At 36.7% G+C, this 57,671-nt stretch carries 26 protein-coding genes and 5 pseudogenes (2 of these 31 only partly in view); 7 read left to right on the forward strand and 24 right to left on the reverse strand.

All coding sequences use genetic code 11. The annotated features are described in order from the left end of the window. The 7 genes and pseudogenes from H3Z85_04195 to H3Z85_04225 form a co-directional block, all read right to left on the reverse strand. Positions 1 to 3,106, reverse strand: the start of a protein-coding gene (locus H3Z85_04195; protein ID QPQ52659.1) for a VCBS repeat-containing protein. It extends 3,809 nt beyond the left edge of the window; only the first 3,106 of its 6,915 coding nucleotides appear in the window; it begins with the start codon at positions 3,104 to 3,106; the stop codon falls past the left edge of the window. A 102-nt stretch (positions 3,107 to 3,208) separates the two neighbouring features. Continuing rightward, positions 3,209 to 3,688, reverse strand: a complete 480-nt coding sequence (locus H3Z85_04200) for a hypothetical protein (GenBank protein ID QPQ52660.1) — start codon at positions 3,686 to 3,688, stop codon at positions 3,209 to 3,211. Positions 3,689 to 3,694: 6 nt separating this feature from the next. Beyond that, positions 3,695 to 4,687 carry a cell wall anchor protein gene (locus H3Z85_04205; protein QPQ52661.1) on the reverse strand — a complete coding sequence of 331 codons (993 nt, stop codon included), beginning with the start codon at positions 4,685 to 4,687 and terminating at the stop codon, positions 3,695 to 3,697. A gap of 243 nt (positions 4,688 to 4,930) precedes the next feature. Continuing rightward, entirely contained in the window at positions 4,931 to 5,302 is a 372-nt protein-coding gene (locus H3Z85_04210) for a hypothetical protein (GenBank protein QPQ52662.1), read from the reverse strand. Position 5,303: 1 nt separating this feature from the next. After that, entirely contained in the window at positions 5,304 to 12,191 is a 6,888-nt protein-coding gene (locus H3Z85_04215) for a hypothetical protein (GenBank protein ID QPQ52663.1), read from the reverse strand. A gap of 100 nt (positions 12,192 to 12,291) precedes the next feature. Further along, the gene (locus H3Z85_04220; GenBank protein QPQ52664.1) at positions 12,292 to 12,777 is read right to left on the reverse strand and encodes a hypothetical protein; all 486 of its coding nucleotides are present in this window, start codon (positions 12,775 to 12,777) and stop codon (positions 12,292 to 12,294) included. A gap of 6 nt (positions 12,778 to 12,783) precedes the next feature. Continuing rightward, positions 12,784 to 13,777, reverse strand: a pseudogene (locus H3Z85_04225) (cell wall anchor protein). 520 nt (positions 13,778 to 14,297) lie between these two features. Here H3Z85_04225 and H3Z85_04230 point away from each other — a divergent pair. Next, positions 14,298 to 15,608: a beta-lactamase family protein gene (locus H3Z85_04230; GenBank protein ID QPQ52665.1), complete on the forward strand. Its 1,311-nt coding sequence runs from the start codon at positions 14,298 to 14,300 to the stop codon at positions 15,606 to 15,608. A 141-nt stretch (positions 15,609 to 15,749) separates the two neighbouring features. On the opposite strand, the gene H3Z85_04235 is transcribed toward H3Z85_04230, so the two are convergent. The 8 genes and pseudogenes from H3Z85_04235 to H3Z85_04270 form a co-directional block, all read right to left on the reverse strand. Beyond that, positions 15,750 to 16,382 (reverse strand): DUF308 domain-containing protein, encoded by a 633-nt coding sequence (locus tag H3Z85_04235; GenBank protein QPQ52666.1) that lies wholly within the window; start codon positions 16,380 to 16,382, stop codon positions 15,750 to 15,752. A gap of 303 nt (positions 16,383 to 16,685) precedes the next feature. Further along, positions 16,686 to 17,780: an agmatine deiminase family protein gene (locus H3Z85_04240; GenBank protein QPQ52667.1), complete on the reverse strand. Its 1,095-nt coding sequence runs from the start codon at positions 17,778 to 17,780 to the stop codon at positions 16,686 to 16,688. Positions 17,781 to 17,785: 5 nt separating this feature from the next. Next, on the reverse strand, positions 17,786 to 18,397 hold the full coding sequence (locus tag H3Z85_04245) for a hypothetical protein (GenBank protein ID QPQ52668.1): 612 nt from the start codon (positions 18,395 to 18,397) through the stop codon (positions 17,786 to 17,788). A 329-nt stretch (positions 18,398 to 18,726) separates the two neighbouring features. Further along, a complete protein-coding gene (locus tag H3Z85_04250; protein ID QPQ52669.1) occupies positions 18,727 to 20,145 on the reverse strand; it encodes an amino acid permease in 1,419 nt (472 codons plus the stop codon). 123 nt (positions 20,146 to 20,268) lie between these two features. Then, positions 20,269 to 21,099 (reverse strand): hypothetical protein, encoded by an 831-nt coding sequence (locus tag H3Z85_04255; protein QPQ52670.1) that lies wholly within the window; start codon positions 21,097 to 21,099, stop codon positions 20,269 to 20,271. 175 nt (positions 21,100 to 21,274) lie between these two features. Next, on the reverse strand, positions 21,275 to 21,889 hold the full coding sequence (locus tag H3Z85_04260) for a response regulator transcription factor (protein QPQ52671.1): 615 nt from the start codon (positions 21,887 to 21,889) through the stop codon (positions 21,275 to 21,277). Beyond that, positions 21,886 to 24,852, reverse strand: a complete 2,967-nt coding sequence (locus tag H3Z85_04265) for a HAMP domain-containing histidine kinase (protein ID QPQ52672.1) — start codon at positions 24,850 to 24,852, stop codon at positions 21,886 to 21,888. The genes H3Z85_04260 and H3Z85_04265 overlap by 4 nt, the downstream gene beginning before the upstream one ends. Positions 24,853 to 25,124: 272 nt before the next feature. Next, positions 25,125 to 25,422, reverse strand: a pseudogene (locus tag H3Z85_04270) (helix-turn-helix transcriptional regulator). Between the two features lie 183 nt (positions 25,423 to 25,605). Here H3Z85_04270 and ccoN point away from each other — a divergent pair. The 5 genes and pseudogenes from ccoN (at position 25,606) to H3Z85_04295 (ending at position 37,385) form a co-directional block, all read left to right on the forward strand. Beyond that, on the forward strand, positions 25,606 to 27,885 hold the full coding sequence (ccoN, locus tag H3Z85_04275; GenBank protein QPQ52673.1) for a cytochrome-c oxidase, cbb3-type subunit I: 2,280 nt from the start codon (positions 25,606 to 25,608) through the stop codon (positions 27,883 to 27,885). Between the two features lie 23 nt (positions 27,886 to 27,908). Then, positions 27,909 to 28,796, forward strand: coding sequence for a c-type cytochrome (locus H3Z85_04280; GenBank protein QPQ52674.1), 888 nt, complete (start codon positions 27,909 to 27,911; stop codon positions 28,794 to 28,796). Positions 28,797 to 29,090: 294 nt separating this feature from the next. Beyond that, a pseudogene (locus H3Z85_04285) lies at positions 29,091 to 34,119 on the forward strand (translocation/assembly module TamB). Next, positions 34,119 to 36,446, forward strand: coding sequence for a BamA/TamA family outer membrane protein (locus H3Z85_04290; protein QPQ52675.1), 2,328 nt, complete (start codon positions 34,119 to 34,121; stop codon positions 36,444 to 36,446). Before H3Z85_04285 ends, H3Z85_04290 begins: the two are co-directional and overlap by 1 nt. Position 36,447: 1 nt before the next feature. Further along, positions 36,448 to 37,385 (forward strand): annotated as a pseudogene (locus tag H3Z85_04295) (YihY/virulence factor BrkB family protein). A gap of 85 nt (positions 37,386 to 37,470) precedes the next feature. On the opposite strand, the pseudogene H3Z85_04300 reads toward H3Z85_04295, so the two are convergent. The 7 genes and pseudogenes from H3Z85_04300 to H3Z85_04330 all read right to left on the reverse strand — a co-directional run bounded on the left by H3Z85_04300 (position 37,471) and on the right by H3Z85_04330 (position 53,582). After that, a pseudogene (locus H3Z85_04300) lies at positions 37,471 to 39,230 on the reverse strand (arginine--tRNA ligase). A 137-nt stretch (positions 39,231 to 39,367) separates the two neighbouring features. After that, entirely contained in the window at positions 39,368 to 40,792 is a 1,425-nt protein-coding gene (locus H3Z85_04305; protein QPQ52676.1) for a SusD/RagB family nutrient-binding outer membrane lipoprotein, read from the reverse strand. 9 nt (positions 40,793 to 40,801) lie between these two features. Beyond that, entirely contained in the window at positions 40,802 to 43,849 is a 3,048-nt protein-coding gene (locus tag H3Z85_04310) for a SusC/RagA family TonB-linked outer membrane protein (protein QPQ52677.1), read from the reverse strand. 376 nt (positions 43,850 to 44,225) lie between these two features. After that, entirely contained in the window at positions 44,226 to 45,647 is a 1,422-nt protein-coding gene (locus H3Z85_04315) for a SusD/RagB family nutrient-binding outer membrane lipoprotein (protein QPQ52678.1), read from the reverse strand. A 12-nt stretch (positions 45,648 to 45,659) separates the two neighbouring features. Next, entirely contained in the window at positions 45,660 to 48,662 is a 3,003-nt protein-coding gene (locus H3Z85_04320) for a SusC/RagA family TonB-linked outer membrane protein (GenBank protein ID QPQ52679.1), read from the reverse strand. Positions 48,663 to 49,076: 414 nt separating this feature from the next. Continuing rightward, positions 49,077 to 50,510 carry a SusD/RagB family nutrient-binding outer membrane lipoprotein gene (locus tag H3Z85_04325; GenBank protein QPQ52680.1) on the reverse strand — a complete coding sequence of 478 codons (1,434 nt, stop codon included), beginning with the start codon at positions 50,508 to 50,510 and terminating at the stop codon, positions 49,077 to 49,079. Positions 50,511 to 50,516: 6 nt separating this feature from the next. After that, a complete protein-coding gene (locus H3Z85_04330) occupies positions 50,517 to 53,582 on the reverse strand; it encodes a SusC/RagA family TonB-linked outer membrane protein (protein QPQ52681.1) in 3,066 nt (1,021 codons plus the stop codon). A 624-nt stretch (positions 53,583 to 54,206) separates the two neighbouring features. On the opposite strand from H3Z85_04330, the gene H3Z85_04335 reads away from it, so the two are divergent. Continuing rightward, positions 54,207 to 54,791 carry a ribonuclease HII gene (locus H3Z85_04335; protein QPQ52682.1) on the forward strand — a complete coding sequence of 195 codons (585 nt, stop codon included), beginning with the start codon at positions 54,207 to 54,209 and terminating at the stop codon, positions 54,789 to 54,791. 97 nt (positions 54,792 to 54,888) lie between these two features. Here H3Z85_04335 and yidC read toward each other — a convergent pair whose 3' ends face one another. After that, positions 54,889 to 56,688 (reverse strand): membrane protein insertase YidC, encoded by a 1,800-nt coding sequence (gene yidC / locus H3Z85_04340; GenBank protein ID QPQ52683.1) that lies wholly within the window; start codon positions 56,686 to 56,688, stop codon positions 54,889 to 54,891. Between the two features lie 178 nt (positions 56,689 to 56,866). Beyond that, positions 56,867 to 57,671 carry the 3' portion of a CTP synthase gene (locus tag H3Z85_04345; protein ID QPQ52684.1) on the reverse strand. Its footprint extends 803 nt past the window's final position, so only the last 805 of its 1,608 coding nucleotides appear in the window; its start codon lies beyond the right edge, outside the window; its stop codon occupies positions 56,867 to 56,869.

Consider the following 57,671-nt stretch of genomic DNA (forward strand, 5'->3'; position numbering starts at 1 on the left):
CTGTGACAATTTTTGCTTTGTCTGCTCCACTATTTCCTGCAATGACCTGTCCGTTTAACAACTCATCTTTCTGATAACTTATCGATTTAAAATTGAGAAGCTCATTGTTGTTTTCAGAAATATTTGTAGGGAATACCTTATTATCGTCATTGGTTTTGATAGACCATTCTTTAAGGGTTACCCCATCATTTAAAGGATCTATTTCTGCTCCTGACCATATTTTGGTATTTTCAAAACCGTCTGCATACCAGGTAGAGCGGGCTGCCTGTCTGTATCCCATTACTCCTTTCCCGTGAAGATTTATAATCAGGTCCCTGTATTTGAAATCCTGTTTTCTTCCTTCCTCCTTAAGCTGGGTAACAATAAAGTTTTGTGGCATATGTTCCACCTGAACATATGGATAGGTCTGAACTGTGGTTGGTTTATAAAACTTAGCTGTTGCTGTATCATTGGCGTCAATTTCATTATATACAATTTCAGTCTTGATACCTCCTTGGTTAATGGCATAAATTCTTTCTCTGTTTTTTACATCATAATAGCTGTAACGATACAAGTGATTTTCAACCTTTACAAAAAAATGATTTTCTTCTTTATTGATACGAAGTGATACATTCATCGGAATCCAATGAGAATCAATTTCGGAGTACATATTCCATAAATCTTCTTCGTATTTGGTTTCAAATTTGATATTCCCGTTGGCATCAACTCCCGTTGATTCCATAATTTTGAAACCTCTTCTAGAATCTATGTCCTTACAACATTTGTGAGCTTTAAAAATCTGGGATTCAAAACGAACTAAATCACTCTTCCCGTCACCATTCAAATCTTTGGCGAAATGCCAGATGGCGGCCTGTCTCTGGTACGTTTGATCTACAATCTTAGGATCTTTCGTATAGGAAGAAAAATTATTAAAATCCTGTACTCTGAAGGTTAGTGCACTACTACCTGCAGGAAGTATTTGTCCCGGGTTCATGTATAATTTCCAGTTGGAAGTTTCAACTCCCTGAGGAACCATAAAGTCCATCTTACCATCTCCGTTGAAGTCTCCAAAAACCATCCCTGCTTTTTCTCCGTCAAAGCCAATATAATTGGTTTGCATTTCATACTTACCTTCACTATTAACTACAAAGAAATTGCTATTCACCCAGTTTCTTGTTACTTCCACCAAATTTTCCTTTCCGTCTCCATCAAAATCCATGGCGATTCCTTCTTTTAAAAGATCTCTTGGTCCGGATCCCACCAAATATGCATCATTTATTGATGTATTAGGATTAAGGATATAAAAATCATATTGACTGGATGATTGTGGCTGAGTAGTACTTGGATCAGGAAATCCTATTTGTCCGGTTACAGGATCAATAACCGGGCCGGTATAAGGGTATATAGTAGTCATGTTCTCTACCGAAAACAAAACTTCTGAAAGCCCGTCTCCGTTTACATCTACATCCCTGAATTCCTGAACATAAGATTTTATTTCATAATAACCGTCCATAGGGTTATCTCTTGGCTGCACGTATGTTTTATCATATAATGATGAGGGAACCAACTTTGTCTGATTCAGAACGTATTGCGTGTTATCAAGAACATATTTATCAAATTTAATCTGATTGGATTCTACCTTATGGGTATACAAAGACTTCACCGGTCTCATCTTATCATTGGCCAAGGTAGCATTAATCGCTAAAGCACCTGTAAGGTTAAGATCGGAAACTTTTATCGGATTCGCTCCGAAGAAGTTATTATAGGTTATATATGTTCCTGCAACAGTACCTTCAATATAATCCCCTTCTCTTTCACAACGTCCATAATCATCGTAATCCAGACATTCATAATATCCATCTCTTGCTGTTTGATAATATAATAAGTCCAGATTTCCGTCACCGTCAAAATCAGAAATATTCTTATTATCTAAATTCAAGTTATTGGAAATTTCATTCCCTTTAATCGTTGAATTATCAATTTTTCTGTCAAACTTAATCGGATTGGCAGATTCTCCACTGGCATTGGTTTCCGTGATGGTATCTACAAACTGATAACTGGTGTTATTATTGGTATAGGCGATTTTATAGCTTTTAAAAACCGAAGAATTTGCTTTAACAATAATTTCAGTCAGAAGTTTATCCTGATTATAATAATATCCCTGGTGATACGAAAGTTCCTTTACAGTCCTGTCCAGGTTATAATTAAATTGAATTTCATTAAAATGAGGTTTGTTCAATTTTTCATTTCCTCCCCATTTAACGGTTTTAATTTTTGTTACTTCTCCTGATGTTGAAGTTTGTGTAGGTACAGCAGCATTTTTTTCATATTCATAAGTAATATAATTACCCTGGGCATCCATCCATTTTACCATGTTATACTCCATGGTAGTTCTCGCTGCACTCGCATGTCCGGGATCTGATACTGTGTCACCATACCAGGCCTGAGAGCCATCTTCAAAGGTAACGTGGAAAAGCATTGGCCCCTCTACTCCATTTCGGGTTCCTAAAGATTTGATTTTAAGATTCGAAAATTTCTCAGTGACATATTCTGCACCGTCTTTCCCATATTCTCCCGACTTTAAGATCAATCGCTGACCGTTGAAGCTGTAGTAATCTGAATAGTCCATTTTGATTTCCTTAGCTTCCTTGTCTTTGTCGATATTCTTTCCCATTCTGGAAATGGACGTAATTCCCATTAAATTCCAGCCATATCCGGCCATTCCGTTTCCGGAACCACTCGTATAGATCAGGTTTAATTGAGGGGCTACAGATTTCACACCCGGAGGCAATGCAATAGGCAAAGTAAATTGAAGCTGACCGCCTCCGTTTACTTCAATTTTACCTTTGGTATCGTGAAAACTTTGTTGATCCGGAGCGGACGTTCCACTTGGATTAGTGGCTCCGGCACCTGAATTGGTGGGGCCGCCACCCGGATTTTCTGTAGCCGGGCCTATCTTGGCTACAAAGGGATTGGAAACATTCCCCGCGGCTCGAAACCCTTGGGCCATGACCACCGTTTGTGGATCCTGAACCGTCCGGGATGCCGTTTCTGCCTGGTAGAGTATGGTCTGCGAAAAGCCCAATACTGAACACAAGGACAGCATCAATGACGAAATATATTTCATTGTTATTAGTTTTTTTATAAATGATAATGTAAATCAAATCAATACAATGGAAAGCAATGAATAATTATTCAATGCATACACCCATTATATTTTTTCTAGATTTTATCTTTTGGTCACATTTTTCCCAAACACTCTTCCATCTTTTAAGGTAAAGCGAAGAATATATACTCCCCAGTCATATCCGGTCATATTGATTTTGATCTTACGACCCAGATCCGGAGAATTCTGCTGCTGGAACTTCCAGTGAACTGTACTATGCTGGTAAAGTGAGACTGATTCGATTAAACTGTCTACTTCTTCCGTCCAGTCGATCGTTAAATAATCATTCACCGGTACCGGGTAAAGCCTGATGTTTTTCAGAAATGTCTTTTCATCCATCACAGGAGCTTGTTGACTGGCTACTGTTTTTTTGACTTGTTCTTCCAGTTTAATTGGTATAAGCTCAGGATCTTTTTTGCCAGAGGCATTGGTTCCTCTGTAGCGTTGGTTGCCAGCTTCATCATATTTGAAATAGACTTCGGTTTGTGAAAACCCCCAAAAACCTATCAAAAGAGAAGAGAGAGATAGTAATTTCTTTTTCATGGGGTATTATTTTTGAGAGGTCAATAGCTGCTGGACCTGTTTCTCTAACTGATTAATCTTTTCAGACTGAGATTTCAGGATTTTGTTCTCTAGTTGCAGCTGATTTATTTTTTTATTTTGCTCAATTGAATACAGGGTAAGTTCTTCTATTTTTTCAAGAAGTCTGGCGTCCATTTCCGCTACATTGATTCCTTTTTCGATGACTTCGGAAGCTGATGGAATATTAGGAAGATGTCCTTTATCTGCAATATGTTTTTCAACTTCTTCCAAAGATTTTAACTGATAGTCTTTCTCAAATACATAATCTGCCCATACATTGGCTTTTACCTCAACTTCTTTAGCATGAATTTTACCATCGAATTTGGCAATTCCGTTATTCAGGAATTTAATCCAGATTCCGCGTGTACCATCCTGAAATCCTACAAACGATCCTCCATCATTACCATCATTAGGCTGAGCAATAATAATGTTATGGGAATTTCCAAGATTTCTTAAAACAGTATCTCCGATTGATCCCCCATAGCATCCATTACAACTCACTTTAGCAATCTGAAATCTTCCTATTGAATTTCCTATTTCGAAAAGTGTACTGTCATTACTATAAACCCTTAATGATGCAGGTGAGGTTGTATCTGGGTCATTCAAACCAATCTTTACTCTTCCATCACTGGATTGTGTGAGAAGTTTGTTCCAGCTTCCCCATTGAGCATCACTTGACAATGCATTTCTGTGAAAAATCCCACCATCGTTAAAATTAAGCTGATGTCGCTTATTTCCTGAATTATCTCCCCAGGGAGCAATTGTTAACATTGCTGAATAGATTCCTGTTCCCGGGACTCCGACGATATCTCTTGATTTGAATTCCGCTTTAACTTCATGGTTATAAGTTGCGGGTAAATCATTGGTACTCCTTGTATCGTGGATAGTTAAGCCCTGCGCGTTCTGGGCAAAAATGAAGGTTGAAAATGCCATTCCGGCAATCAATAATGTTTTTTTCATGGTTAAATTAGTTTTTTTTACCACCGCAAAATTAACTTTTTTAGTAAATCAAAATCATATTAATGTGATTTAATATAAAATTATCCACTTTTTAGTGTCTTAATCGACATAATTTATGACAACCATCTATTTTGATTTCTTTTTTTATATATTATTAAAGCATATATAATGAAAAAAAATCCGCCTCAAAAATTTGAGGCGGATCACTATTTATCTGATCATAAGAATGTTTCCAGAATTTAATTATTCTTCAATTTTAAATTGTTTTTTGTCCGGAGGGACAACTTCTATGACAACCTGCTGGTTATTTTTTAATTCTCCTTTTTTATACTCATCTGAACCAAATGCATGATTAGCTCCGAAAGTCATAAAACTGTATCTCTCATCTTTACTGAGATTAAGTTTTACTACTCCGGAAGAATCTGTATAATATTCTCCAATCTGCTCATATTGCCTTGTTGGAAACCCCCATTTTCCTATGAGCACCTTGACACGGTCATTAACCCTTGGTTCATGAGTATAAGAGTCAACTACTTTTATACTGACTTTAATCTGATTATTTTCAGATGTATTACACCCTAATAAGAGAAAACAAAAAAACAGCGAAATTATCATTTTAACGTCCATAGACTTTTCTTATAATATTTAAGTGAGTAACAAGTTTACCCGGTTTATAGTATTGCCCTGTATAATCAACCTGGTTGATAACAGGCCATTGAAATTTAGCACTTACAGGGCTCCCTTTAAACGGATTATCTGCCAATTCAAATCGAATAGCAAAATAAAAATGATCCGTTGGATTTCTTTGGTAGTAATTATTAACCTTCATTACGTTAGGATGAGTAAATACAAAATCTCCTCCTCCATACATACCAACAGGGTCAAACAAATTCACTTCGGCTACATGGATATTCATTTCTCCCAGTTTGTTAGATATTCTAACTGCAGCTGCACCGCCACGACTGTGTCCGTAAATCACAATTTGTCTTCCTTTTTTATAACCGTCTACCAGGTAATCTATAATTTCACCATCTCCTCCTCCCAAGGAACTGGTAAACATTCGCCCACCAAGCCCTTCTACAATCTCTTCCAGAGCAGGATTATCACTAGCTCCATGGCCACCTGCCCCATAAATTCCTGCGATGATCTTTTTTGGTCCGACAACATCGTGTAGCTTGTGGTTCAAACCTGCCACAATTCCTCCGATCAAAGCGCCTTGCCAAAAATTACCTCCTGTTAACTCTGCTCCAATTCCACCGGAAAGTGCTCCAAATAAAACCGTTCCTACAGTAGTATTAGCTGCTCCTTGGGCAATTGCTCCAAAAGCGGAAGCTCCTAAACTTCCAAAGAAACCGGAAGCGGCTGAACTTAAGAAACCTTCTCCTTGTACTGAGCTTAAAATTCCTTGTGCAATAGCATGCGTTCCTGCCTGGATCATTACAAAGCCAATTTGTCCAACAGTTTCTTTAATGACCTGTGATACGGCTGTAATACATCCGCCTGCTCCGGAGAATAAACTTCCTATTCCAAAGGTGACAGCTCCTGATATGGCTCCGGTAAAGGTTGCCTTAAAGGCTCCCAGTAAATTCCATTGATCAAAATTACCTGTTACAGCAAGGGCAACTGTGTAAGCTGCTAAACCTACAGCGGCTCCTATGACAACAGCACTCCAAAAAGCAGTCATTCCTAATATGATTGGAATAAATTCTCCACTTGGATCATTAAACATCAATGGATTGTTCATCACATATCCGTACTTGTTGTAAGATTGTGTGTTACTAGGATCCTGAATGTTTTCATCTGCATTTAAGAATCTTCTTAATAACGGATCATACAATCTTCCGTTCATATGAATAATTCCTATCTCACCAAAATGTTCATGACCGGTGTATCCTCTTTCTAACAGTAATACCGCATGATCAATAATATTTTTATCAGTGATAATTGTGCCTGTACCTATCTGTAAATGAGTAAAATTACCCCAGGCATCAAAATGTCTTTGCTCTAGTTTATTTCCTGCCTCATCACTAATCGCTAAGATACTTCCTAAATAATCTTTATGCAAGAATTTATACGAGCCACCAGTTTCATCATAATTCTTGATATAGATGATGTCACTTTCATAAGGTGTTCCACCGATATAAAGTACATGTTTTTCTTTGCCTGTAGTATTATCTTTTACTACTTCAAAACTTCCGTCTTCACTGTAAAACTTCGTGAATTTACCATCGCTATCTGCTGAGAAATTACCTCCGAAGGTAACTCGCTGTCTCATGCTGGTAAGCCCATATTGGAAGGCTACATCTCCTTTCTGACCGTCAATAAATACAGGATCATTATTCTCATTATAAGTAACCGTCTGAATCAGATCATTATTATAATTTTGTGTTCCGGCTGCATTTAAAGTCATTCCTGTTGGCTGGTAGATCTTGGCAGAATTTCCATATTTTATGGTACCTACCTGATCATTTTCAAGAATTCTTCCTTCGGCATCGTAAACATTTCGGTTATTAGGTTTAGCTCCTGTCACAGGATCTGTCCAGCTTACCAATCTGTTGTTGTCATCATAAGTGAATTCTTCAATGATATTAAAATCACCGGTTGTTCTTCTGCTTTTCAGTTCATTCTTAACACCATCAAAAGTATATCCTAAATCCAGAATTCCGGATTTAACCTGTGAGGAATGATTAACTTTAGTCAGGAATCCATTTTCATCATAGGCATTAATAATATTAGCGGCTCCTAATGAAGAGGTAAGCACCTGTCCTTTAGCGTTGGTATCTTTCAGCTGCCATAAAACTTTTCCCGAGCTTTTATCTTTAATCTGGTATAACTCACCGTTCCAGTCATTATAGACATTTTCAACATTTACTTTAGTCAGAACCCCTGAAGAGTATAAGCTTTTTTCGTAAGAAACAATTCTACCTTTATCATCATAGGTAATACCTTTTTGGATAAAATACTTATCGTTACTGCTTTCGGAAGAGGAAAGTATTCTTCCTTGCGGATCAAAGGATGTATTAGAGCTATATGCCTTTCCTTTAGAAGTTCCGTTTTTAGAAGTCACGCGTCCTTTATTATCATAGGTATACGTAATGGTTTTATCGGTAGCCTGACCACCATCGACGGTAGAGATTTCTTTTTGAGTAATAAGCTGCCCTAAATTATTGTAAGTAAATTCTTTAGTTCCTTTTGGACTGATGGTTTTCTTAGGTTGTCCAAATCCGTTGTATTCATATTTATATACTCCGTTGGAAGGATCATTGAATTCCGATTTACGCCCCCAACTATCATATTTGGCGATGACGACGTTCTCTCCGTATTGCGCTTTAATTTGCTCTCCGGCGGCATTATACGTAAAAGTGATACTTCCTCCCTTGTCATTTGTAGCAATTATATTTCCTAAAGCATCGGTAGTTTTGGTGGTTATTCTTCCATATCCGTTAACTTCCTTTACAGAAGCTGTATTTCCTGTCATGACAGATTCCATCTTTTTACCAGTGAAAGAAATAATAAGACCTTGGCCATCAATCTTTGCTAGCCCTGTAGTGGTAACTTTTGTAGGATAAACGGTATCATCATATACATTAACATTCCACTGAACATTAGCAGGTAATTCTTCTGATGCCTGATCAAAATAAGGCTCTGTTTCGCGAATTTTTCTGCCTAATTTATCATATACAGAATATACGGCAATATATTTATTTTGTCCAAAACCTTTTGTTACCTTTTTATATTCCTGTCCTAGTCTATTGGTATATTTCTTTGAAATATTTCCATCAGGATTATACTGGATAAGAGTGATATTGGCATTACTATCTCTCAAATACTGATAAGTGGTTGTACCTGCTAAACTCGTTTTGGATTTTAAGAGTTTTCCCCAACTATCGTAGGTATTTTCAAGGGTATTTCCAAGGGGATCGGTTTGCAATGTAATTTGTCCCCAATTGTTATAGTCAATATTCGTTTCTAATCCAAGGTTATCTGTTTTCTTGATAACGAATCTTCCTTTCGGATCGTATGCAGCACTCGTAGTCTGAGTTAACGCATCTATACTATTGCTGGTAACTGTTTTCACAATATTACCAAATCCGTCATAATCATAGGTATCTAAAACGTAACCCGTGTTATCTCTATTCCATGTTTTAAGAGTTTTCTGTAAATTTCCTTCATAAGTATATTCAACTTTTGATGATCTGGTATCTCCATAAGCTTGAACCGTCTCAGTTTGTGACTTTGAACGACCGATGAAATAATCAGAGCCTATACCTGATGGATTATGGTCATACTCAAAAGTTGAGGTAGTGACCCCGTAGTTGTTATTTATCGAAGATACAGTCTGAGCCGGAAGATAATAATCTCCGTAGGTAATCGTACCAATGGTGGTTGTACCGGTTAAAAACTCTTTTGCGAGTGTCGTTTTTGGTACCAGTGCTGTTACTTGTCCATTTAATAATTTATCTTTCTGATATCCTATGGATTTAAAGTTTAAAAGCTCATTGTTACTTTCAGAAATATTTGTAGGGAATATCTTATTATCGTCATTGGTTTTAATTGACCATTCTTTAAGGGTGACCCCTTCATTTAAAGGATCTATTTCTGCTCCTGACCATATTTTCGTGTTTTCAAAACCGTCCGCATACCAGGTAGAGCGAGCCGCCTGTCTGTATCCGATTACTCCTTTACCATGAAGGTTTACAATGAGGTCTCTGTATTTGAAATCCTGCTTTCTACCTTCCTCCTTAAGCTGAGTTACCAGAAAATTTTGTGGCATATGCTCTATCTGAAGATATGGATAGGTCTGAACTGTGGTTGGTTTATAAAACTTAGCTGTCGCTGTATCATTGGCGTCAATTTCATTATATACGATTTCAGTTTTGATTCCTCCCTGATTAATCGCGTAAATTCTTTCTCTGCTTTTTACATCATAATAGCTGTAACGATACAAGTGATTTTCAACCTTTACAAAAAAATGATTTTCTTCTTTATTGATACGAAGTGATACATTCATCGGAACCCAGTGAGCCCCAATCTCTGAATACATTCCCCATAAATCTTCTTCATATTTTGGTTCAAACTTGATATTTCCATTAGCATCAACTCCCGTTGATTCCATAATTTTAAACCCTCTTCTTGAATCTATATCTTTACAACATTTGTGAGCTTTAAATATCTGGGATTCAAAACGAACTAAATCACTTTTCCCGTCACCATTCAAATCTTTGGCAAAATGCCAGATAGCTGCCTGTCTTTGATAGGTCTCGTCTACAATCTTAGGATCCTTCGTAAAGGCTGAGAAGTTGTTAAGATCCTGAACTCTGAAAGTTGGAGCACTACTTCCTGCAGGAAGAGTTTGTCCCGGGTTCATGTATAATTTCCAGTTGGAAGTTTCAATCCCCTGAGGAACCATAAAGTCCATTTTACTGTCTCCATTGAAGTCTCCAAAAACAAGTCCGGTATGTTCTCCGTCGAAACCAAAATAATTGGTCTGCATCACATATTTTCCGGTGTCGTTGGTTACAAAGAAATTACTATTTACCCAGTTTCTTGTTACTTCCACCAAATTTTCCTTTCCATCTCCATCAAAATCCATGGCGATTCCTGCTTTCAAAAGATCTCTCGGTCCGGATCCTACCCAGTACGCATCATTTACAGCAGTATTTGGATTAAGGATATAGAAATCATAGCTGGTATAAGATTCTACAGGTCTATGGATCGGAACATTAGGAGTACCGCCGTCTATTACATTCGGATCATCAATGGGACCATTATAAGGATAAATCGTCATAATGGTTTCTACAGAAAACATAACTTCTGAAAGACCGTCTCCGTTTACATCTACATCCCTGAATTCTCTTACATAAGATTTTGTAACAATACGGTCATCTGTAGGATTAGTTCTGGGATCCTCATGGGTTTTATCATATAATGATGAAGGAACCGACTTTGTCTGATTCAGAACGTATTGCGTGTTATCAAGAACATATTTATCAAATTTAATCTGATTGGATTCCACCTTATGGGTATACAAAGACTTCACCGGTCTCATCTTATCATTGGCCAAGGTAGCATTAATCGCTAAAGCACCTGTAAGGTTAAGATCGGAAACTTTTATCGGATTCGCTCCGAAGAAATTATTATAGGCAATATAAGTACCCCCTATTGTAGGTTGAATATAATCCCCTTCTCTTTCACAACGTCCATAGTCATCGTAATCCAGACATTCATAATATCCGGGTGCTGCTGTCTGATAATATAATAAATCCAGATTTCCGTCACCGTCAAAATCAGAAATATTCTTATTATCTAAATTCAAGTTATTGGAAATTTCAGTTCCTTTGATAGTGGAATTATCAATTTTTCTGTCAAACTTAATCGGATTGGCAGATTCTCCACTGGCGTTGGTTTCCGTAATGGTATCTACAAACTGATAACTGGTGTTATTATTGGTATAGGCGATTTTATACGTCTTAAAAACAGTCGCATTGGTTTTAACCACAATATCACTTAAAAGCTTATCCTGATTATAATAATATCCCTGATGATACGAAAGTTCTCTTACAGTTCTATCAACACCGTAGTTAAATTGAATTTCATTAAAATGAGGTTTGTTCAATTTTTCATTTCCTCCCCATTTAACGGTTTTAATTTTTGTTACTTCTCCTGATGTTGAAGTTTGTGTAGGTACAGCAGCATTTTTTTCATATTCATAGGTAATATAGTTACCCTGGGCATCCATCCATTTTACCATGTTATACTCCATGGTAGTTCTCGCTGCACTCGCATGTCCGGGATCTGATACTGTGTCACCATACCAGGCCTGAGAGCCATCTTCAAAGGTAACGTGGAAAAGCATTGGCCCCTGTACTCCATTCCGGGTTCCTAAAGATTTGATTTTAAGATTCGAAAATTTCTCAGTGACATATTCTGCACCGTCTTTCCCATATTCTCCCGACTTTAAGATCAATCGCTGACCGTTGAAGCTGTAATAATCGGAATAATCCATTTTGATTTCCTTAGCTTCCTTGTCTTTGTCGATATTCTTTCCCATTCTGGAAATGGATGTAATTCCCATTAAATTCCAGCCATATCCGGCCATTCCGTTTCCGGAACCACTCGTATAGATCAGGTTTAATTGAGGGGCTACAGATTTCACACCCGGAGGCAATGCAATAGGCAAAGTAAATTGAAGCTGACCGCCTCCGTTTACTTCAATTTTACCTTTGGTATCGTGAAAACTTTGTTGATCCGGAGCGGACGTTCCGCTTGGATTAGTGGCTCCGGCACCTGAATTGGTGGGGCCGCCACCCGGATTTTCTGTAGCCGGGCCTATCTTGGCTACAAAGGGATTGGAAACATTCCCCGCGGCTCGAAACCCTTGGGCCATGACCACCGTTTGTGGATCCTGAACCGTCCGGGATGCCGTTTCTGCCTGGTAGAGTATGGTCTGCGAAAAGCCCAATACTGAACACAAGGACAGCATCAATGATGAAATATGTTTCATTGTTATTAGTTTTTTTTAATGATAATGTAAATCAAATCAATACAATGGAAAGCAATGAATAATTATTCAATGCATACACCCATTATATTTTTCCTAGATTTTATCTTTTGGTCACATTTTTCCCAAACACTCTTCCATCTTTTAAGGTAAAGCGAAGAATATATACTCCCCAATCATATCCGGTCATATTGATTTTGATCTTACGACCCAGATCCGGAGAATTCTGCTGCTGGAACTTCCAGTGAACAGTACTATGCTGGTAAAGTGAGACTGATTCAATTAAGCCATCTACTTCTTCCGTCCAGTCGATCGTTAAATAATCATTCACCGGTACCGGGTAAAGCCTGATGTTTTTCATGAATGTCTTTTCATCCATCACAGGAGCTTGTTGACTGGCTACTGTTTTTTTGACTTGTTCTTCCAGCTTAATTTCTTTTGGTATAATGGCCGGTTCTTTTTTACCGGACGGATTGGTTCCTCTATAGCGTTGGTTTCCGGCTTCGTCATATTTAAAATAGACTTCGGTTTGCGAAAAACCCCAAAAACCAATTAAAAGAGAAAACAAGGACAATAGTTTTGTTTTCATCGCTTATTATTTTTTTGTGGAAAGCATTTCCTGTACTTGTTTTTTCAATTCCTTAATATCCTCAGACTGGGATTTTAGAATTTTATTTTCTTCCTGAAGTTGCTTAATTTGTTTGTTTTGCTCAATTGAATACAGGGTAAGTTCTTCTATTTTTTTCAAGAAGTTTTGCGTCCATTTCCGCTACATTGATTCCTTTTTCGATGACTTCAGAAGCTGATGGGATATTGGGAAGGTGTCCTTTTGCAGCAATATGCTTTTCGACTTCTTCCAAAGATTGTAGCTGATAGTCTTTCTTAAATACATAATCTGCCCATACATTGGCTTTTACCTCAACTTCTTTAGCATGAATTTTACCATCGAATTTGGCAATTCCGTTATTCAGGAATTTAATCCATATTCCACGTTTTGCATCCTGAAACCCTACAAATGTTTTTCCATCATCATTATCATTAGGCTGAGCAATGATAATATTATGAGAACTACCAAGGTTTCTTAAAACCGTATCTCCGGGCATACCTCCATAGCAACCGTTACAAGCTGATTTGGCAATCTGAAATGTACCATACGAATTGGTAACTTCCATCATAACGCCGTTGGGATCATACACTCTAAGTAATGCAGCAGAAGTGGTATCCGGATCGTCCGCACCAATTCTTACTTTTCCTTCATTGGACTGTAATAATAGTTTGCTCCAGCTTCCCCATTGAGGATCTGCCGACAAAGCATTTCGGTAAAAGATACCTCCATCATTAAAATTAAGTTGGTGACGCTTGTTCCCCGAATTATCGGACCAAGGTGCGATAGTTAACATTCCGGAGTGATTTCCTGTTCCGGGAACTCCTACTACACTTCTGGTCTTAAATTCTGCTTTAAGTACATTGTTGTAAGCAGACGGTAAGTCGTTGGTATTCCTCGTATCTTGTACGGTAAGGCCCGGTGCATTCTGGGCATAGACCAAGCTTGAGAGTGCCATTCCGGCAATCAATAGTGTTTGTTTCATAGTTATTAGTTTTTAAAGTTTAAAAATAACCTAAGGTTATCAATTCATTAATCTATCTATATATTATTTCGTTATTGAAAGAATTTGTTGTAGTTTTTTATTGATCTCTTCAGCTTGAGATTGTAAGTCTTTATTTTCTTCCTTAATCTTTAAGATATGTATTAACTCAATCCAACAATTGATAAAGTTTTTTTCATCCTTATGATTTTCTTAAGTACAAATGTAATACTTTTTTTCTTTTGACACCAAGCAGTGTCTTAATATTTTAATTATAGTCAAAATTATTTGTAATCGACGACAAAACTTGTCGTTTTATAATAATCTTTAAAAAAGATTTGCGCATGTTTCAAAATTTAAAATCAAGACTATATTATTTTTTCTTGTATCATTTCTCAATAATAAACGACATATAATTCTGAGAAGGTGTTAATCATCATCAACTGTAGAACAATTCTTTGAATGATGTTTTTTAAAACCTAGCTGTAAGGAAAGACAGTATATAAATTAAAAATTATTATTGATGAAAATTCCAATACCCTCCTATATTGCTGTTTTGCTACTCTTCGTATATTCAATTATGTACGCCCAGCAACCTGATCATAAACCAACCCGTGAGAAACTGGATGAGTATTTTTCGGCCCTTACCTTTCTTAATCAATTTAATGGTAACATTATTATTGCTCATAAAGGAAATTCTATTTTTGATAAGACCTACAATATGCCAGCTGCACCCGAAGAGATGAAGGTTCGTAAAGACAGCCGTTTTATCATTGCTTCCGTATCGAAAGTATTTGTTAAATATGGTATTTTAAAACTTGTCGAGGAAAAGAAAATTTCTATGGATGATAAGCTTTCGAAATTCTTTCCTGACTTTCCAAACGGTGATAAGATTACTATCAACCATTTATTTCATCATCAATCCGGGCTGCCAAGAGAAGTAAAAGATTATGAAAAACATCAGAAAATATCCGGAAAAGAAGTGATAGAAATGGCAAAAAAAGAAAAACTGCTTTTTGAACCGGGAACAAAAACTTTATATTCCAATATCGGATTTCTTTTACTTCATATGATCATAGATAAAGTGTCTGCAAATGGATATCTCAATTATATTCAAGACCAGATATTTACTCCGATGAAGCTTACTCGTACTTCAGAATATAACGACAAGGAAAAATATCAGAATTTTGCGCAGGGCTTCGGTAATGATGAAGGCAAAATCAAAAAAGCACCATCAGTGGTCCTCGACCGATTTGAAACCGGAAATTATGTCTCAACCATCCAAGACCTCTATCTTTTTGCAAAAGAAGGATTTACAGGTAAATATCTGCAGGAAAATCTTATCCGGGATTTGTTTGACGAAAACGGTGTATTGGCACAGGCTGGAGGAAGACCGGGATATCGTGCCTACTTTTATAAAAATACCAAGACTTATTATGATTTTGTAATGGTTAGTAATTATTCGGATACTCCTATTCAGTCTATCCTTGAAGATGTAATAAAAATCCTTGACGGAAGACCATATGAAATCCCAAAAAAAAATGAACGAAAAGCAATTTTGTTATCTGAAGAATATCTAAAAAAATTCGAAGGTAAATATGTACTGGAAGCTGATAATCAACAACAATACATCCTTAGCCTAAAGGACAAAAGACTGATTCTCACAGATAAGGAAGGAGAAGTTACAGAATTGTTTCCGGATTCAGACACCACCTTTTTTTATGACCCGGCTTCCAGGGACGGGCTGGAGTTCAGAATTAATACAAGCTCCGGAAAATACGAACTCTTCATTATATCCACCGGCCTTCGTCTAAAGGCTAAAAGGATAGAATAAAAAAAGAAAATACCAGAATATTTCCCGCACATAAAAATTATCGGAACATATTATGGGTATAAAATAACTATCAACAGATTCTTATATCGCTAACAAAAAAGACCTCGGGTGGAGGTCTTTTTATATATTTCGTAAGGATACTTATTTTTTCAGATCATCAATCTCATCCTGTATTGATCTGATCTTTTCTCTCAATTCCTGACTTACTTTTCCCGGAATATTTTTAACCTTTCTTAGATCTAAAGCTAGCATAATAGAGGCAATCCCCATAAAAATAAAGGAAACTCCGGTTAAGGTAACTAAAGAAATACCTGTAAACACTGGATTAAATATAAGCAGTAAAGAAAAAATAATTCCGCCGACACTGGCCAGCGCCACATTCCCCCAGCTCATGATTCTCATACTCTTTAGATCAAAAGCAAATCCTAATAATTGAAAAGAGCGGAAAAGTAAGGTGAATCCTACTACAAATGGAAGAATAGACATAGAAATCTGAGGATAAGCAATGAGATAAATACCTATTGCTGTCGTTAATAATCCGCTTACCAGAAACCAGCCCCATCCCTGTAGTGATTTACTGTTTTGTAAGGAAAAGAAAATTTCTGTAATTCCGGAAAACAAGAATGAAACACTAAAGAATATTGAAAGTGTGACATACGTTGCCAGCGGTACACTGAAGACATAAAAACCGCAAATCAGAAACAGAATTCCAAAGATCAATGGAATGTACCAGTGTTTAACCGTGTTTGTAAGTGTTTGAAATAAATTGGCCATAGGTGTGTTTTTTGATCTTGCTTACTTTGTAGTACGGTGTTCAGCTTGTCCGTATGCATTTCAAAAAAAGAAAAATTTCACTTGAATTTGAAATATCATTAGTTCTAATTTATAAAAAATAACCGAGTTAAGCATTATATTCTACTAATAATTCACAAAAAAGAAATTTCACTTATAATTTTCATTGCTTCTTCCACCACCGATGATGACTCATTAAAAACCTGATTAGACCAGCCACATATGCAGGCTGGTCTAATCAGGTTTACTAATACTTAGTATCAATATGGGTTAAAATTCAACAATCTATTTTCCCGCGGGCTGTTGTTGGGTAACACAATGTACCATTCCTCCATTTTCATAAAGATTCCTTACATCTATTCCTATCACTTTCCTGTCGGGATACTGTTCCTGTATAATTTTATTGGCAACGGAATCATTGGGATCTCCATAATTAGGAACCAGTACCACTGTGTTTGCTACGTAATAATTAACATAAGAGCCTTTATCCTCAAGCTGCTTGCCGTAAGCGGTTTTTACTTTGTTTTTAGTAGCAGGCAGATACACTTTTTTATATTCTTTACCGTTTATATTGGAGGCCGTGTATAAGGTATGGACATCTTTTCCGGATAAGCCCAGATCAAGAAGATCATCTTCTTTCATGGTAATCATTGTGTTCCGGTTGGCAAACTTCATAAAACCATCAATGTGCATATCCGTGACATCAAGCCCCGTCACACCGTCCAACCATATTACCTTGGAAACGCCATAATATTCTTCGAACATCTCTCCGGCTTCTTTTTCAGTGATTCCCTCATTTCTTACAGCTCCTTTTTTCTGGCTGATCACCGAGCTTCTGCATGCCATAAGAACGCCATTGCCGTCTGTTTCTACAGAACCTCCTTCATTGACCATTTCTTCATTCAGGTTAATGACTTTTATTCCCAGATCTGTTCCTATCCTTTGAGGAATTTCATCACAATTCTCAAAGTCAAATTTTTCTCCCCATCCGTTAAAACCCCAATCTTCAATGACAACGTTCCCTTTGTTGTCTTTTACGAAAATAGGTCCGTTATCTCGCACCCACACGTCATCAGTAGGATATATTTTGAAATCAACATTCATCAGAGGAACTTTATTGGCTTCCAAAAGACTAACAATTCTATTTTTTTCCTGTACATTGTACGCAATGATGTGAACTTTTTCGCCTGCTTGCAAAGCTTTTGTCATATCGATCCATGTTTGTTCTACTCTGTTGCGGTAAGTTTCCCCATGTTGATAATGGTGGGGCCATTGCAGCCAGGTTCCTTCATGACGTGAAGATTCTTCCGGAAAATGATAGGTCTGTGCCATACTTAATATAAAACTCAGTATAAAAGTGAGTGTGAATAATTTGTTCATATAATTTAAAATTTCTTTCCAATAAATACACCGAAATTAACATCAGTTTCAAAGCTGTTTCCGGTTTGGGAAATGTTACTTCCTATTCCGAGCTGCATTTTGTTCTTGTTTTCTATCCCCACCCTGACAATCTGGCTACTGGATTGGTGCTCCTTAAAGCTGAAGTCGGATTCTACAATCAGCATGCTGTAAAAATTTAATTTTTCATTGAGCTTCGGGGTGTATTCCATTAAAGTGTAGCATCCGAATCCGAATGCCTCCGCCTCAGTAGAATATGTAAATACCGGGAAAATATTTATCCCGAAAACATCATTTTCTTTTGTATAAGCAAGCCCTACAGATGGCATGATATCTTTATCTGAAATATGAACTCCTGCAGAAACACCCCAGTTCTTTCCGATTTCATAATTAAGATTCTGATAAATCTCCGGGCTTACTTTTTTAGAATTATAATTGTAAGAAACAGTTCCTGAAGCAAAATAATTCCATTTGCGCTTAAGGTCTTTGCTGAAAATACCCAGAATTTCAGTTTCTTTATTTCCGCTGTATGCCTGTATGGAAATCTGCGATTGGGCACAAAAAGGAAGTAATAAGGTGAGGAGAAATACATTTTTCATTCTATTTGTTTTTTGAAGCTTTACATATAAATTCATCATTACAATGATTTACAGGTGCAAAATTAGATCTCTTAAAAAAACAAATCTTGTCCTAAATTGACATTCTATCCGTACAACGAGAAAAAATTCAGGTTTTTCTCCTGTAAAGATTCTTCAGTTTCACTACAATGATCTGCTGGAAACTTTTACTCAGCAACCAAAATGATAGAAAGGACGATATATTTTTCAAAATATTCCGTATCACCAATTTACAGAAAATAAAAATGAAAAAGGTGAAAATCATTTAATTTTCACCTTTCAAAAAACATGTTTATGCCTGTTTTATATTCTTAGTTGGGTTTATATAACTTATACATTGCAAATAAAAATCCTATCCATATCGGAATCAGAATCACCTGAATCTCCATTCCTGTGATACTCATTAGTCCCAGAATCAGCACTAAAAATACAATACAGATATAGTTGGAAACAGGGTAAAATATGGATGGGAATTTAGATTGAATTCCTTCTTTGGTAATGGCTTTTTTAAATTTAAGATGGGTATAGCATATCATCAGCCAGTTGATAATCAATGTAGATACCACAAGAGCCATCAGATACTGAAATGCTTTTTCCGGCACCAACTTATTGATGATAATACAGATACCCGCAAAACATGAAGAAACAAGGATTGCATTGATAGGAACCGAATTTTTATTCAGTTTCTTTAAAAATTTCGGTGCATTTCCTTGCTGGGCCAATCCGAAAAGCATTCTGCTGTTGCTGTAAACACTACTATTGTAAACGGATAAAGCAGCTGTTAAAACAATAACATTAAGCACATTGGCTATTAATGAGTTAAACTGGATTACCTTTCCAAAAAGGCTGAATTCCAATCCGTTTAAATTTTGAAAAACCATCACAAACGGACTTGAACCTTCGGTAATGTCTCTCCACGGACTTAATGAAAACAAAATAACCAAAGCTCCTACATAGAAAATCAGAATCCTGTAAATCACCTGATTGGTAGCCTGAGGAATCGTTTTTTCAGGATTTTTTGCTTCGGCAGCCGTAATTCCGATCAATTCTAATCCTCCGAAAGAGAACATGATCATCGCCATTGCTGCAAACAATCCGGAATATCCGCCTTCTGTTTTATTAAACAATCCTTTCGGAAAAAATCCTCCGTCATTCCATAAGTTGGTAATTGTTGCTTTTTCGCCTCCGGTCCCACTGATCAACAGGTACACTCCAAAGACAATCATTGCAATAATAGCGACTACTTTGATGATGGAAAACCAGAATTCAGTTTCACCATATACTTTAACGGAAGCAAGATTCAATGCGTTGATCACCACAAAAAAGAACAAGCTGGAAACCCAAAGCGGAATTTCCGGCCACCAGAAATGGATGTAATGCCCGATTGCCGTAAGCTCAGCCATACTTACCAGAATATAGAGGATCCAATAATTCCATCCGGAGGCAAAGCCAGGAAAATTTCCCCAATATTTGTAGGCGAAGTAACTGAAACTTCCCGAAACCGGTTCCTGAACTACCATTTCACCAAGCTGACGCATAATAAAAAAGGCAATAATTCCTGCTAAAGCATACCCTAAAATCACCGATGGTCCGGCCAATACGGCAGCCGGGCCAATTCCCAGAAACAGTCCTGTTCCTATGGCGCCTCCCAGGGCAATTAATTGTATATGTCGATTTGTTAATCCTCTAACTAAAGTCTCGTTTTGTCCTGTTTTATTTTCGTTGCTCATTGAATGAATTATTCGGTCGCTAAATATATAAAAACTTTTCAGAGAAATTCATATTCTACGGGGTAAATTGACAATTCATGAGGAATGTACACCACTGCTTTTCGCTTAATCTGACAAAATCATTTAATTTGTTGGAACGGCATAGATGATATTTTCACTCCAGTCTCCTCCAAATGACTGGAAATAAGTTGCCCCTGTCTGTGCTCCTCCGACTGAGTTACTTCCTGCAATATATTTATATCTTTTTAGGGATCCGGAAGAGTTATTAATAATCAGACTGCCCTGTATAATTGAAAATCTGGTAAGTCCTGATGTTGTAGGACCCTGCACCAAGCCACTTACTAAAGTCGGACTTTCTGTAAGGTCTGTTGAATACGTTGCCAAACCTCCGACGGCAACATTAGGATCGTCTGAAAAACTGGTTCTCAGCCACATCCACTGATCACCTGTCAGTACGGCTCCTGCAGGCAGTACGAGTTGCTGAACCGTTACAAGCCATTTACCAGGAGGTAAATCAATGTACGAGCCTGTATATTGAAAAGTATTTGTAAAATTAAAAGGTATGTTGATACCAAGTCCGTTTACGCCCCGTACAACTGTTAATCGTACAGGTTTCCACGTTCCGTTTCCGTTACTGTCTGATGTTAATACGTAATTGGCATTTTGTGCTCCGTCCGCTATTTTTATTCCGGGTACGGGAGCGGCAGAAGTTCCGGTTGTTTTGATATCTAAACTTGTAACAGGATTATTATTTCCTATGCCAACAAAGCCATTATCGGTCATCACCACATCATCTGCCTGATTGGCAGGGCTCACATTTCCTGAAGTTTCATTATTCTTTTTTCCGTCAAGATGAAACATGGCTTTCGGATTGGGAGTATTGACACCAATCTGGGCAGTCGCAGTATGCTGCAAACCCAAAAGTACAACAATACAAAGTAAACTTTTTCTCATAAAAAATGTATTTAGAATCTTAGGGGAACTTTTGAATCACCGTTTATCCATAAAATTTTGTGTAGCGGAGATTCCCGTTGTACAAACTTAGTGGGAAAAAGAGCTCATTCACGGAGAGATATTGTACGCATTTTTCCACAGAAATGTAGATGTATTCTGACATGGGAATTAAAGATTAATGAATTTCTTTATAAATTTCAAGGAGCTCAACCAGATTGGCGATCTTTAATTTCTGATAGACTCTTCGTTTATAAGTTCCTACAGTTGATTCCTGGATATCCAGGGTATTGGCAATTTCAAGGTTACCGTTTCCTTTAGCCAAAAGGTTAAAGACCTGCAACTCTCTATCAGACAACAACTCTATTGTTTTTTTCCTATTCATTCCTTTCACCATTTCTTTCATAATCTCGGGAGTATAATAACAACCTTCCTTGAAAATAGTGTCCACTGCTTGTACAAAATCTCTTGGGTTACTTTGTTTATTTAAAAAGCCATTGGCTCCTTCTTCAATATACTGGATCGCAATATTTTCTTTGTACGAAGTGAATATAAGGATCAGGATATCTTCAGAAATCATTTTAATTTCTTTGACCATTGATTTAAGAATACTTCCCGGAAGCTCAATATCCAGAATGATGAGGTCAAATTTTTCTGTTTCCACCTTTTGCTTTGCTTCATCATAGGTCTCGGCAAAATCGACTTCGATATCATCAAAATTCTTTTCCAGAATCATGGCTGTGCCTATTCTTACTACATGATGATCATCTGCAATGAGTATTTTTCTTGTCATATTTTAATAAGGATTTTTATGTTGGTTCCCTGGGGACTGTTTTTATGAAAAGTCATTTCAGCATTAATTTTCATCATCAGCTGCACAACCATATGCAACCCCAATCCGTAGTTTCTGAAAATCAGGTGCTCATGTTCTTTTTTGTGAAATAATCCTGAATAATATTCTCTTTGTTCGTCAGACATTCCGGTACCTGTGTCCGCAATACAGATTTCTACATACGATTCGCCGGAATTTGAGGTAATGATAATTTCTCCCCGGGAAGTATTTTTAACAGCATTATCCATGAGGTTATGAAAAACTGCCAGCAGAATATTTTTATTCAACTTAACTTTCAGATGATGGTCACAAAAATTATATATGAAAGTATTTTTCTGTGCTGCAATTTCTTCAAATAATAATTTTTTGGTTTCAATCAAATCATAAATAAGATATTCTTCTTCTGTTGTATTTTCCTGCTTGTACAACTCTGTATATTCTTTGAGACTCAGCGTAAATTTATATAACTGCTCAGAAGTTTTATAAATGCTGTCAAAGTACTTTTTCTGTGTTTTGATATCATCAGACTGAGTGAGTTCCTGGGAGAGAAGAGCAATAAATTTTACGGGAGTTGTAATATCATGGCTTATGCTTTCCACCAGTTTTTTCTGATAATCAGATTCACTTCTGAGTTTATTATTGGTTTCCTCCAGCTCTTTATCCTTATTGACAATAGTATTTTCCAACACTTTATTTTTCAACCTTAAAAAATTGGTTCTTGTCTGTACAATAATGATAAGAATTAAAATAAGAAAACCGGCAACCAATATCTTAAAAATCAAAGTCTGATAAAAGTACGCTTCTACTTCTACAGGAAAACTTTTATACACAAACTGACCATCTTCAGAAGATAGGAATCTGATCAGCAAATTATATTGTCCCGGTTCTATATCCGACAGCCTAAAGATTTTATCATTTTTTATGGTAACCCATTGATTTTCGTCATCCGTCACAAGCTTCGCCTGAAGGTAGATATTCTCAAGATCTGCGTAATAAGGAATATCTATATAGAGCTCTGCATTTTTATATCCGCATTGAAGGAAAAGTTTGTCTTTCAAAGCCACCATTTTGCCTTTTATCTTTGCTCTTTCTACAAACAGATCTCCGGGATCAGGAAAATAGGTCCTGATATTTTGAGGGCTGAAGAATACAAAACCCTGCATTGACGGAAAAACAAATTGTCCGTCTTCCAAAATATGCGCACAAGGGCCGGCATTCCCATTAAATTCATTATTCAGAAAACCGTTCCCCTTCGTATACCGGTAATAGGTAGGAGCTCCGTTCCTGCTTTCCATACAACGCAGGAGATGAGTTTTATTAATAGTAAATAATCCGTTATCAGATGAAATCCAAAAATTGGAATTCCGGTCCTCCAGAATATAATGTGCATTGTCCAGAAAATCATTTCTGTCTGTGGGAACTTTTATCGCTTTTCGATTTTTCAACAAATAAATTCCTCTGTTGTGTGTGGTAAACCAGATATTGCCGTCTCTTGTCCTTAGAATTTGCTTTACCGGGAGATTCTTGCCGATGTGATCAATAATTCTGTCCTGCATAAGGGAAAAAATAGATATTCCATCACTAGTACCCAGAAACAGCAGGTCTTTGTTATATCTGAAGACGGCATCAATATTAGCAGGACACGGAATAATTCTTTCAATTTGACCGAAATGATCCTTATTTAAAATATAAAGATAAGATTGCTTTGCTTTAAAAACGGAGGCCATATACAAACCTCCGTTTTTATATAAGCCGTCAATTTCTTTTCCTTTCAATGTTATGGAATCATATTTCGTAAAGCCTGAATTTTTATACCTGATATGAATAGCATTATTTTCCCTGTACACAAGATTTCCGGAATCATCCTGAAAAATATATCGTTTATCATATGATTGCGGAGCCTTAAACAATCTTTCAGAGGTATGATTATTATATAAAATCCCTTCCTGCGTTAACACAGAATTATTGCCATAAGGAATCGCTGCATAGCAAACTTCATCCTGATAAGACAATTTTTTCGTAGAAACTGAAAAATCTGATAAACGAAGAATTTTAAGCCCATTAATGGAACTTCCTATGTAGAGTTTATTGAAAACCTCATCATAAAAAATCGTTCCTGAAATTTCTTTGTCAATATCTTTATATTCCAGCAAATAGGTAAGTTTCAGTTTTCCTTGTGAAAAACTGCTTCGATAAATTTTACCATGACTGATAATAAAAACCTGCCCTGAAATCTGCTGCCAGTAAATTCTGGTTTCGGGATCGTTGTACATTGCCGGCGCATTTATATAAGAATATCTTCCTCGATATAACTGAAGAATCTTTTTACTTCCGGAATCAGCAAAAAAAATATAATCGCCATGCACAAATAAACGTTTCAACCTACTGCGGGGAAATTTAAGATCCAGCGGAACTTTTTTACGGGTTTTATGATCCTGATACAGGACCTGATTGTTTTCGAAATAGTAAGATCCCGATTCAGTGTCAATAAAATAAGAATCAATAAAGGAAACATACCGGACTGTAGTATTATTTTTGACAAGTTGCCGGTATATCTTTTGGTCTGATGGGGAAGAATTTGATGACACAAGGGATGAAATAATTTCAGGCCGTCTCTTAGAAATAAGAAGTCTGTCGGTTTCGGAATCATTGAAAACAGAAATACTATCCTTTCTGATATTTCCATAGAAATCTCCGAAACTTAGATTTTTAAGCTTAAAATCCTTGTATTGTACAAAGTTGCTGCCGTCATAACGCAGTATCCGACCCTCCATCGATAGCCAGATAAAACCGTACTTATCTTTTACAATATCCTTAATACTGTTTTGAGGCAGACCATTATCCATGTTATACCATTGAATAGTATAGCTTTGTCCGTTGCTGGATAGAAAGAACAACAGTAAAATAAAGGACAGAAGCTTCATTCAGGTGAGACTGGCATTATTCTAACAACAAATATATTATAGAAAATCATAATTATTGTAAATATTTATCCACAATAATGTGAAATTATTTCTACGTAATTATTTATGAGTAATTTATATATTGTTATAAATTTAATCAATACGAAACTTGTTCCCTTTCATGGTCTTTGAAATAAGACTGATTCCTAGAAACACAAAGCCTTCAGATTCTGAAAAAAAAATGACCTCACTCAAAAAGGAGAGGTCATTGTGCTATTTTACATGTATATAAATTATAAATACTCTTTCGGAATGGCAATATTATTTTTTTTTCATGTATTCTACCAGCGCCTGATATTTGTCTTCATATCTATCATCCGATCCGCATTTGTGAGAAATGCTGCAAATATCTGAAGGTTTAATATCTAAAATATCTGAAATTTTAGTCAGTATCTCCAGATTGATCTTCACCTTGGAATTTTCAATATCTGAATAAGCCTTCTGGGAAATCCCCATTTCGAAAGCCATATACTCCTGCGTAAGATCTTTGCTCCTACGTATTTTCCTGATATTTTGTCCACAGATTTTCATCGTTTTTGTTTTAGTAGTTTTCGGTATACTTTAGAAGATTATCTATTAGCCTCCAACAAAGTTAATAAATACCTTTGGCAAAACATTATACACGTTACATGATATTTATTTTCAATATAGAAAAAGGTAAAAAATAAGCCTGTTTCAGAGAAAATATCACTTCGGTAAACACTATTGGAATTTATGGAGACGCAAAAATTTAATTATGACAATAATATTGTCAGGGCATTCCTCTATGCTACTATCGTATTCGGACTCGTCGGATTTCTGCTTGGGCTCACCGCCGCATTAATGCTTTTTTATCCTGAATTACCTGAATTTTTATTCGGTACGGACGACACTACTATTAAAAGTTTAGCATCGGGAAATATACAGGGATTGATTAACACTCAGGGAGCCATGGGCTTCGGAAGAATCAGAATGCTTCATACCAGTGCCGTTATTTTTGCTTTCGTCTGCAACTCTTTCTTCTGCGGTGCTTATTATAGCATGCAAAGACTACTGAAAACAAGAATGTATAGTGACACCCTCTCATGGATCCATTTCTGGTCATGGCAGTTTATGATCATTACCGTAGTGATCACGTTCTTAATGGGAATCAATACTTCTAAAGAATATGCTGAACACGAATGGCCTATCGACATCCTCATTGCCTTCTCATGGATCGTTTTCGGAATCAATATGTTTGGTACTATTGCTAAAAGAAGAGTACGACATTTATACGTAGCAATATGGTTCTACCTGGCAACCTGGATCGCCGTAGCCATGCTTCATATCTTCAATAATCTTGAAGTTCCATTATCTTTCACAAGCTGGAAATCATATTCTGTATATGCAGGTATAAAAGACGCCTTGGTACAATGGTGGTATGGTCACAATGCAGTAGCATTCGTATTAACCACTCCTGTATTAGGTCTGATGTATTACTTTATGCCAAAAGCAGCACAACGCCCGGTATTCTCATACAAACTATCTATTATCCACTTCTGGTCGTTGATCTTTGTATATCTTTGGGCCGGCCCTCACCACCTGCAATATACAGCATTGCCTGCATGGGCACAGGCTGTAGGAACAGGATTTTCCATTATGCTTATCGCTCCGTCATGGGGAGGAATGCTGAATGGCCTTCTTACCCTAAGAGGAGCCTGGGATAAAGTAAGAGAAAATCCTATTCTTAAATTCTTTGTTGTTGCCGTTACCTGCTATGGTATGGCTACATTCGAAGGTCCCCTTTTAGCAACAAAATCTTTAAATAAAATCGGGCACTATACAGACTGGGTTATCGGGCACGTACACCTTGGAGCTCTTGGATGGAACGGATTTATGGCATTCGGAGTCATCTATTATCTGGTACCGATTATGTGGAGAACTAAACTCTGGTCTAAAAAAATGGCCAACTGGCACTTCTGGTTAGGTACTTTAGGAATCATCTTCTATGCTGTTCCCATGTATATTTCAGGATTTACCCAGGGATTGATGTGGAAACAATTCAACCCGGACGGAACATTATTGTGGAAAAACTGGTTAGATACCGTTACAGCGATCATTCCTTACTTTAAAATGAGATTCTTAGGAGGTATTCTTTACCTTTCAGGAGCCATCTTAATGGTCATCAACGTTATCAAAACCATCAAAGCCGGTTCGTTCCAGAAAGAAGTTCCTGCAGAAGCCCCTGCATTAGCCAATATCGGAAGTACAAGAAAAGAAGGCGAAGGTGTGCACCTTTGGCTAGAAAGAACACCTACCTTACTTTCCATACTGGCTTTCATTACCATAGCAATCGGCGGACTTGTGGAAATTGTGCCTACACTCTCATTGAAACAAAGTGTTCCTACGATTACTTCGGTAAAACCATATACTCCACTGGAGCTTGAAGGAAGAGATTTATATATCCGTGAGGGATGTAACTCCTGTCACTCGCAGATGATCAGACCATTCCGTGACGAAGTTCTTCGTTTTGAAGGAAAAAACGGACAGTATTCTAAAGCAGGAGAGTTTATTTATGACAGACCCTTCTTATGGGGATCCAAAAGAACCGGTCCGGATCTTCACAGAGAGGGAGGCCGAAACCCGGATTCATGGCACTTCAAGCATATGTATAACCCTAGAATTACCTCTGCAGGTTCTATCATGCCACGTTTCCCATGGTTGATCACCAATAAACTGGATCGTACTCAAATGGCAGATAAAATGAAACTGATGAAAAATGCATTCGCTGTACCTTACACCAAAGCACAGATCGACTCCGCTAATCAATGGGCAGATAATCAGTCCAAAGCTATTGTACAGAGAATTTATTCCGAAGCTACAGATGTAAAAGATCAGATGACAAAAGAAAAAACGACTAAAGGATCAGCTTATGTTCCGCTTGAGCAAAGGGAAATTGTGGCGATGATCGCTTACCTGCAAAGATTGGGTACAGATATCAAAACCACACAGATCCAAACCGCAAGTGTAGAATAAGTAACCATTAAAATTGTATTGCAATGAAAACGAGAACCCCAATTTCAGTATATATCGCGGTAACGATAGGTTTAACGATCATGGCCTTTGAAATGTTTGCCAGTGATTCAGGATATTTTTCTTCTCCTTTTTTCTGGGCGCTGATTCTGATTGCCGTTATCCTCCTGATGATCATGAACTCTATCGGAGATTTGATTGAAAATGAAAGCTTCAGCAAACTTTCTGATGAAGAAAAAAAAGAATATCTGGCCGAAAAAAGTGTTCCCTACTATCAGAAACTATGGAACTCCGCTTTCAAAAAACAGTCTGTGACCGAGGAAAAAGATATTCTTATTGACCATGGTTTTGACGGAATCACAGAGCTAGACAACTCTCTTCCCAAATGGTGGATTGGTCTTTTCTGGTTTGGATGCATCTTTTGCGCGGTCTATTTAATGGCATTTGCTTTTACGGACTACGCCCATCCGGAAGCAGAATATACCAAAGAAGCTAAAACCATGCTGGCTTCCATCCAGGAATATGAAAAAACCGCTCCCCAGATCAACCTGGAAACTGCAAAATACAGCGCTGATAATATCGCAGAAGGCCAGGAGCTTTTCAAAACAAATTGTGTAACCTGCCATGGAGATGGCGGAAAAGGAGGTATCGGTCCCAACCTTACCGACACTCACTGGATCAACATCAAGGAAAAAAGTTTATTTAAAAATGTTTTCTGGATGCTTGAAAACGGCTCTCCAAACAATCCTACCATGAGACCATTTATCAAAGAAGGAACCATCACAGGAAAAGACGCTGAAAAAATTGCAGCTTATATTTATCATATCAACCAGGAATCTTCTCCGATCACAGTAGCACAAGGTGGTGCCGCACCACAGGGAGAAGAAGTAAAATGGGAAAACGGAAACAATTAAAATTTATTACCTCAATGATATAAACCATGCCACGCCCCCTTTAGAACAACACTAACATTTGAATTTTCATTTTTGCTAACTAACCTTTTCAACATAAAAAAATGATATAAAGGGGGCTTTCTAAAGAACAAAATCCGCACCTTGGCTCGTCTTACTCAACTATTCACTTGACAACTACTAAACTAAAAATTCCATAATAAGGCAGCCAAGGCAGGATTTTTGCATTCACAAAGGGTACCACAACAAAGTGTAAATAATTTAGTATTATTATCTTTGTTAGAAACCACATCGCATTTGAAACTGAAAATCAACACTACAAAACTCTTAAGGCGTATTGCAATCACTTTTATTGCAATATTGGTTTTTCTTACCCTTCTGATACTCAGCCTCAGACTTCCGGCTGTTCAGAATTTCATCAAGGACAAACTTATTGTTTACCTTGAGAAAAAAATCAAAACAAAGGTAAGCCTTGAAAAAAGTTTACATAGGATTTCCTAACAGCCTCGTTATGGAAAACCTTTACCTCAAAGGACAGGATGTAGATACCCTGCTGGCTGTAAAAAAACTCGATGTGGGGCTGCATATGCTGAAGCTTATCAACTCTACTGCAGATATTACCTCAGTAGATATGGAAGGAGCCAGAGCCAACGTAGTACGCAAGCCGGACGGTAAATTCAATTTCGACTATATCATTGATGCTTTTGCCACCAATGATAAAGAAGAAAGTCCTTCCAAACCTTTCATCATTTCCCTGGACAAAATCAATTTAAAAGATATCGGCGTTACTTTCAACGATCAGCAATCCAGAAACGATATCAATCTGTATTTCAAATCTTTCGATACCAGGGTTAAAAAGTTTGACCTCAGTAAAAATACGTATGCTGTCAATGATATCAATCTGGATGGATTGAAATTAAAACTGAAGCAGGATATTGTAGAAGAAGTAACCAAAAAGGTAGAGAAAAAAGTTGATTCTCTCAACGAAAAAAAAGCCTATGAATATTGGCCTGAGAGGCATAAAACTCACCAATTTCAATATTGATTACGGTGATGAAAACACCAAAACATTTGCCAAGGTTCTCTTCAAGGAATTAAGTACAAAGGTTAATAAGCTGGATCTTGAAAATAATACTTTTAATGTGGCCAATGTGTTTCTTTCAGGAGCAGATATCAATGCCAATCTTTATCTTCCTGCACAGAATGCCAATCCGAAAAAAACAAAAGAGCCGGAGGTTTCAAAAGTTTCCGATAAAGATCAAGCGATCAACCTTCTTTTAGGTAAACTCGTGCTTAATGATGTAAAAGCTACCTACAACAATACCGCCCTTGCTCCTACAAAACAGGGAATGGACTTCAATCATATGAACTTCTCTAAAATGAACCTTGAACTGAGAAGCTTCAAAATGGAAAACAATACATTCGCCGGAACAGTTAATTCTGCAGAAATACAGGAAGCAAGAGGCCTGAATATCCAAAAATTCAACACTGATTTTGTGTATGCCGAAAAGGAAGCTTACCTTAAAAGTCTTTATCTCCAAACTCCGAAAACTGTATTGCGTGATGAGGTAATTTTAAATTATGATTCGATCGATCAGTTAACTAACAATCTGGGTGCAGTAAAGATTTCAGCCAATATCAAAGATTCCAAAATCGGGTTTTCTGATATTCTGAACCTTGTTCCAACATTGAGAAATACAGTTCCATTCAACAAATACCCGAATGCCGTTTTAAATGTCAACGCCAATGTTAAAGGAAGTGTAAACGATCTTTTGATCCAGGATCTTAAAGTTTCAGGTTTGGATCAGCTGAGGGTCGTTGCGTCAGGAAAAGTCAAAAACGCGATGAATCCTGATCAGCTGTATTATGATGTAAGAATCGGAGAATTCTCATCGAATGCGCAAACAATTTTCAACCTCGTTCCAAAAAATACCATTCCGTCTACGATATCGCTTCCTTCCAGCTTTAGCATTAAAGGAAATGCAAAAGGAACGACTAAAATAGTAACAACAGACCTCAACCTCTATTCTACCCTTGGAAATGCCGCTATTGTTGCCAATGTTGACATGCGCAGAAAAAATCGTGAATTATACGATGTAAAGGCCAATCTTCAGGGAATTCAGGTAGGAAAAATTATTCAGAATAAAGATATTGGTCCGGTTACCGCTCAGATTTATGCAAAAGGTGAAAGTTTTGATTTTAAAAATGCCAATGCAGACCTAAAAGGGCATGTGGCCTCTGCTGTCTACAAAGGATACCGATACCAGAATATGAATCTCACCGGTAAGATCAACAGGGGGGCTTATCATGTTATTTTAGATTCAAAAGATCCGAATGCCAGTCTGCAATTGACCGCTTCAGGTGTTTATGACGAAAAAAATCCTACGGTAAAAGTCAACGGTGAAGTAATCAAGCTGGATGTCAATAAACTTGGATTTTATGAAAAACCAATGATTATTGCAGGAAAAATTGACGGAGATTTTACAAGTCTGGATCCGAATAGCCTTAACGGATATTTAAATTTAAAAGACTTTGCCTTTTCCGATACCAAAGAAGTATACCCTGTTCAGGAAGTCAACCTGAAAGCTTCTTCAACAAAAGATTCAACACAAATTATTCTTAACTCACAGGTTGCTGACGTCGAGCTGAAGGGGAAATATAAACTTACCCAGATTTTTGGAGCTTTAACTCAAACCATTAATCAATATTATCAGTTCCAGAAACCGGGTACAAAACAAAAAACCGATCCGGGACAGCATTTTACCTTTACTGCAAAAGTGAAGAATGATGATCTGATCAGAAAATTCGTTCCGGATCTGAAAGACTTTGAAACCATCAATATCAATGGGAATTACGATGCTGATTCGCAGAAAATTGAGCTTGACGGAGAAATTCCGCGATTGTTGTATGGGGAAAATTCTATTGAAAAAGGAACTTTAAAAGTTACTAATGAAAATCAGGCATTACAGTACAACCTGAATGTTGCGGCTTTGAAAAGCTCGAGCTTTTCTTTGAAAAAAATCAATATTGGTGGTGATGTTGCTGATAATACCATCAATTACAATGTCACAACCAAAGATGATAAAGATGCCACACAATTCCTGATTGCAGGAAATGCCAAATCGTTGAATGATATTACAGAAATTTCTTTAAAGCCAGACGGGTTAAAACTCAATTACGCAGACTGGAATGTGGCTGAGAATAACAAAATTCAGATCAGCAGTAAAGGCATCCTGGCAGATAATTTTGTTCTGTCAAATGGAAACAGCCAGATTTCACTTCAGTCTGAAAATAACAGCCCAAACAGTCCACTAAATGTTTCGTTGAAAGATTTCAAAATTGAAACCATCACGGAGCTGATCAAAAAGATACTGTACTGGCCAGAGGAACCATCAACGGAACGGCGCAGCTAAGGGATATCACCAAAAAGATGACTTTCAACTCAGATCTCAACATTTCCGATCTGATGGTATACGGAAGTCCTGTAGGAAATCTTGCCGTGAAAGTTAATAATGCGTCACCCAATATTTTAAATGCGGATATTGCCCTTTCCGGAAATAATAATGACGTAAAGATACTGGGAGATTACAATACTTCTTCCAGCTCATTGGACCTGAATATGGCCATTAATCAGCTTCAGATGAAAACGCTTCAGGGCTTCTCTATGAATGCCATTACCAATACGGAAGGTTATTTGTCGGGGAATTTAAAAATAAGCGGAACCACGGATAAACCCAACATTTTAGGAAAAGTAAAATTGAATGATGCCGGTCTCGAAATTGCAAAAACCGGAAGTGATTTCAGGAAACTGAATGATGAAATTGACTTCACCAGCCGCGGTATAGAATTCAATCAATTTAAAATCAATGACAAAGATGGAAACTCACTCGTTGTAGACGGGCAGGTTCTTACACAAACCTATAGAGATTTCGCATTTAATCTTAATGTCAATGCCAAAGATTTCAAGGTGGTAAATTCTCAAAAATCAAATGACGCTATGATGTATGGCGTTCTTGCGATTGACGCTGGACTTCATATCCGCGGCAACCTAGACCTTCCTAAAGTAGACGGCAGATTAAGTGTTTCTGACGATACAGACTTTACCTTTGTGCTTCCTCAATCTAATCCTTCTTTACAGGAAAGAGATGGTATTGTGGAATTTGTTGACCAGGATCAGGTGGTCTTGAACAAAACAGTCAAAACAGATTCTCTCAATGCACAAAGCCGCATCAAAGGAATGGATGTCAGTGTGAATATTGAAGTAAGTAAAGAAGCCAAACTTTCTTTGATTATAGATAAAGCCAACGGTGACTTTGTACAGCTTCAGGGAGAAGCTGAACTGACCGGAGGTATTGATCCTTCAGGAAAGACGACATTAGTAGGCGTTTATGAGGTGGAAAAAGGAAGCTATGACCTTAGTGTAAGCTTCCTGAAACGTAAATTCGATATCCAGAAAGGAAGTACGATTACCTGGACAGGAGAGCCTACCATGGCCATGATGGATATTACAGCCGTTTATAAGACCGAAGCACCTCCTATTGATCTCGTAGAACAGCAGATCACAGGACAGAGCGCTTCCGAGATGAATCAATATAAACAAAGAATACCTTTCAATACTTTACTAAAAATGAAAGGTGAATTGCTAAAACCAAAGCTTAGCTTTGATATCACCACAGAAGAGAAGAATAATTCTATTTCCAGCAATGTAAAAGATGTTATCGATCAAAAACTTGCCCAGCTCAGAACTCAGGAATCTGAAATGAATAAGCAGGTATTTGCCTTACTTCTCCTTAACCGTTTTATCGGAGAAAATCCGTTTGAAAGCGGTGCCGGAATGTCTGCAGAAACAATGGCAAGACAGAGTGTGAGTAAAATTCTTTCCCAGCAGCTGAATAATCTGGCAGCAGGTTTAATCAAGGAAGTGGATCTTAATTTCGGGCTTGATTCTTCGGAAGATTATTCCACAGGCCAGAAAAATACAAGGACCGACCTGAACGTAGATATCAGCAAAAAATTATTGAATGACCGATTAAAGGTAACGGTAGGAAGTAATTTCGGATTGGAAGGACAAGCGCGTCAGAATGAAAACATGACCAATATTGCAGGAAACGTTTCTGTAGATTACAGCCTTTCTAAAGACGGAAGATACATGCTTCGTGCCTATCGTAAAGATGAATATCAGGTAGCTCTTCAGGGGCAGATTATAGAAACCGGACTTGGATTTATTATCACTCTGGATTACGATAAATTCCGGGAGATTTTCCAAAAATCAAAAGAAAAGAAAACCAAAAAGAATCAAAATAACCAAGTGGTAGAATTTAAATAATGAGTAAAATGTTCCATACATATTGTAAGTATCTGTTGGCTTCCGGACTGGCATCCACAGTGATTTCCTGTAGCAATACGCGATTTTTGAAAGAGGGTCAGATGCTATACACTGGTGCTGAAGTAAAAATTGAAAACGACACGATATCGAAACAGGAAAAAAAAGATCTTCAGTCAGCACTGGAAGATAACCTCAGGCCTAAACCTAATTCTACATTTCTGGGATTACGTCCTAAATTATATTTCTACAATATTGCCAAAGAGCCTAAAAAAGACAAAGGGTTTAATTACTGGCTAAAGTATAAGGTAGGTGAAAAGCCGGTTCTACTAGGCGATGTAGACCGTGAATTCAATAAAGATATTATTGAAAATTATTCTGAAAATAAAGGATACTTCAATGCTAAAGCAACGTATGATACCGTTTCTAAAAATAAGAGAGCAAAAGTAATTTATACGGTAAGACCCGGTGCGAGGTATATGATCGATGGAGTCAAATTTCAGAAAGACTCTACTCTTATCAATCAGGAAATTCAAAATCTGACAGAAAGAACTCTGTTAAAAAATGGAAAACCTTTTGATCTGGACGTCATCAAATCTGAGCGCGAAAGAATTGACAGCAGGCTAAAGGAAAGAGGTTTTTATTACTTCCATCCTGATAATATTATTGTTCAGGCAGACAGTACCGTCAGCAAAAATCATAAAGTAGAACTCAACGTAAAGCTTAAAGATAATACGCCTGCTCTGGCTACTCAACAATTCAGCATTGATAAAGTAGTTGTATTCCCTACTTACAATATTCAGGATGTAAAAGATGGGAAATACAGCATCCCTATGGACAAGGATTCACTTTCGAAATATGCTTTTGATGATATTTATGTGATTGATCCGCAGCATAAGTTTAAACCAAAAATCTTTGACCGGGCTTTATATTTTAAAAAGGGCGATTTGTATAACCGTTCCAATCATAATCTTACGTTAAACCGTTTGATCAGCCTTGGAGTTTTTAAATTTGTGAAAAATGAATTCATCACTTCCGACTCTATAAATCATAAATTTGATGCCTATTATTTACTGACACCGAGACAGATTCAATCGTTGCGACTTGAAGCACTTGGGAGAACCAACTCTGCTAACTACGGTGGTGGTGAACTTAATCTGAACTGGACCCACAGAAACTTCTTCAAAGGGGCAGAGCAATTTAAAGCGGCAATCTATGGAGCTTTTGATTTTCAGATGGGAGGGCCGAAGGATGCCAATAACATTTTCCGTGGAGGAGCCAACGTACAGCTTTCCATTCCACGAATTGTAGCACCTTTCCGTTTTAATTCTTCCAGTGCGTTTGTACCACGAACCAATATCACATTGGGATATGAATTCCAGAACCGTACCCGATACTATACCCTGAACAACTTTACCGGATCATTCGGCTATGTTTGGAAGGAAAATATTAGAAAAGAACACGAACTGAAGGTAATTGATATCACCTTGGTTTCTCCGGCTAAAGTTACAGATGCTTATAATGCACTGGCTGAAAAGAATGATGCCATGAAAAGAGTTGTTAAGGAACAGCTTATTTTCGGTCCTACTTATTCTTATACCTATACCAATACCATGCTTCCGAGGAAGAATACCTTTTATTATAAGGGGACTCTTGATCTGGCAGGAAATATTACAGGGCTTGTTACCGGTGCCAATGTTAAAAAAGATAAGCAAAAAGAAATTTTCGGAATCCCTTTCAGTCAATATGCCAAGATTGAGAATGACTTAAGGTTTTATCATAAATTTACTGAGAAAACCTCTCTTGCCACCCGACTCATTGCCGGAATCGCTTATCCGTACGGAAACTCAGACTTCGTCCCTTTTTCCAAACAATTTTTCTCAGGAGGAAGCAACAGTATCAGGGCATTCCGTGCAAGAACATTGGGACCGGGGAGTTTTGATCCCAGAACTTTACCGGAAGGAGGTTTCTTTGATCAGTCAGGAGATATTAAGCTGGAATTAAACGCCGAATATCGTGCTAATCTTTATAAATTTTTAAATGTTGCCGCCTTTGTTGATGCCGGAAATATATGGCTGATCAATAGTGATGAAAACAGACCCGGCGCCAAATTTTCAAAAGATTTTTTACAGGAAGTTGCGGTAGGTGCCGGAGTTGGTCTGAGACTTGATTTTTCTATCCTGATTTTGAGATTAGACTTAGCTATGCCATTAAGAGTTCCTTATTATGAAAAAGGGGACAGATGGACTTTCGATAAAATTAATTTCGGAGACCCAAGCTGGAGAAAAGACAATCTTATTTTAAATATTGCCATCGGATATCCTTTTTAATATGATCAAAAATGCTAAATTTTTCTGGGATGTTTTGAAAGACACGTTTACAGAATGGAACAATTCTTCCGCATCAAAAGATTCGGCGAGCCTTGCCTATTATGCCATTTTTTCCATTCCCGGATTATTAATCATTATTATCTGGGTGTTGGGAAATTTTTTTGGAGAAGAAGCTATCCGCGGACAGATCAGTACCCAGATCAGCGGTATTATGGGTCCGGATGTGGCTAAAAGCATTGAAGGTATGCTGGCCGGTGCTCTCATCGATAAAAAAATATTTTTATGAAAGCAGTGGGAGTAGGCTCCTTGGTGTTTGGTTCCACTACGCTGTTTTTCCAGCTTCAGCATTCATTAAATGCTCTCTGGGATGTGGAAGCTGCGCCCAAAAAAGCTCTTCTTAAATTTTTATTAGACAGGGCAAATTCACTGGGAATGATCCTGATACTAGGCTTTCTATTGATGATCACCATGGTTCTTTCTTCACTCATCAGCTTATTCAATACTATTATCACCCAATATTTTGGTTTTGAAACTTATATGCTGGTAGAATTTGTGAATTTTGCGATCGGTTTTGGTCTTGTAATGCTTTTATTTGCGCTGATGTTCAAAGTTCTTCCTGATGTATTGATCACCTGGAAATCCGTTTGGAGAGGTGCTTTTCTCACTACCATACTGTTTACACTGGGAAAATTTTTATTAAGCTTATATTTCAGCCAGGCAAAACCCACCTCAACTTTCGGAGCTGCCGGAACCGTCATACTGATCATGATGTGGATCAATTATTCCTGTATGCTGATATTTTTTGGGGCTAAGTTTACAAAGGTCTACACGTACAAGAAAGGCTATCCGGTTATTTTATCCAAACATGCAAGATGGAGCGCGGCTAAGCTCTACGCAGACAGCCTGAAACAGGTACACAGCAAAAACGAGGGAACCTAATTATGTAACTGAAGAATACTCATGATCAACGTAAACCAGTGATAATTTTGACATAAAAAAACTCCTGAATATTCAGGAGTTTTTTTTACATTCTGTTTACTGTTCCGATCCCCAGAAGTTCCAGCGACTTTTTGATAGTCTTGGCTGTAAGATCTGACAGATCTAAGCGGAATTGTTTTACATTTTCATCGTCCTGATTCAGGATCGGATTATTCTGATAGAAAGAATTGTATGATTTGACAAGGTCATATACATAATTGGCAACCAAAGCCGGGCTTAATGTTTCTGCTGACCTGGCAACAATTGTTTTGAAATTTGCCAACTGCATAATCAGTTCTTTTTCAAATTGGTTTAATACAATATCCTCCGTCTCCTTCTGTATATAATCTGCCTTAGCCAATAATGACTGAATACGAGCGTAGGTATATTGAATAAATGGTCCTGTATTCCCGTTAAAATCAATACTTTCTGCCGGATTGAAAAGCATTTTTTTCTTAGGATCAACTTTCAGCATGAAATATTTTAATGCTCCCAATCCTACCGTTTCGTAAGATGCTTCTTTGTCTTCTTCGGATAATGTTTCCAGTTTTCCAAGCTCTTGTGCCTTAGATTTAGCTGTAGCATACATTTCCTGCATTAAATCATCAGCATCTACTACAGTTCCTTCACGGGATTTCATTTTTCCTTCAGGAAGTTCTACCATTCCATAAGACAGGTGATACAACTGATCGGCCCATTCATACCCAAGTTTCTTCAGGATTTTAAATAAAACCTGGAAGTGATAATCCTGTTCATTTCCTACCGTGTAGATAAGCTTTTGAATGTTGTTTTGTTTAAAACGTTCCACAGCCGTTCCCAAATCCTGAGTCATATACACAGAAGTACCGTCTGAACGTAGCAATAATTTCTGATCAAGCCCTTCATCGGTAAGATCACACCAGACAGAGCCGTCTTCTTTCTGGAATAAAACTCCTTTATCCAGACCTGCCTGAATAAGGTCTTTTCCTAAAATATAAGTATTGCTTTCATATTGAACCTGATCAAAATCAACGCCCAATCTTTTATAAGTTTCATTGAATCCTTTGTATACCCAGGAATTCATTTCTTTCCAGAGTGCTCTTACATTTTCATCTCCGTTTTCCCAGTCTACAAGCATCTGTTGAGCCTCCCTGATCATCGGTGCTTCTTTTTTAGCCTGGTCTTCTCCTACGCCCTGAGCGACAAGATCAGCAATTTCTTTTTATAGTTTTTATCAAATTCTACATAATAGTTTCCGACAAATTTATCTCCTTTGATATTTGTTGTTTCAGGAGTTTCTCCGTTTCCGAATTTTTCCCATGCCAACATTGATTTACAGATATGAATTCCTCTATCGTTAATGATCTGTGTTTTGATCACATCATAGCCTGCCTCTTTTAGAATCTGGGCAACGGAAAATCCTAATAAATTATTTCTGATGTGGCCTAGGTGCAAAGGTTTATTGGTATTCGGAGAAGAATATTCTACCATCACGGTAGCATTTTTCTTATCCACTGTTGAAAACCCGTTGCTTACCGATCTGAAATTATCTATAAATAATTGATTTTTAACTTTTACATTCAGAAAACCTTTTACCACGTTAAAACTTTCAAACAGATCTGTTTGTGTGGTCAGTGCTTCTCCCAGTTCAACTCCGATATTTTCAGGATTTTTCTTTAATTGTTTTACCAACGGAAAAGTAACGACGGTAAAATCACCTTCGAATTCCGTTTTATTTTCCTGAACTTCCAGCTTGATGTCTTTTAACTGATAGAGATTTAAAATGACTTCCGAAAGTTTTTCGTCTATAATATCTTTAATGTTCATGTTCTTACGTTCAATTTTAATGGCCAGAGATAGAATATCTTCAAAAAATATAGTATCTCAGAATTTTTGAAGTACAAATATACGGAAATAAAAAAACCGCCCGAAGGCGGCACAATATGAATGTTAATAAATGTGTGTTAGTATTTGTCCCAAAAGATCTTGGTTTGCTGTTGATCTCCTCCAATTGCCGTCGCTGCCTGATTATAGTTACTACTATTTAGATTAGATTCAGTAACAGGATAGGTAAATCTCTTAGGAACCGGTCTTTTAGTTTCTGCCGGCAATCTTAGCTCTGGTGCATCATACTTCCTGTACACCGACCATGCTTCAAATCCTCTGTTGTACATGGCAATCCAAAATTGTTTTCCAATTTTTTCTCTCCATGTACCTGATGCTGTAGAGTAATCAACGTCAGCTCTTGTAAGATAAGTAATAACATCGGATGTAGAAATTCCCCAATATTCCATACTTGCCTTGATAGCTTGTTTATAATAGTCAGCAGCTGTAGAACCAACATTATATCCTCTTTCCTTAGCTTCTGCGAGTAAGAATGAGATTTCACAGTAGTCCATTAAATCCCCCTTCAGATCTCTTTTATAGAACGCTTTACCTATATGAGTAAAATCCTTATAATCATTAAGCGCACCGTATATGCCACCTATATATGGTGTTTTATTATTATCAAAATATACACTTCTTCTCGGATCTTCCAGTCCATTTAGATAATCTACAAATGTATCTGAAGGAACAAAATCTTGTCGTCCACTTAAAACTAAATCTGCATATAGTGGATTTGCATTCGCTGTATTATTTTCATACTTAAGAATGAAATTATCATCATTGGAAGACATCAAACCTGCATTATATGCTGCTTCTGCTTCTTTTTTAGACAATTCAGGGTCAAAATCTGCAATTCTCATCGCCAATTTAAATCTGAGAGATGATGCAAATTTTTTCCATCTCACTATATCACCATTATAAATAAAATCTTCAGATAATCCATTATATGCCGAATCAATATCATTATAGGCTATGGTTACTTTTAATAAAAGATCTTTATAAATTGTAAATGCATCATCATAAACAGGCCTCGTATTATTAAGACTTTCCAGCGCTCTTGAATATGGAATATTTCCGAATAAGTCCACCATTTGCTGCCAAGCATATACTTGTGCAATGGTAATAAATGCTATTTGATTTTTCTTTTCTCCAGCCTTAAGGTCTGGATCAACTATCACAGATTCTTTTGCTTTCTTCAGATCATATAAAACAGAACCATACATTTTATTCCAATGTTCTTCAGGTATTGCTCTGTTTCTGATATCATAATTCGTTTCCGTTACATACTGAGTTTCAGTCCAATGCTGTGCTACTAATCTAAAAATATTGCTATTAACACTAGTGCTCCCCATTTGATCAAATAAGTTTTTCACTCCACTTGTAAATAAAAAACTACCTGGTACATCAGTTGGTTTTTTAGGATCTACATTCAGGTCATCAAAACTTTCAGAACATGAAGCTAGAGAAAGAACCACAAGAGATCCAATTATTATTTTTTTCATAATTCTTTTTTAAAATTCAACTTTTACACTTGCTCCTATTTCTTTATAAGTTGGATGAGCACCATTCTGGAAGCCAATAGCATTACCGGAAGTCATCAATGATTCAGGATCTGAATAAGGTAAGTTTTTATGAATAATCCATAAATTTCGCCCGATTAAAGAAAATGTTAAACTCTCAATAAATGTATTTTCAAGTATTTCCTTCGGTAATTTATATGAAATGGTAACATTTCTCAATTTCACAAAAGATCCGTCATAAACATACATTTTTTCAGGTGCTCTGTTGGAACTATAAGGGTTGTTAACATTAGTAAAACCTGTTCTTATATCATTAGGGGAACCATCGGCTTTTACTCCTGGAAGGATAATTCCTCCTCCGTTAGCTAAACTATTTCTCAAAGGTTTTCCCAAATCATTCAGACCGGCAGTTTCTTCATATAGTCCACTCAATAATCCAAATGCCATATCCTGAGAATAAACATCTCCTCCTTTCTTCATGTCTATTAAGAAGCTAAGACTAAAGTTTTTATATCGAAAGGTATTCATGATACTTCCTCTCCATTTAGGAATAGCATCACCAATAACTTCCTGAGGAGAAGTATTCTTGGTTGTCAAATATAATCCGTCTTTTCCTACAACTTTTTCACCGTTAAGATATACGAAATCAGTTCCCCTGATTGTTCCTGTAGATTCTCCCAATTTTGCTCCAGATGTAACATTCCACATCTTAGCAAGTGGTAAGAAGTCATTGTCTCCGTTAATGTGAGTTACAGTAGATTTATTCTTGGACCAGTTTCCAGTAAGTTCCCAAGTAAAATTAGTTGTTTTAACTGGCACCACCGTTAATCTGGCTTCAATACCTTTATTTTCAATATTTCCGGCATTTACCCACATTTTTTTAAATCCTGAAGATCCTGAAATATCAGTAGGTGTTATCAGGTCTTCAGTTTTTTGCTTATATACAGATACATCAAAACTTAATCGATTTCTGAAAAACCCCATTTCCAAACCTGCTTCCATTTCCTTCATTCTTTCGGGTCCTAATTCTGGATTCTTTGATATACTGGAAGAGCTTGCATTAAATGAGTCATTAAATCCGGGATTGAATATATAAGTGTTTCTCAAGTTATAAGCATCGGTATCATTACCCACTTCTGCATAATTGAACCTAACTTTACCAAAATTGATTTTATCCTTATTCTTTAAGAGTTCTGAAAATACAAAGCTACCAGATACTGAATAATATCCATATGAGCGCTTACTACTAGGAAGTGTTGACGATTTATCACGCCTGTAAGACCCATCAATAAACAACATATTTTTATATCCTAAACTAGCTTGTGCGAATAAGCCAATATTAGTTTTTGTATTATCAAAATCTTCAAGATTCTTTTCAGTTAAGGGCTCTGCAGAGTTTGTAATAGAATATAACCATGGAACTTTTAGCCCTGCATTCGTGGCGATTGACATTCCATATCTTTTATTCCTTCGTAAGTTAAAACCAAGGTTTCCATTAAGGTTGAAATCACTTCCAAGGTTTTTATTAATATTGAAGATACCGTCATAGTTCATCTCATAAACTTTCTGCATCATAACATAATATTCACCGTTCCCTCCATTACTCAAACGTCCTTGATCAGAAGAACCTTTAGCTACTCTTTCCTCTCTGATATCATCAAAAGTATCAAAAGTATACCTTCCCATGAAATTTAACCAATCTGTAAACTTATAATTCAATCCTACATTTCCAAAATAACGATTTCTAGTATCTGTTTCATAATTCTCATATCTGTTGAAGAAATAGTTATCGGTATAGCCTACTGTTTGAGTTTCCCAATCCTGAATATTCCATGTAACATTTTTTCTCGTTAATGCATAAGCTTCTCTCTGCTTATTCATATCAACACCCATATTCCACCAACCTCTAAAACCCTGCATTGGATTTCTGGCCTCATATCCTGTATAAGCTCTACCTTTACCTCTGGTATTGATGTATGATATATTAGTAAATAGACTCAGTTTATCCGTGAAATTATAATCTGCAGAAAAATCTAAAGTGTTTTTTTTAATTTCGCTATTTACCAATGCTCCCTGTTGGTAGAAATTGGTATATCCTACTCTATACTTTCCTTTATCGTTTCCGGCAGAAAAAGCAATTGAATTCTGATAAATTGCAGAAGTATTCCAGATCATATTGGGATCTTTCCCAGCTACCCACGGTGTTGGTTTCAGATATCCAGGTAAATAGGGGTATTGTGAATCCCAGTTATAAACTAATAAATTTGGATCGAATCTTGTTCCAAATGAACTGTCATTATATGTATTTACAATATTAGCATCTAAAATACCATCTCCATTAATATCGGGATATCCATTTACCAAATCAACATTATAGAAAGATTTTCCTGAAGTACCTCCTCCGTATTCATGCTGATATTTAGGAAGCGTTGATTTATCTACTGTTCCAAGCGTAATGGAACTGTTAAATTCTACCCCTATTTTTCTTGATTTTTTACCTTTTTTAGTAGTAATCATTACCACTCCGTTCATACCTCTAGATCCATAAAGAGCAGAAGCCGCAGCACCTTTAAGAACGTTTACACTTTCAATATCGTTAGGATTAATATCTGCCATACCATTAGCATAATCATATCCACCTCCACCGGAGCTCATATTTGCCTGGTTAAAAGTATCATTATTGATTGGAGTACCATCAACTACAATAAGTGCTTGATTACTGGATGTAAGTGATTTTATACCTCTAATCACAACATTAGCAGAACCTCCCATAGTACCTGATTGTGTAATATTCAAACCAGCTACCTGCCCAGCTAATGCATCTGAAACATTCGCTACAGGAACATTAGAGACCTGATCTCCCTTTATCTCTGTTGTGGAATATCCAAGAGATCTTTTCTCTCTTTTAATTCCGAGTGCAGTCACCACTACACCCTCGATTTCTTTTGTTTTCATGGTATCTTTCTTCTGCTGCGCATTTGTGACCGCTATAGAAGAAGTTAACACTAAAACAAGAAGACTTGTGTTTAGTTTCTTCATATCAAAATAATTTTTGTATCCGGACAAATTTGTTAAACTTTCTAAACAAGTCAAAGAAAAAAGATAAAAAAAATATGATATATATATTAAAAGACGATATTTATCATTAAATAATTAAAAAATTAAGTTAAAAAATAAATTATCACGAAAAAAATGAAATAATTCACAAGGCAGAAACGGGAGTTTTATCCCGTAAAAACACTCTAAATGATAAAATGCAATACATTAAATCTCTTTATATCAACCAAAATGCTTCTCCCGTAAAATAGATTGCATAGAAAATTCAATTTTCAGAAAAATAAAATTTCTCTCTTTACGGCACAAAAAAACCGCCCGGAGGCGGTATAATATGAATGTTGTTAAATGTGTGCTGATTTTAGTTTTTGTCCCAGAAAAGTTTCGTGGTTGCTTTATCACCGCCAATTTTATCACCGGCAGCTTTAACGTTTGCTCCGTTCAACACGTATTCCTGATCTGAATAAGGCATTCTATACGGCACAGAAGACAAATTCGATTTTGGAGGATTTACTAAGATCGGATAATCTAAACGTCTTGTAAAATTCCAGCTTGCAAAACCTTTGTTAAACATAGCAATCCATGCTTGTGTACCGATAGACTGTTTCCAGTTGGCAATATTTAAAGGATTAGCTGCAATATATGTTGCTGCATTGGCTGCACTTACCCCATTCTCTCTCATAGATTCAGCTACAGCTGCGGCATAAAGATCAACAGCCGTACCTCCTGCTGCAAATCCTCTTGCTGCTGCCTCTGCTTTTAAGAATGCTACTTCTGCATAACTTAGTAAGTTTGACGGTGCAGTAGCACTTCTAAAGTAAGAACTTAGCTGAGAGTAGTTGGTATAAGGATCATTTAATTCCCCGAAAACTCCACCTTTATAAACTCCACCAACTTTTGTAAACCATACGTCCATTCTTGGATCTGAAAGCGCACTCATAGTTTTAATAGTAAGCTCACTGGGCACAAAGTCATTTCTGTTTGAAGCTACAAGGTTATCAAATACCGGATTAGAGAATGTGCCTCCATCATATTTGAATTTGTAAGCTTCATCATCAGAAGAAATAACACCGCCAGCAATAGCAGATTCAACCGTAGTTTTAGCCAGTGCGGGATCAACATCTGCCAGGTTCATTCCTAATCTCAGTTTAATAGAATTCGCGAACTTCTTCCATTTCGTCATATTCCCTGCATAAACCAGATCATTATAACCGTTAACAGCCGGCTTTATCGTTGCCGTAGCAGCATCAATCCTTTTGATCAGATCAAGATAAATGGTTTTGGCATCATCATATTTTGGGGTTAAGATTTCATCTGGTCTGAAGGCTTCAGAATAAGGAACGTCTCCATAGGTATCAACAATATTTTCCCAGATAAAAATTTCTTCAATTTCCAAGGTTGCCATTTTATTGGCACGAATATCATCAGTCTCTACCTCATTTTTCAGATTCATTTTTGCTTGTTTCAGATTATTAATACTGTAAACATACATTCTGTTAAAATGACCACGAGGCTGGTTACGCGTTACCAGGTTATATTGAGTTTCATCCGGATATTGCGTTTCTGCCCACTGCTGTGTAAAAAATCTGTAATTATTAAAGTTCACACTCGGGTTATCCATATAATAGGATGATTGATACATACCCGTAGCTAATAAATTTTCTGAAGGCAAAATTGACGGGTGTTTAGGATCGTCATTAAGAGAAGTTAAATCACTTTGACATGAACTTAAAGCCAACCCAATACATGCAGACACCAAACTTATTTTTATAATATTTTTCATTTTTAAAGTAATTTAGAATTTAAACGTAACATTGACACCAATATCTCTTGTGGTAGGCATTGAACCAATTGACCATCCATAGGAGTTTATCCCTCCACCTACCATGGCTTCAGGATCAGCATATGGTAAATTTTTGTGGATAATCCACAGATTTCTTCCTACAATAGATATTTTAGCATCATAGATCTTAGTACCCTCCAATAAAGACTTTGGAAGCATATACCCAATACTTGCCTCTCTTAGCTTAATGAAAGAACCATCATACACAAACTCTCTTGAAGGTTGGGTTTTATATCCCATAGCAGCATTATTATCAGCGAACGGAGATAGTTGAATATTGTTTGGAGTACCGTCAGGAAGAACACCAGGTAAAACAATAGGCTTATCTCTGTAATCTCCAACGGCAGTTTCTTTATAAAGACCTGAAGATAATCCATAATACATATCTGTTGAGAATACATCTCCTCCTTTACGCATATCAATTAAGAAGCTTAAAGAGAATCCTTTATAACTGAAGCTGTTTCTGATACCTCCAATCCAGTCTGGTGTTGTATTACCGATCACCTGATTAGGATTTTGTAAATATTTTCCTGTTTTCGGATCAATCACTTTTTGTCCGTTCAGATAAGTATAATCAGACCCGATTAATGTTCCCCAAGCTTCTCCTACTCTTGCATTTAAAGATACTCCACCCTGGAAACTATTTAATAAATAATTGTTGATTCCGGGATATAAATTTACCACTTCATTCTGGTTTTTAGACCAGTTGGCATCAATATTCCAAGTAAAATCTTTTGTTTTTATTGGCACTAAACCTAACTGTACCTCTACCCCGCTGTTATCAATTCTACCTGCATTGAATACTTTACCAGTATACCCTATCGCTGCAGATGTAGGCAGTGGTGAAAGAATCTGAGGATTTGTTTTTGTTTTATAATATGCCACATCAAGGGTGATTCTATCTCTTAAGAAATGAACTTCAGTTCCAATTTCAAATTCTTTAGCTCTTTGAGGCATTAAACCATAAAATGGTTGATTTAAAATCGGGTTGTAAATTCCCGTTCCGTTTAAGATCCCAGCAGACTTATAATTATTAACCAATTGGTATGGATTTGCAGTTCCTCCAACTTCTGCATAATTGGCTCTGATTTTCCAGAAATTCATCCATCGTTTGGTATCAAGAATTTCGGACATAATTAAAGACCCGGTAATGGATGGATAATTATATATATTATTATCTGGATTTAAGGTTGACACTTCGGCTCTCCTCCAGGTTGCATCTAAATAGAATTTTTTATAAAAATCAAATGAAGCAGTAGCAAATAATGAATTTGTCTGTTGTGTAGATACATTTTCATCCGGAGCAAGAGGTGCCTTTTTAGAATTGGATAAAGCATAAATTCCGGGAACGATCAACCCTCCTTCTGTGGAAGCATAGATTGAGCTATCATAGTTTCTACGAATATTTCCTCCCACAACTCCGGAAATATTAATATTATCCGTGATATCGAATTTATAATTCACCATTAAGTCATAATTGGTTTCTGTCTGTAAGATATCACGTCTTCCATATCCTGAACCAATAACATTATTTGATTGTCCGAAAGCCTGAGGCAAGGATCCCACGGCCAATCTGGTATCAGCGGTAAGATTTGTTCTGTCATAAGAAACTTTCCCGGTAACAGAGATATTATCGAACAGATCATATGTTACCTGACCATAGGTAAAACTTCTGTATCTTTTATCTGAAGAATAATTTTGATAAGCCTGGAAATATGGATTATTCCAATAAGCAGGAGCCCCGTTTGTAGCAGACTTTCTGCTCCATGTAACGTTACCATAATTATTTGATGCATTGGCAACATGTGGATCTATATTTGCAAGATACGCTTGTTCAAGATCTTTAACATCAACGTTAGTTTGCCACCATTGTCTGAAGCCAGTCGCTATATTGTTTGAATACCCTGTAATACTTCTCCCTTTAGTTTCCTGCAAAGTCATCGTAGAATAAAAAGAAGAGTGTAATTTAGGAGTCAGATCATAATTAACCTTTAAAGAGAAATTATTTTTGTTAAGGTGGGAATTAGGCATTAGTCCGTCGGACATCATATTCTCGTAAGTAAAGCTGATGTTTTTCCCTTTCTGTCCTTTCTCTAACGTTACACTATTGATGTACGAAGCAGGATTGTTGAAAAATGTAATGGGGCCATTTTTAGCGGCTACCCAAGGAGTTGCTTTTTTATAATTTGGTGATGAAGGATTAAATGAATCCCATTGGTATACCATTAAATTAGGATCAAACTTAGGCCCCCATGAAGCATCTGCACCAAAGTTAGCATAATTTAAACCATCAGATGCCTGTGCTCCGAATTTCTGAGCATATCCGGCACCATATCTAGTCTGGTATTCAGGGAAAGTAGATTTGTCAATAAATCCGACTTGTATAGCTGAAGAGAATGTCACTCCCCAAGATCCGTCATCTTTTCCTTTTCCATTTTTAGTGGTAATCACAATAACTCCGTTAAGACCTCTATCTCCATACAATGCAGATGCGGCAGCACCTTTCAGAACGTTGATGGATTCAATATCATCCTGATTGATATCTGAAAGCGCATTACCATAGTCCAGTGAATTGGCCTGAGTATTAGTGTTGTTCACAGGTGATCCATCAATAACAATGAGTGGATTACCTCCTGCCAGCGATTTTACTCCTCTGATAACCAAATTGGAAGACCCTCCAAAGTTATTATTTGTAGTAACATTAAGACCTGCTACCTTACCGGATAATTGCGCCGCAATATTTCCTGTATTCGTGGTTCCGTCGGAAAGAGCACCTGCTTTAATTTCCTGGGAAGCATATCCCAAAGATTTTTTCTCTCTCTTGATCCCAAGTGCAGTTACTACTACCCCTTCGATTTCTTTTGTTTTAATGGTATCTTTCTTTTCCTGCGCATGAGCTACAGCAATAGAGGAAGACAATACCAAAACAAGAAGACCTGTTGTTAGTTTCTTCATATCTAAATTAATTTTGTACCTCACAAAAATGTAAAACTTTCTTAATAACACAAAGAAAAATTGAATAAAATTAACATATATTCAATAATTAAGAAATTTAACACCATCAAAATTATTAAATTAAGTTAAAATCACTTTTTTTAACAAAAACATCACAAATAAGTATAATTTTAATTTAGAAAACTATAACAATGTATAAAATTGACAATATCTATATTAAAATGAAAATTAAATCAACTAAAATACTGATAATCAGAAGTATATAAAAACAGCATTAAAATATCAAGTTAAGACAATAAAAATACTATGTAAAGCATATTAATTTTATTAACCGCTAAAATTTCTTAAAATGGATACAAATTAAAAAAACCGCCCGAAGGCGGTATAATATAAATATTAAATAAATGTCAAATATTAATTAACGTCCCAGAATATTTTGGTTGTTAATTTATCACCTCCGATAGCAGCACTTGCAGCAGAACTGTTAGTACCGTTTGTCGTTGCTTCCGCAGGAGGATATTGTAACCTAACCGGTACTTTACCACCCGCATTTGGAATTGCTGTTGTTGGCGCAACCAATTGTGGATAATCAAGTCTTCTGTAGAAATTCCATGATGTCATAGCCTGGTTATACATTGCTACCCACGCTTGCTCTCCAATAGATTTTTTCCAGTTGGAAGCATCATAAGGATGAGCTGCTATATATGCAGCAGCATCAGCATTTTTCCCCCAATCACTGAATGAAGAAGTAATTGCAGTTGAATATAAAGCTGCCGGACTTCCTCCAATTCCCCATCTTGCAGCAGCTTCAGCTAAGTAAAAAGCCACTTCAGTATAACTTAAAAGAATACCAGGTGTGGTAGCATCTCTGGTAAAAGCTCCTGGTTTTGAAAAACTAGCAAATGATCCCGGTGATCCGATGACCTGCCCTACATATTGCCCATTGATTAGGCCTCTGTAGTAAACACTTATTCTTGTATCATTATTAGTCTTCATATAATCAATCAAAGTTTTCCCGGCAATAAAATCATTTCTGGAAGTCACTTCCTGATAAATCGGATTTTCATTTGGAGAAGAATCTATGTACTGAAATTTACAGTCATCCGCTGAAGAAGTCATCACACCACCTGCAATAGCCTGGTTAACCGTAGCCTGCGCCAGAGTTGGATTTACATCCGCCAAAGAAATACCTAATTTAAGCAACAAAGAATTAGCAAATATTTTCCATTTACCTACATCTCCTTTATACAAAATATCACCACCTCCAAAGGCCGAAGAATCCGCCGATAAACTGGTGATATCAGCTTTCACCCGGTCTATTAATGAAGCGTAAATATCAGATGCTTTATCATATTTAGGCAGTGGATATTTTTCAATATCAAGAGCCTGAGTATAAGGAACATCCCCATAAGTATCAACTAAAACCTGAAATGTATAGACTTGCATAAGATCAATTACAGCCAGTTGATTCTGCTTTACATCTGGCCATGTTGCCACTTCCTGAAAAGTAGGAACATATGCATTTACGATCCTTCTCGCCTGATCCAAATTCTTCAGTACATTCACATAAGTATCAATCCAAACAAGATTGGACACATTACGATTGGTAAAGTCATAATTACTTTCATTTACATAAATGGTTTCCTGCCAGTATTGCATTGTTAATCTAAAATTATTTTCGTTCACATTAGGAGTTGTCATATAATCACTTAATTCCTTTTGTGCAAAAGTGACCAAAGCTTCAGGATTAGTATCGTACGTAGCATGCTGATCCGTGTTTACATCATCAGATGTTTGACACCCTATGAACAACAACGTAACTAAAGATGTTAATATATATTTTTTCATGTCTTCTTAAAAATTGATTTTCACATTAAACGAAATATTCCTTGTAGTTGGCAGAGGCCCAGATTGATACCCCTGAATATTTCCTGCCGACAGACCTGCTTCAGGATCTGAATAAGGAAGATTTTTATGAATAATCCATAAATTATTCCCTATTAAACTCATTGACATCCCCTGTATGAACTTGGAATTGAAAATGTTTTTATTGAATCTATACGTTATTGCCACTTCTCTAAGCTTAACGAAACTTGCATCATAAATGTACGCAGCTCCAGGAAGATCCGTTTGTAAATTCTGACTGGATACCGACTTATCTAATCTGATCGTATTTGGAATATAGTGACCAGGATTATTAGGATCAGCCATTACTCCCGGTTGGATAACACCTCCCAATGGAGTACTCACATACCCTGAGTTAGGATTTCCTGGTGTATTGTAAACAGAATTTCTTATCGGATTACCCAAATCATTTAAACCTACTGAATCAGGATAAAGACCAGTACCATAACCGTAAGATTGGTCTAAGGAATATACTTTCCCGCCTTGTCTCCAGTCGATCAGGAAACTTAGTGAAAGATTTTTATAATTTATCGTGTTATTTAAACCTGCACTCCATCTTGCCTGGAAACTTCCCTGATCATAAACGGCTTTATCTGTCACTAAATATGCCCCATTTGGACCAACAATCTTCTGACCATTTGAATCATAAACAAAATCAGAGGTCCAGATTGTACCATAATCACCATTCAAAGGTGCATTAACACTGGCACCTCCCTGAAGCCTACCAATTGAAATATTTTCAATACCAGGACTTAATGCAGTAACTTTAGTCCATGGATTAGACCAGTTTAAATTAAGATCCCATGAGAAGTTTGTTGTTTTAATAGGAGTTACATTCACTGCAACCTCAAATCCTTTTGTGGTAAGTTCTCCGGCATTTTGAGTCTTAGCACTAGCTCCTGTACCATAGGATACCGGCAGAGCCAGAATCTGATCATATGCCTTATTCTGGAACCATGAAATATCAAAACCAAAACGATTATTGAATAATTTTGTTTCAATACCTACTTCTATATTTTTTAGCCCCTGAGACTTAAGATCAAAGTTTCTAAGGGTTGCATTATAAGCATATACAGGAACATCGCCATAAGAGGCCTGTGCAAAATAACGATTCAGCAACTGATCTGCTCTGGTATCTGATCCCACCTGAGAATATCCAGCACGAACTTTACCAAAATTCAGCCAGTTAGCTTTAACCAAATTAGAGAAAACGATACTTCCCGACACCGACGGATACCAATACACAGCATTAGTATCAGGTAAAGCCGTAGATTGATCTCTTCTGATAGTACCTTCAAGGTAGTAAGTATTAGCATACCCTAATGACACCTGAGCAAAAACGCCATATACATATTTTGATATATCAGAAATCAAAGGTCTTACAGGATTTGATTTTGAATTTGAAATGGTATAAATTCCAGGAGTATACAATCCTCCAGATGTTGATTGCTGATTTGAAAAAGCTTTCTGTACGTTAACATTTCCTCCTAATAAAGCACTAACATTAAAATCCTCAGTTATATTCTTCTTATAAGTTGCGATAAGGTCATAGTTCGTTTCATTGAATTTATAATTACTTAAAGCATATCCTGATGGCTGAACGACTGTATTCAATCCAAAAAGATTTCCTACGTAAGAACCAACAGCTTTTCTTTCTTCAGTCATCATGGTATACCCGTCTGTACCCATTCTGAATAATAGATTAAAGTCTTTACTCACGTCATAGTTTAAACTGAAATTCCCTGCAAACCTGTCTCTGGAGTCATTCTGATAGTTTTCATATCTCTGGAAATATGGGTTATCCCAGAATCCCGGAGACAAATCATCAGTTGCATTTATATTCCAGGTATAGTTCTTTTTGTAGGTTCTATATAGGTATTGTAAATCTTTAATATCAACGTTTGTTGCCCACCATTGTCTGAAATTAGTCATAATGTTATCATTATAACCTGTACTGTTTCTACCCTTGGTTTTTTGAGTTACATAGTTAGCATAGAAGTTTGCCGTCAATTTATCCGTCAGCTTATAAGAAGCGCTTCCGCTAAAGTTATTTTTCATCAACTCACTATTAGGCATGATATCGGACGCATTGGTATTTGAATAGCTTAAACGATATGTCGCTTTCTCATCACCGCCACTCAAAGCTATATTATTAACATAAGTTGCACCAACGTCAAAAAACTTGATCGGTCCATTTTTCGCCATTTGCCAAGGAGTTCTTTGTCCTTCCGTAGGTGATCCCGGAGTAAAAGCTCCATACTGCCAAACCAAAGATCCATCATAAGGAGATCCATAGGATGCATCATTTCCAAATTCTACAATCGGACTACCATCTAAAGTTCCGGCAAAACTTCTCCCTCTGTACCCTTGGCCATACTGAGTCTGATATTTAGGGAAAGTTGATCTATCCACAGTTGACATTGTGATAGAACTTGAGAATTCAAGCCCAATCCCTTCTTTATTTCTCTTTCCTTTTTTTGTCGTAATTAGAATAACCCCATTTTGAGCCCTGGATCCGTAAAGTGCAGTTGCAGCAGCACCTTTCAGAACGTTAACAGTTTCTATATCATTCGGGTTAATATCAGAAATAGCACTACCGTAATCATAACCACCACCACCAGTATTCTGGGATGTTGTATTGATATTGTTATTTAGAATAGGAATCCCATCTACCACGAACAAGGCTTGATTGTCTCCCAAAAGAGATTTAAAACCCCTCATTACCACATTGACAGACCCACCAAAGTTCGTACTCTGTTTAATTTCCAGACCGGCTACTTTACCGGAAAGGTTATTCAAAAAGTTTGTTGTTGGATTTTTATTAACTGCGTCCCCTTTTACTTCCTGGGTAGCATAACCGAGAGATCTTTTCTCTCTTTTGATTCCGAGTGCAGTCACTACAACTCCCTCGATTTCTTTCGTCTTCACGGTATCATTCTTTTTTTCTTGGGCATTTGCAATTGCCACAGAAGAAGTCAACATCAACACTAGAAGACTGGTTGTTAGTTTCTTCATATCAAATTAATTTTGTATTCGTACAAATTTGTAAAACTTTATTAAAATCACAAAGCAATTTCTTAAAAAAATATTAATATTTTAACAATAACAACAAATAAGGTTAAAAATAATACTAATTTATGTTAAAATCAATAATTTTAACAAAAACAATAAAAATTAATCGATATAATAGTTACAAAACATTAATAATATCAATCATATGTCTAAATTCAATTAAAATAAGCCGCAAATGAATGATTAACAACAACTTAACCCAATTACAGTTAACAGAAAATGCCAAATAACAACTTATACAATGCTATGCATATATTTTATTTTCATCACCAAAAGGAGAAAAAAGACCAGAGAAGGCAGAAAAATCAGGAAGCAGTTATAAAAGATCAGTCAAGAAACAAAGGATACTTCAAAATAATCAACACATCAGAATATATGTTATCATTAAAATAACTTATTTATTCAAAATACATTAAAAGACTAAAATAGTACAGGAACAAAAATCTCCCCCATAATACAATTCATTACCAACTGCCACAGACGTCTAATGCAGTTTATTACAAATTAAAATCCTCAACAAATCAATTTGTTTTTATAATTTTACATCTCTTATTTTCAAAGACAGGCATGGAGTTATTACAAAAGTGGACAGACATCTATATTGAAGTAGGATGTGATGAGGTTGGCAGAGGCTGCTTAAGCGGACCGGTGGTAGCTGCTGCTGTTATTTTAGATGATAATTTTAAACAAAACCTGGTGAATGATTCAAAAAAGCTAACATTCAAAACAAGAATGGAGCTGGATACTTATATTAAGGATAATGTGAAAAATTATGCTATTGCAGAACTTCCGCCATCATTTATAGATGAACATAATATTCTGAATGCCAGCATTCATGCTATGCATAGGGCATTGGATCAACTCACGATCACTCCCGAGCTTATTTTAGTGGATGGCAACAAATTTCATCCTTACAATTATATACCGCATCAATGTATTATCAAAGGGGATTCAAAAGTATTATCCATTGCAGCAGCTTCTATTCTGGCCAAAAACTACAGAGACAGACTCATGATTGAGCTGCACGAAGAATTTCCCGATTACGGCTGGGATACGAACTTTGGATATGCCACTAAAAAGCATCAGGAAGCCCTTATAAAACACGGTCCTACAAAACACCACCGACAATCATTCCGATTGAAATACGATTAATTATAATAGTTACAGGGCTAAACTAAAGCCTGATAAACAAAAAAAGAGAAGCAATCGTATTGCTTCTCTTTTTTATATGGTATACTAATCAAATAGATTATTTCTTTTTATTTCTGATCTGCTCCTGAGCTTTTTGTTGTTCCTGAGCCTTCTCCATCATTTCTCTCATTCTTTTCTGGAATTTACCTTCCGCTTTCGGTTTTTCTTTGTTAGCCTGAATCTGAGCGTGAATTTTCTTTTCATCTAAAATCCAGTATTTAATAACAAGGATAATTAAAATGTTAATCGCATTGGATACAAAATAATACCATGAAAGACCTGAAGCCGACGTGTTAAGGAAGAACAGGAATGTAATCGGGAAAATATACATTAGCACCTTCATATTTGGCATCCCTTCCTGTTGTGGCTGTTGCATATTTCCTGACGTCATTACCGTATAGATTAAAATAACCACTGTACATGCCAAAGCAAAAATACTCAAGTGATCTCCCAGGAAAGGAATTTTAAATGGTAATTTGATTAAATCATCATATGCTGTTAAATCTTTGGCAAACCAGAATCCTTGCCCTCTTAGATCAATGAAATTCGGGAAGAAACGGAACAGTGCATAGAATATCGGGATCTGAACCAGGGCCGGTAAACATCCTGCCATCTGATTGACCCCGGCTTTACGATACACCTCCATCGTAGCCTGTTGTTTTTTCATAGGATCAGCATCTTTAAACTTGGCGTTTACCTCATCGATTTCCGGACGAATGACTTTCATCATTGCACTAAGCTTATGCTGCTTGTACATAATCGGTGATAAAATCAACTTTACGATAATCGTCAGCAAGAAAATTGCCCAACCTGCAGTTAATCCCCAAGATGCAATAAAGTTGTACATTGGAATAAAGAAACCACGGTTCATCCAACCAATGAAAGACCATCCCAATGGAAGTATTTCATCAAAATTCTTATCATATGACTTCAGCAAAGGTAAATCAAGTGGCATAAAATACCATGTGAAATCCTGATTCAATTCACTTCCTGTCATCTGAACGAAACCTTCATAATTCAGTTTTTTCAGAAACTCTCCTTCTTCCACAGACTCCTGATTTCCTTTACTTTGAGTAAATCCGTTCTTAGCTTCAATAACAGAAGTAAAGAATTGTTGCTTCACTCCAATCCAGTTAAGCGTTTCTTTTTCTTCATTCATTGTTGTTCTTCCATCATAATCATAATCTTTATAATTATTGAAAGCGTACGCGAATTCTGAGTGAGATTGTTCCTGAGCTCTACCTTTTTCAAGATTTCTTACGTTATAATCCCAGATAAAATCTGCTTTATTGTCAGAAGTTATTTTAGAAAGCCCCTGAGTTCTAACTTTAAAATCAAGTGTATATTTCGGAAGAAGTGTATAAATAAACTGAATAACAGCTCCATTGTAATCAGCAGTTAATGTTACAGCGTTTCCGTTTACTGTTGGTGAAAAAACTAAATCTTTAGTATTAATGACTTTACCTGTTTTGTCCTTAAACTGAAAACCATAGTTTGAATTGTTTTTATTGATCAGATAAAGAGGCTGATCTGCATGATCTGTTTTATGGTTGTATGCTTTATACTTTACAAGTTCTACTCTTGAAACCTGTCCTCCTAAGCTTGAAAACTCTAATTTCAATTCATTATTCCCCAGACTTGCAGTCTGAATAGCATTCGGAGTTACATTTGGATTGATATTGGTTGCCTGAGTTGGTTTTACGGCAGTTTTCGCCTGTTCAGTTTTCTGCTGCTGAGCTTTCAACTGTTCTTCCTTCGCCTGTTTGTTCTGGAAATAGAACATAAAACCAAAGAGAACCAGACATAAAACCGCAAAACTTATCATTTGCTTCTTATCGATTCCGTTGTTTTGTTGCATTTTATTTTATATTAAAATTTTAAACTTACAATGTACATACGAGCGTACGTAATTTGAGCTGACAAAAATACTGTTTTTTTATCAAATCTTTATACTATAATATGTTAGTATATAATAAACTCAAGCTGAGAATAATCAGCTTGAGTTTATATGTAGACGTTTATGATAAAAATTTACCTTATTTCTTTTCGCAAGCCTTAATGAAAGCTCTGAATAGAGGATGTGGGGTAGCCACTGTACTTTTATATTCAGGGTGATACTGTACACCAACATAGAATGGATGATCCGGCATCTCAAGAGCCTCTACAAGACCTGTTTCCGGATTTGTACCGGTAGCAAGGAAACCATTCTTTTCAAATTCCTGAAGATATTCACTGTTAAATTCATAACGGTGACGGTGTCTTTCAGAGATATTTTTGCTTCCGTAGATATCAGAAAGTTTGGAACCGTTTTTCAAAGCACACTTCCATGCTCCAAGGCGCATTGTTCCGCCTTTATCTACCACATTTTTCTGTTCTTCCATTAATGAGATCACAGGATCCGGAGTAGCAGTATCGAATTCCATTGAATTGGCTTTTGTATGTCCCAGAACATTTCTCGCAAATTCAATCGTCATAATCTGCATTCCCAGACAAATTCCCAACATTGGAATCTTGTTTTCTCTTGCATATTTTGCAGTAAGAACTTTTCCTTCAATTCCTCGGTCTCCAAAACCTGGTGCTACAAGGATACCGTTCACTCCTTTCAGGGTGTCTTTAATATTTTCTTCTGTGATATCACCACTGTAAACCCATCTTACTTTGACTTCAGTTTCAAGGTCTGCTCCTGCATGTTTGAAAGCTTCAGCAATAGAAATATATGAATCCTGAAGAGAAACATATTTTCCTACCAATGCAATTTCAACCGTTTTCTTAGGGTTCTGGAATTTCTTAAGGAAGTTTTTCCAGTCTTTAAGATCAGCCGTTTTATCACTTTTAAGATCA

The sequence above is a fragment of the Chryseobacterium indologenes genome (assembly GCA_016025055.1).
Lineage (GTDB): Bacteria > Bacteroidota > Bacteroidia > Flavobacteriales > Weeksellaceae > Chryseobacterium > Chryseobacterium indologenes.

Excerpts from the sequence above, each read along its gene's own strand:
- H3Z85_04200 (QPQ52660.1), bottom strand. The coding sequence starts at position 3,688 with ATGAAAAAGAAATTACTATCTCTCTCTTCTCTTTTGATAGGTTTTTGG.
- H3Z85_04205 (QPQ52661.1), bottom strand. The coding sequence starts at position 4,687 with ATGAAAAAAACATTATTGATTGCCGGAATGGCATTTTCAACCTTCATT.
- H3Z85_04210 (QPQ52662.1), bottom strand. The coding sequence starts at position 5,302 with ATGATAATTTCGCTGTTTTTTTGTTTTCTCTTATTAGGGTGTAATACA.
- H3Z85_04215 (QPQ52663.1), bottom strand. The coding sequence starts at position 12,191 with ATGAAACATATTTCATCATTGATGCTGTCCTTGTGTTCAGTATTGGGC.
- H3Z85_04220 (QPQ52664.1), bottom strand. The coding sequence starts at position 12,777 with ATGAAAACAAAACTATTGTCCTTGTTTTCTCTTTTAATTGGTTTTTGG.
- H3Z85_04230 (QPQ52665.1), top strand. The coding sequence starts at position 14,298 with ATGAAAATTCCAATACCCTCCTATATTGCTGTTTTGCTACTCTTCGTA.
- H3Z85_04235 (QPQ52666.1), bottom strand. The coding sequence starts at position 16,382 with ATGGCCAATTTATTTCAAACACTTACAAACACGGTTAAACACTGGTAC.
- H3Z85_04240 (QPQ52667.1), bottom strand. The coding sequence starts at position 17,780 with ATGAACAAATTATTCACACTCACTTTTATACTGAGTTTTATATTAAGT.
- H3Z85_04245 (QPQ52668.1), bottom strand. The coding sequence starts at position 18,397 with ATGAAAAATGTATTTCTCCTCACCTTATTACTTCCTTTTTGTGCCCAA.
- H3Z85_04250 (QPQ52669.1), bottom strand. The coding sequence starts at position 20,145 with ATGAGCAACGAAAATAAAACAGGACAAAACGAGACTTTAGTTAGAGGA.
- H3Z85_04255 (QPQ52670.1), bottom strand. The coding sequence starts at position 21,099 with ATGAGAAAAAGTTTACTTTGTATTGTTGTACTTTTGGGTTTGCAGCAT.
- H3Z85_04260 (QPQ52671.1), bottom strand. The coding sequence starts at position 21,889 with ATGACAAGAAAAATACTCATTGCAGATGATCATCATGTAGTAAGAATA.
- H3Z85_04265 (QPQ52672.1), bottom strand. The coding sequence starts at position 24,852 with ATGAAGCTTCTGTCCTTTATTTTACTGTTGTTCTTTCTATCCAGCAAC.
- ccoN (QPQ52673.1), top strand. The coding sequence starts at position 25,606 with ATGGAGACGCAAAAATTTAATTATGACAATAATATTGTCAGGGCATTC.
- H3Z85_04280 (QPQ52674.1), top strand. The coding sequence starts at position 27,909 with ATGAAAACGAGAACCCCAATTTCAGTATATATCGCGGTAACGATAGGT.
- H3Z85_04290 (QPQ52675.1), top strand. The coding sequence starts at position 34,119 with ATGAGTAAAATGTTCCATACATATTGTAAGTATCTGTTGGCTTCCGGA.
- H3Z85_04305 (QPQ52676.1), bottom strand. The coding sequence starts at position 40,792 with ATGAAAAAAATAATAATTGGATCTCTTGTGGTTCTTTCTCTAGCTTCA.
- H3Z85_04310 (QPQ52677.1), bottom strand. The coding sequence starts at position 43,849 with ATGAAGAAACTAAACACAAGTCTTCTTGTTTTAGTGTTAACTTCTTCT.
- H3Z85_04315 (QPQ52678.1), bottom strand. The coding sequence starts at position 45,647 with ATGAAAAATATTATAAAAATAAGTTTGGTGTCTGCATGTATTGGGTTG.
- H3Z85_04320 (QPQ52679.1), bottom strand. The coding sequence starts at position 48,662 with ATGAAGAAACTAACAACAGGTCTTCTTGTTTTGGTATTGTCTTCCTCT.
- H3Z85_04325 (QPQ52680.1), bottom strand. The coding sequence starts at position 50,510 with ATGAAAAAATATATATTAACATCTTTAGTTACGTTGTTGTTCATAGGG.
- H3Z85_04330 (QPQ52681.1), bottom strand. The coding sequence starts at position 53,582 with ATGAAGAAACTAACAACCAGTCTTCTAGTGTTGATGTTGACTTCTTCT.
- H3Z85_04335 (QPQ52682.1), top strand. The coding sequence starts at position 54,207 with ATGGAGTTATTACAAAAGTGGACAGACATCTATATTGAAGTAGGATGT.
- yidC (QPQ52683.1), bottom strand. The coding sequence starts at position 56,688 with ATGCAACAAAACAACGGAATCGATAAGAAGCAAATGATAAGTTTTGCG.